The organism is Rhodoferax sp., assembly GCF_030646845.1.
In the GTDB taxonomy this organism is placed as follows: Bacteria; Pseudomonadota; Gammaproteobacteria; order Burkholderiales; family Burkholderiaceae_C; genus Rhodoferax.
Window position 1 is genome coordinate 1 of the sequence record NZ_JAUSLE010000038.1, and the last position, 57671, is coordinate 57671.

The window sequence follows — 57671 nt, forward strand, 5'->3', positions numbered from 1 at the left end:
TGGTGCGCAAGTTCAAGGGCGCCTACAGTGGCGAGCACGGCGACGGCCTGTGCCGCGGCGAGTGGATCGAATGGCAGTTCGGTCCGCAGCTCACGCAGGCGTTAACGCAGATCAAGCAACAGTTTGACCCTTCGAATTTGCTCAGTCCGAAGCGCATCATCAATCCGCCCAGGATGGACGACACGCGGCTCATGCGTTACTCCCCGAGCTACCAGGTCATTCCGCTCCAGCCGGTCCTGGACTGGAGCGCCTGGAACGTGCAAAACAACCCGGTCACCGAGGAAACCACGGCACCTGGCAGCGGCGGCGACCCGGCGCAGGGCCTGGCCAAGGCGGTGGAGATGTGCAACAACAACGGCCACTGCCGCAAGTTCGACGCCGGCACCATGTGCCCGAGCTACCGCGTCACGCGTGACGAGAAGCATCTGACGCGCGGCCGTGCCAACACGCTGCGCCTGGCGCTCTCCGGCCAGCTTGAAGGCCTCAGCGCCAAGGACGCTTTCACCAGCGAGGCGGTGGCGGAGGCCATGGACCTGTGCGTGAGCTGCAAGGGCTGCAAGCGTGACTGCCCCACCGGCGTGGACATGGCCAAGCTCAAGGTCGAGTTCCTGCAGCACTACAAGGTCAAACACGGCCACACGCTCAAGGACAAGCTGGTGGCGCGCCTGCCGGACTACGCGGCCCTGGCCAGCCGCTTGGCACCGCTGTTGAACTTGCGTGACCGTCTGCCGCTGCTGGCGCGCTTGAGCGAAAAGCTGCTTAGTTTCTCGGCCAGGCGCAGCCTGCCGCAGTGGCGAAACCAGCATTTCTTCAACGCAAAGGCCTCCCTGGCAGCGCTGGCCAGCCGTGAAGACGTGCTGGTTGCTGCCAAGCCCGTGGTGCTGTTTGTCGACACCTTCAACGGTTACTTCGAGTCCGACAACGCATTTTCAGCGGTAAAAGTGCTGCAAGCCGGCGGATACACTGTGCATGTAGCTACCAAAAAGATAGCGGATGGCAAGCACCTGTGCTGTGGCCGCACCTACCTGTCCAGCGGCATGGTGGAGGAGGCGAAAACCAAAGCGCGCGAGGTCGTGGATGCCTTGCTGCCGTTTGCTGAAAAAGGCATTGCCATCGTCGGGCTGGAGCCCTCCTGTTTGCTGACCCTGCGTGATGAAATGTTGGTCATGGGCCTGGGTGAGGCGGCGCAGACCATCGCCAAGCAGGCGCTGTTGTTCGAGGAGTTTCTGGCGCGTGAGGCCGCTTCTGGTCGGCTGGAAGTGTTGAAGGCAAAACTCCAGCCTGCGGGTCAGCCGATCCTGCTGCACGGCCATTGTCACCAGAAGGCCTTTGCCGCCGTCACGCCCATCATGGAAGTGCTCAAGCTCATCCCCGGTGCCAGGCCGGAGCTGATCGAGAGCAGTTGCTGTGGCATGGCCGGCAGCTTCGGCTACGAGGCCAATCACTACGAGGTGTCCATGCAGATGGCCGAGCTGAGCCTGCTGCCTGCGGTGCGCGAGAAGCCCGACGCCATCGTGGTGGCCGACGGCACCAGCTGCCGTCACCAGATTCATGACGGCGCGCAGCGCGAGGCGGTGCACGTGGCGAAGCTATTGGCGGGATTGCTGCCGGGCTGAGCCCCTTCAGACCGCAAGCGCGCATTGCGCGACCTCGCCCAGCGCCTGTGCCACTGTCGCGACCTGGAGCACACCCTCGACTCGGGCCGCACCTTCGAGGCCAATCACCCGCTTGCCGAATTGCCGGCTCAGCGCCACTTCCGACAGCGTGCCGAAGCTGTCGCCAATGGCCACCAGACACAGCGAGGCGCGGGCGATGAGCGCGTTGCGCGCCTCGCCAATGCCGGTGGCGATCACGATGCCGACATGAGGGTTGGCAAACCTGGGGTCGGCATCCGGCAACAGGCCGATGCTCATGCCGCCGGCGCCAGCCGCCCCACGGCAGACGGCCTCCATCACGCCGCCGCGGCCACCGCAGATCACCACAAAGCCCATGCTGGCGAGCCCATGACCGACTTGCTCGGCTGCCAGCAACTGCACGCCGGAGGCTTCACGCGGCCCGATGACCCCAACCGGAACGCGTACCGGTGCGCCACTGTGCCGCTGCAACCATGTGGCTGCCGCGATGCTGTCGACCAGCTCGCCCGTGGCGGGCGTGGAAATGTCGAGCCAGGCACGCTGCTGCGGATCTAAGCGCCGACCGCTGGCGTCGAACAGCAGGCCTTGCGTCCGATCGAGGCTATAGATGACGTTCATGGTGGCTTCCAAACCATTCGCCGGCAGTCATGATCGAGGCGCAGGCCACCGTGATCATGAGTGCCAGGGCAGCGGCAGCGGGAAAATCCGTGCCGGTTTCGGAGATCAGGCTGTACAGCTGCAGCGGCAGGATGTGAAGCTGCGTACCGACCAGTGCCAGGGCCGTGCCGTAGGCGCCGAAGATCACCGCGGCGACCAGGCAGTACGCCGCACCGAGCGGCGCCGCCACCTGCGGCAGCATCACCTGCCAGAGCGCCTGGGTTGACGTGGCGCCCAGCGATTCGGCCACCACCAGCTGCGCACGGTCGAAATTGACCAGCACCGGCAGGATGCCCATCACCACGCGCGGAATCAGGTAGTACGACGAGGCAAAGGCCAGCCCGCCCGGCGTGAACAGCGCCTTGCCGATGATCGCCGGATCAAGGCCCGCAAAACCCAGCAACTGGGTGAAGAAGCCTGCACGGCCATAGCCCAGAATGAAACCATAGGCCACGATCAGGCCGGAAAAAGTCAGCGGCAGCGCAATCACGAATGAATACAAGGTGCGCACGCGCTCCGGCAGCCGCGACAGGTGCAGGGCCACCGCAAAACCCACCAGGGTCGAGACCGTGGCCGCCACCAGGGTCAGCAGCAGGGTGCCTGCCAGCGATGGCCAGAAGGCGGGCAGCGAGAACACCCGCACGAAAGCCCGTGTGCCTTCGCGCAACGCATCGACTGCCACTGCGGCCACCGGCAGCATGAAGAAAACCGCCAGAAAGACGACCGCGGGCGCGGCCAGCATCAGTTGCGTGCGCAGGCGCATGGCGGGCGGCTACCGGGCGGTCACTTCGCCTCTGTGGCGGCGACCCAGCCCTTGTCGACTTCCGCTTTCTTCGCGGCGGCCGCCAGCACATCGAGCGGACGCACCTGCGGCGCGGCGGGCAGCTTGTCGGCCACCGAATCGGGCAGCTTGACGCCCGGGACCGAAGGCCGCACGAAGCCCTGGGCAAAAATACCCTGTCCGAAATCGGTCATGATGAAGTTGAGCCAGAGCTTGCCGGCGTTGGGGTTGGGCCCCTTCTCCACCAGACTGATGCCGTAGGGTGCGGCGGCAGAGGCTTCTTTCGGAATCACGACGGCGACTGCGTCGCCCAGGCCATCGATGTGCTTGGCCTTGAGACCATCGTTCTCATAGGAAATCCAGATCGGGATCTCGCCTTTGAGAAATTGCGCATACGGCGTGGTGCCCAGCACGCGCAGCACGTTGCCGGACTTGTGGAGCCGGCCCAGGTAGTCGAGCCCCGGCTGGATGTTGTTCATGTCGCCGCCCGCGCCAAAATTGGCGGCGAAGGTGAGCACCTGGCCAACGCCCGTGGAGCGCGGGTCGAGATAGACCACAGAGTTCTTGTACTCGGGCTTGAGCAGATCGGCCCACGACTGCGGCACGTTCTTCACGAGCTTGGTGTTGACGATAAAGGCCACAGTCAACGTGTGGATGGTGAACCAGCGGCCGTCCTTCTCGCGAAACACCGAAGGCAGCTTGTCAAAGTTGACGGGCTTGAATGGCGCGACCACGCCCTTGTTGACGGCATCCACCGCCGATGCGGCAAAGTAGTAGGCGGTGTCGGCCTGCGGGCGGTTGCGCGCTTTCTCCAGTGCCACGACAGTAGCTGCCGAGCCGAGGTCGTTGTAGACGATCTCGACTTCCGGGTAGCGTTTCTTGAACGCCGCAAACTGCGCCGCCCAGTTGGCCCACGTGGGCCCGGTGTCGAAGCTCACCACCATGCCTTCCTTTTTGGCGGCTTCGAACAGCGCCTTCTCGCCGGGATAGAGTTCCGGCGAGTCGAGCACCGTTTGTGCGGGTACCGCGGCGACGAACAGCGAGGTCAGGGCAGCGACGAACCATTGTCTGGATTGCATTGTCATCTCCTTCAGTGGGTGGGTAAGAACTGAACCGCCTGGCGCGGCACGTGAATGTGCGCGATGGCCTCGCGCGTGGTGGTGTCGATCTTCAGCATGCCCTGACCCACCGCGAGTTCGATCTCGCGGCTGGCGCCAAAGAAGCGGTCGTGCACGACCGTGGCGGCGAAGATGTTTTCGCCCGTGGCCGTACGGGCGGGCTGGATTCTTTCGGGCCGCACCAGCAGGCGCACCAGGGTGCCCATGGCCAGGGCGTGCGCCGGCGTGGCGATGCGGCCCAGTGGCGTGTCCACCGCGTCAGGGGCGGCAACCCGGCCGTCAATCAGGTTGGCACGGCCCACAAAACTGGCAACAAAGGCGTCGGCCGGCCGGTCATAGAGCTCCTGCGGAGGCGCGACCTGTACCAGCCGGCCGTCGCGCAAAACGGCGATGCGGTCGGCCAGCGACAGCGCTTCGTCCTGGTCGTGCGTGATCAGCAACGCGGCGATGTTTTGCTGTTTCTGGATGCGGCGGACTTCGTCGCGCATGGTAACCCGCGTGGCGGCATCCAGTGCCGAGAGTGGCTCATCCAGCAGCAGGGCACGCGGCGTGAAAACGAGGGCCCGCGCCAGCGCCACGCGCTGCTGCTGGCCGCCTGACAGTTCGGCGGGCAGGCGCTCACCGAAACCGCCGAGGCCAACCATGTCGAGCATGGCATCCGCACGGCGCCGGCGCTCAGTCACGGCGATGTTGCGCACCCGCAGCGGGTAGGCCACGTTCTCCCACACGCGCATGTGGGGGAAGAGGGCGTAGGACTGAAAGACGATGCCGCACTGGCGCGAGCGCACGCTTGCCAGCGTCACATCCTCCCCGCCCAGATAGACGCGACCAGACGTGCAGGGGAAGAAGCCGGCGATGAGCTTGAGCAGCGTGGTCTTGCCGCAGCCGCTGGGGCCGATGCAGACGATGAGCTCCCCGGGCGCGATGTCGAGCGTGATGTCAAAGACACCGGCCTTGCCGCCGGGGTAGCTGAAGGTCGCGTTCTCAAGGTGGACGGACGGCGTAGCGTTGTTGTTCATCGTTTGCCACCCGCGGCAGAAAAGCGGGCCGCACCACGGGCCGAGAGTGCGCCTGTGACCGAGGCTGTCAGGGCCAGCGTCAGCAAGATCACGGTGGCCGCGCAGGCAAAACCGGTGGCGCCATAGAACGCCTGCAGCAGCACCACAGGGTAGGTGCGGTTGAGAAAGCCCGAGACCAGGTTGGAGAACTGAAACTCGCCGATCGACAAGGCGGCGACGATGATCAGACCCGACAGCACCGAGTGCCGCAGCGCCGGCAGCACGATGTGGAAAAAGCGCTGCGGCGCCGTGCTGCCCAGCGACTCGGCCGCATCCTCCAGCGTGCGCAGGCCCAGGCGCTGCATGTCGGCCACCACCGTTTGCAGGAAATACGGCAGCCCGAGGACGATATGGCCCGCAATCAGCAGCCAGATGCTGCCCAGCCAGGGCAGCGTGTCCGAAGAAAACACCAGGATGAAGCCAAAGGCCAGCACCAGCGCCGGCAGCGCCACCGGCAACTGGTACAGCACCCGTGCCGCCGCGCGCACCCGCGGGTCATGCGCCCGAAAGACCGCGTAAGCCAGGGGCAGGCCGATCACCACGCAGGCAATCGAGGTCATGACGGCGACGAACAGGCTGGCGGTGAAGGCGCGGCGAAAGCTCGGGTCCGCGGCCACTTCAAGGTACCACTTGACCGTGCTGCCGGTCGGCAGCAGCGTGTTGAGCCAGAGCTCGCCAAACGAGCCGATGAACAGCAGTGCCATTGGCGCTGCCAGGTACACAAGGTAGGCAATGGTGACCCAGCGCGGGATCATCAGCGCTCAATAAAAAGCAGGCGTGATCTCATGGCCTGTTTGCGCTCAGGCCTTGGGCGCAATCACCGTGCTGGGTTCCGGGTCTGGCAGGGCCGGCTCGAAAGGAGCCGGTTCATGCGGTCGGGGTGGCGTGCCCGGTTCGTCTTCCGGGGGCACCTGAAAGGGTACGGGGGGCAACTCCGGTGGGATGGGCTGCCCGCTCAGCGAGATGGATTGTGTAATTGTCGAATGCATGATGGAATGCACTGTAGAAGTTGCCCCGTCTCTTACTTTGACAAATCGCAAATACGCACTGTTCAAGTGGCTGCGGCGGGTCTGGTGCATCGAGATAGGATCGCCAGACCCGACGTTTTCGGCCGTCATCTGGCTGTCACCGGCGCCAACTAAAGTGCGTTGAGTCCGGTCGGCCATGGTGCTGACCGCGTCGCTGTCCGAGCAAACTGTTACCCGGGAGATCCCATGCGCCGTTCACTGTTCACACTCACCTTGGCCTGCCTCGCCAGCCTGCTGCCCAGCCTGGCGCTGGCCGCCGGACCGGAAGCCGAGGCCTCACTGAAGGCGCACAGCCCCAGCGTACAGCTTGGCCCGCGCCCGTTTTTTCTCGTGAACGACATGAGCGAGAGCCCGCTCAAGCAGCAGCTGCTGGCGTGCACCAATCGCCCGCAGTTCACGCGCACCAATTTTTCCATCGGCCATCGCGGTGCGGCTATGCAGTTCCCTGAGCACACCAAAGAGTCCTACGAGGCGGCGGCCCGAATGGGCGCGGGCATCGTCGAGTGCGACGTCACTTTCACCAAAGACAAGGAACTGGTGTGCCGCCACGCGCAGAACGACCTGCACACCACAACCAACATCCTGGCCACCGATCTGGCTGCCAAATGCACCAAGCCGTTCACTGCGGCCACTATCGATGGCAGCGGCAACGTGGTGACACCGGCGAACGCCGAATGCCGTACCAGCGACATCACCCTGGCCGAGTTCAAGACCTTGCGCGGCAAGATGGACGCCGCCAACCCGCGCGCCAGGACCGTTGCGGAGTACCTCGCCGGCACCGCCAATTGGCGCACCGATCTCTATTCCGGCCCAACCAGCGGCACGCTGCTCACCCACAAGGAAAGCATTGCGCTGTTCACGCGGCTCGGCGTGAATATGACGCCGGAGCTCAAGAGCCCGAGCGTCAGGATGCCTTTTGATGGTTTCACGCAGGAAGCCTACGCGCAGAAGATGATCGACGAGTACAAGCAGGCCAGAGTGCCGGCGCAGCGGGTGTTTGCGCAGTCGTTCGACAAAGCCGACGTTCTTTACTGGGTGCGCAACGAGCCGGCCTTCGGCAAGCAGGCGGTCTACCTCGACGATGCCAACAGCGTGGGCGAGTTGCCGGGGGCCGCTGAATTAGCCGGCTACAAGGCGCAGGGCATCAACATCGTGGCGCCGCCCATCTTTGCGCTGCTCAGCACCGACGCCAGTGGCAATATCGTGCCCTCGCAGTATGCGAAAGATGCCAAGGCGGCCGGCCTGGGCATCATCACCTGGACGCTGGAGCGTTCGGGCATCCTGGCCGATGGCAACAACGGTTTTTATTACCAGAGCTTCGACGCCGCGATCAAGCGTGAGGGCGACATGATGCGCGTGCTGGATGTGCTGGCCCAGCAGGTCGGCATTCTCGGCATCTTCAGCGACTGGCCAGCGACTGTGACGTTTTATGCGAACTGTGTGGGGTTGCAGTAAGACTATCGAGGCGGGTCCGGCTGAGCTTACCTTACCTCGAAGATTGGTTCATCGTTGGAATTCAGCTGCTGCCGTAGGTGGTCGGCTGCAATGATTGGTCAGACAACTTCATTCGATTCGACCCATCGAAGCAGTTCGTGTGCCAAGGAGCAGAAAACCAGAAGATTTAAAGTGCACACCCAGGGCACGGAGTCATAGATACCAGCCAACACAACTTCTTCCGTTGGAACCTCGTTCGTGAATGTGACGGGTGGGTCGAACCGTTTGGACTCAATGTGGCCTGGAATGAATTCGACCTTCAGACTATGAATGATCTTGTTGCATGCATCTCGCAGGGATAGGTCTCGTGCTTTCGGGTGAGCTTGGCGACAAAGCGGTTTGCCCTTGGACTCAGCGGGTAACGCCTTGAGAAAATCGAACAGCGCTTCATTCTTACGATGAATATCGAAGAAGGACCGCATCTTCACTGCGATGCCAAGTGCTGAGCCAAAGACTCTCGTCTGATGACCACCCACGTACTCAAGCGCTAGAAAATCTGGTGTCGCCGAGCTTAGGTCGTACTCGGCACAAACATGAAAGTTTGCGAGGATCGCTTCGTACAGTGCAAAGATGTCTTCCTTCAACCCAGGAAGTGCTGCGGCCATTCCCATAGTGTCGTTGTCTAATGGCATGCAGACCGCAGCATTTGAGGTATATCACGGTCGCTGCGGTATAACTTGACGGTCGGAAAAGTCATCAAATCCTTGTCAGCAATACATTTTTTGCACATTCGCGCGACTCCTCAAGTCATTAGTGGCACCCGAAACACCGCAGTAGTGTACGGTTCTTAACGATTGCCAAACGCAGGAATCTGGAAGTGCGGGTAGCTATTAAATAAATAGCTGCTTGCGCTTATTCCACGAGGGCTAGCGGCCAGAAAGTCTGTTAACGCCCACCATCCTGAACCAATCCCTGCAACACGCGCCTGCTTTCAAATCGCCTCTGTTCCCCACTGACCGGGTCCACAAACTCAATCGACTTGGCCAGCAACTGCAGTGGGCGTTCGTAGTCGATTTGCCCCTCGGGCGTGAGGGTGGGGTAGAGGCCATCGCCCAGGATGGGCAGGCCCAGTGCGGCCATGTGCACGCGCAGCTGGTGGCGTTTTCCGGTGACGGGGCTGAGGGCATAGCGGGCCCGTGTGCCTCTCACCTCCAGCACGTCCACGTGAGTGACGGCGTTGACTGGGCCGCTTACCTCGTGCTGCAGCATGAAGTGGCCCGCTTCGACAATGCGGCTCTCGCGCGTCAGGGGCAGCGCCAGGTCGTCACGCCAGGGGGCGATGGCTTCGTAGGTCTTCTTCACGGTGCGCTGGCTGAACAGGGCGTGATACAGGCCGCGGGTTGCCGGCTGTACTGAAAACATGACCAGGCCGGCGGTGTCACGGTCGATGCGGTGGATGGGCACGAGCGTGTCGATGCCCAGCTTCTGCTTGAGCCGCACCAGCACGGTCTCGGTCAGGTAGTCGCCGGAGGGCACGACGGGCAGGAAATGCGGCTTGTCGACGACGATCAGCTGCTCGTCCTGGAACAGGATCACCTCGTCAAACGGGATGCGCGGCTCATACGGAACAGCGCGGTAGTAGTACACCCGCCGATGCCCCTGGTAGGCGCTGTCGGGTGTGAGCTGAACGCCGTGCTCGTCGACCACATCGCCCTGGGCCATGCGCTGGTGCCAGACGTCCCGGCTGATGGCGGGAAAGCGCTCGGTAAAAAAATCCAGGGTGGTGGGCCAGGCGCCAGCGGGCAGACCGATGCAACTGGGCCCCACGCCGTTGCGGGCGGGCGGCACAAAATGGCCAGACGACAGGGTTCTAGATTCGTTCAAACACCACGTCCCACACGCCGTGCCCGAGTTTGATGCCGCGGTTTTCGAACTTGGTCAGCGGCCGGTAATGGGGCTTGGGCGCGTAGCCGGCCAGCTCCGGGTGGGCTTGCGTGGCCGTGTTCTTCAGCAGCGGCTCGTTGCTGAGCACTTCCAGAATCTGCTCGGCGTAGGGCTGCCAGTCGGTGGCGCAGTGGATGTAGCCGCCTATTTTCAGGCGCGCAGCCAGCTTGGCAATGAGGGCGCTTTGGATCAGGCGGCGCTTGTTGTGTTTCTTTTTGTGCCACGGGTCGGGAAAGAAGATGTGCACGCCGTCCAGGCTTTGCAGGGGCAGCATGTTGTCGATGACCTCGACGGCGTCGTGGGCCACGATGCGGATGTTGCGCAGGCCTTGTTCGCCAATGCGCTTGAGCAGCGCGCCGACGCCGGGCTGGTGCACCTCGCAGCACAAGAAGTTTTTTTCCGGCATCAGGGCCGCGATGTGGGCTGTGGCTTCGCCCATGCCGAAGCCGATTTCCAGAATGACTGGGCGAAGTTTTGGATCATTTTGGCCTGTAGCCCCCGTCGCATCTGCGTAAGAAGCTACGAAATCAATAGCGCCTGCCTGGTAGGGCAGCAGAAACTGGGGACCGATGTCCTCAAAGGCCTTGGCCTGGCCGGTGGTGGTGCGACCGGCGCGGCGCACAAAACTCTTGATTTCCTTGGGGTAGGCCACGCCTTCGGGCATGCTGCCCCGGATGCGCGGCTGGCGCGCGCCGGGTGGGTTGTCGGGGGAGGTGGGGTCGGTGGGGTTTGTATCGTTCACGGGACAGGATTGTAGAGACGCTGCCAGTTCAGGATCTGCTGCTGTGTTTCCTCGTCATGCCCGATCAAGAGATGGCCGCCCTGGTCGTAGCCGATGAACCTGGCGCCCGCTATCTGGCTGGCGCTGTACTGGGCGCTGGCGTAGGTGCCATAACCGTCGTCGCGGGCACTGATGATCAGGGTGGGCGCGCGGATCGCTTCCAGCGGGTAGGGCTGCAGGTTGTTGCCTATTTTCGACTCGTTGCGCAAGCCCTCGGCGCGCTCGGACACGGGCAGGATGATGTCGAGCATGGCCTTCACCCGCGCTTGCTCCGCTGGGCTCGCAGCCGCCACCAGCTCAGGGGGCGTGCCCAGTACGCGCCTGATCAACTGATTGGGTGCCATATGCTGCATCGCCCAGAACAGAAAATCCGAGCCGACCAGCGCGTCCAGCACGTTCCCGGCGAGTGCGGAAGGCGCCGGTGCGGAATCCGCCACCGACACGGGCTTGTAGGCCAGCGGCACCATCAGGATCAGCGCGCTGACGCGACCCGGGTGGCGAATTGCCATCTGCATCGCCGACGGCGCGCCCGCTGAGGCGCCGAGCACTGCCGCCTGGCGAATGCCCAGCGCGTCGAGCAGGCAGGCGTGTGCGTCGGCCTGCTCGGGCGGCGAGGCATCTGGGGGCATCGGCGTACGCAGGTAGCCAAAGCGCGACACCGCAATCACCCGCACGCCCTGCTGCGCCAGCCCTTCTGCCAACGCCATGCCCTGGTCGTGCCCACCACCGGCACCGTGAACGACAAGCAGTGCAGCGCCCGTGCCAGCTTCCTGGTACTCGATGGGGCCGCAGGGTGTTGACACCAGCACGCTGCCTTGCGCTGCGCGCACACGTGCTTGCGCCAGATCGATTGAGAATTGCCACCCGATCAGCACGCCGGCGATCAGGATGACGGTAGCCACCACGGCGATCACGTTTCGTCTGGAGGATTGCTCGGGGTTTTGCATAGGGCTTGGCATCGGGTGCGCCTTTCATCGTGCCACCGCTTCGGCGCATCCGCCCGAGGCGTCAGTCGCGTGGCCGATGCAGCCACAGGGACGCCAGAATGGCGACGCCCAGGACAATCAGCAGGATGGGCAGCGCCCACGCGGGGATTGGCGCTTTGTCCAGGTGGATGTCAAGCAATCGGAAAATACCCGCCATGGCGAAGAAGATCCCGAGCATCAGCCCAAACCGGTTTACGGTCAGGGAGAAGTAGCCGCGCGCCCCCTGGGCACCCAGCAGGATGACGCCGGTGCCCAGCAGACCGACGCCCCAGCCTGCGTTGGCCAGAAAAACGATGCCGGCCCAGATGAAGAAAAGGCCCCAGCCCACGGTGTCGAGCATCCGCGTCAGGACTTGCCCGGTTTCGATTGTCAAATCGCGGCTGCTCACCCTCATGTCTCACCTCGCTGCGTCGTCACATGGTCACGATTGAGGCTTCGCACAGCGTTCGTGCGTCGGCCGCTTCATTGGGAATGTGCGTCGGGATTGCCGGTCAGCGCTTGAGAATCCTCAAGATGTGGATGGGGAGCGCCCGGATCGAGCATGGGAAGATGACCGCTCCGGCGGAAGTGGCTTACCGGACCGGCTCGTAGAGCCGTTGCCAGTCCGCTACCCAGGCACTGCGTGCCTCCGCCGCGCTGCCGTGGTGGGCGGGCAGACCCAGCACGCTGGCCGCCCGGTTCAATGCGGCCAACGCGTCGGCGGTGTCCAACGGTTGCGCGCCGTTTTGCTTGGACAGCTTTTCGCCGTTGGCACCCAGTACCAGGGGCGTGTGCAGGTAGCGCGGTGTGGCGAGGCCCAGGGCTTGCTGCAACAGTATTTGCCGCGCGGTGTTGTCGGCCAGATCTTCGCCCCGCACCACGTCGGTGATGCCCTGTGCTGCGTCGTCCACTACCACGGCAAGCTGGTAGGCAAAGCAGCCATCTGCGCGCTTGAGCACAAAGTCGCCCACCTCGGCCTGCACGTCCTGCTGTTGCGGACCCAGGCGGCGGTCGGTCCAGTGGATAACGGATTTTTCTGATGCTATTGAAATGATAGCTGCTTGAGCATATTCCACGGGGGCTAGGGGCCTATTTTGTTCAAAACAATCCGTCCGCAGCCGCCACGCGCGCCCTGCATGGCCATGCAAGCCGGCGCGGCAGGTGCCCGGGTAGACCAGCTCGCCGTGGCGCGTGCGGCCCTGGCCCTGGCGGCTCAGCGCGGCTTCAATGTCGCGGCGGGAGCAGGCGCAGGGGTAGGCCAGCCCCCGTGCCACCAGCTGGTCCAGCGCCTGCTGGTAGAGCCCGGTGCGCTGCGATTGCCACAGGGGCGGCGCGTCGGGGTGCAGGCCACAGTCGGTCAGTTGCTGCAGGATGATGCGGTCTGCGTCCGGCACGCAGCGCGGTGTGTCGATGTCTTCAATGCGAATCAGCCAGTGGCCGCCATGCGCCTTGGCGTCCAGCCAGCTGGCCAGCGCCGCGACCAGCGAGCCAGCGTGCAGCGGGCCAGTGGGCGAGGGGGCGAATCGTCCGATGTATTGGGCCCCCACGCTCGACTTCCCCTTAAGCGACGGACAGAGCCAGTTCCAGCCCGGAGATGAACGCGTATTCCACGCGGTGACCCAGGCACCAGTCGCCGCAGACGCCGATGCCCGTTTTGGCGTCCCACAGATGCGATTTGCCCAGAGGCTGGGTGGTTAGGGCATAGCGCCAGCGCTGGGTGTCCACGTAATCGGGTTCGGCCCGGATGCCGGTGACTTCTGCGAAGGCCTTGAGCAGCTTGGCCTGCGCGCGCGGGGCATCGTCGTTCAGATGCTCCTGTGACCAGGCGGCGCTGGCCTGCACGGTCCAGCGCTCCACGATGCTGCGCCCCGGCTTGCTTGATTCACGTGCCAGCCAGGCAATGCGGTGGTGCGTGCTGCGGGCAGCGTTCCACTGGGGACCCAGCGTGGTCAGGCCCGGCTGCACGGCCTGCGGAAACGCCAGCATCAGCGTCCAGCACGGGGCGATTTCCACCTTGGCCACCTGTTTCACCAGCTGATCGGCCTGTTTTGATGTTTTCAGCAGCACGCGCGCCTGTTCCACGGGTATGGCCAGCAACACCGCATCGAAACCCGAAAACACATGCTGCGCGCCACCCGGCCCCTCGGTGTGCAACTGCCATTGATGGGCGTTGAGCGCATCGCGCTCCATCTTCATCACCTTGGTTTCCAGCTCAACGTTGTGTTGCTCCATCAGCGGCAGGGCCCAGCGGCTGACCAGTGCGTTCATGCCTGGTGTCGGTACCCAGTGCGCGTCTTTGGCCGGCAGGCCTGCGGCCGCCACGCGGCCATGCTCGTCAAGCACCCGCACCGTGTTGGCGCTCCAGCGCCGGCACAGCTCAGGCACGGTTTTCAGGGCCAGTGCAAATCTTGGATCGCGCACGGTGAAATACTGCGCACCATGGTCAAACGTGCCAAACGGGCTGTTGCGCGTCGCCATGCGTCCGCCCATGCCGGCGCTTTTCTCGAACACCGTGACGGTATGGCCCGCCTGCACCAGGGTGCGGGCGCAGGCAACGCCAGCCATGCCAGCCCCGACGACGGCAATGTGTTTCGACTTGGGTTTCGGTTTGGATTGGGTCATGGCCGGTGTCTCCAGGGGTTGTTGTACGTCTTGCACTTTACACGCCCCGGTGCCGCTCCAGCAAAGCGGCCCGGGTTGCCGGACTTTCCAGTTGCTCAAGCCACCATGCCAGCGCGCGGCCGTGGCCCGACTTGGTAACGCTGCGCCATGCGTAATTGATGCGCATGATCCGTTGAGTACGCTCCATTTTTTTGACCACCAGACGACCGGTTTCGATGTAAGCCCGGGCCATGCATTCGGGCACGAAGCCGCTGCCCAGGCCCCGCAGTTGCGCATCCAGCTTGGCCTGCATGGTGGCGACGGTGAACACGTCCTGGCCGCCCAGCAGGCCGATGGTCACGCCGGTGCCGCGGGCGATGGTGTCGGCCACGGCAACGGCGCGGTGCTGGCGGACCACCTCGTCTTTCAGCGGCTCGGGGGCGCTGGCCAGTGGATGGTGCGGCGCCACCGCGTAAACAAAGCTCACGTCACCCAGCGGTTTGCCGTGTATGCCGGCGCTGGTGCTTGACTCGGTCACACCCAGTGCCAGGTCCGCCTGGCCCGACGTCAGCGCCGCCAGGGTGCCGGACAGGGTTTCATCGCGCAGCTTGATGCGGGTGGGCGGGTTCAAGGCAAAAAAGCTGTCGCAGAGTTCCATCACGGTGGCTTTGGAGATGATGCTGTCGACCGCGATGGTCAGTTGCGGCTCCCAACCGGTGGCCACGCGCTTGACCCGATTGGCCACCGCGTCGATCTCCGCCAGCAGGCGCGTACCTTCGCGCAAAAGCTCGGCGCCGGCTTCGGTCAGGCGGGCCTGGCGCGAACTGCGGTCATACAGCAGAACATCCAGGGCATCCTCAATCTGGCGCACCCGATAGGTCAGGGCGCTCGGCACCACGCCCAGCACACGGGCGGCGGCGGCAAAGCTGCCGGCCTCGGCGATGGTCTGCAGCATGGCCAGGGCGTCGGGGGTCAAAACATCGCGAGCACTTTGCACTTGATTCGCCTTTTTGTTCTAATTATTTGAATGATGCCATCAAATGTCATGGATTGCCACGGCCGGGGAGAGGCCTAAAGTTCAGGATAACAAAGGAGCGCAAATCATGTTGACAGTCCGGAAATTCAGGGATCGCGGCTATGCCGACCACGGCTGGCTCAAGTCATTCCACAGCTTTTCATTTGCCGGTTACTACGACCCGCAGCACATGGGCTGGGGCAACCTGCGCGTCATCAACGAAGACCGCATTGCGCCGGGCACCGGTTTTGGCACCCATGAGCACCGCGACATGGAGATCATCAGCTATGTGCTCAGTGGCGAGTTGGCGCACAAGGACACCCTGGGCAACGTCAAGGGCATTCCGCCCGGTGATGTGCAGCGCATGAGCGCCGGCACCGGTGTGCAGCACAGCGAGTTCAACCACGCGCCCAATGACACCACCCATTTCCTGCAGATCTGGATCGAGCCCAACGTCACCGGCATTGCCCCAGGCTATGAGCAGAAGACCTTCGCCGATGCCGAGAAGCGGGGCCAGTTGCGTTTGGTAGCCTCCAGTGACGGCGCCGAGGGCTCGGTCACGATTCATGCCGATGCGCGCCTGTACGCAGGCTTGTTTGACGGTAGCCAGACCGCCGAACTCAAGCTGGATCCCCAGCGGAAAAGCTACGTGCATCTGGTGCGTGGCGAGCTCGAAGTCAACGGCACCGCACTGACCACGGGCGATGCGGCACTGATCGAAGGCGAGAGCCAGCTCAGGCTGGCCCACGGCAAGGACGCCGAAGTGCTGGTGTTCGATCTGACGGCCTGATCGGCCAGTATCCGTCGCAGGTTTTCGCAGACAGACGAATGGTTTCCCGCGGGGCTTGATGTTCAAGTCTCTCTTTTTCCCTGACTCAAGGAGTAGACAAAATGGCAAAAGTAGCAGTAGTTTTTCATTCAGGTTACGGTCATACCTTGCGCATGGCGCAAGCCGTCGCTGAGGGGGCTGGCGCTCAGCTGGTCGCCATTGATGCGGAAGGCAATTTGCCAGAAGGGGGCTGGGAGACGCTTGCTGCCGCAGACGCCATCATTTTTGGCTCGCCCACCTACATGGGCAACGTGAGCTGGCAGTTCAAGAAGTTCGCCGATGCCTCCAGCAAGCCCTGGTATGTTCAGGCCTGGAAGGACAAAGTGGCGGCAGGCTTTACCAACAGTGCGGGCCTGAACGGCGACAAGCAGGGCACACTCACCACCATGTTCACACTGGCCATGCAGCACAGCATGATCTGGGTCAGCCAGGGCCTGATGCCCAGCAACACCAAGGCTGCAACCCGCGCCGACATCAACAATCTGGTGAGTTACAGCGGCGCGATTGCGCAGTCCCCATCGGACGCTTCTCCGGCAGAAATGCTGCAGGGCGACCTGGACACGGCCAAACTGTTTGGCAAGCGCGTGGCTGAGGTGGCCGCGAAATTCCGCGGGTAGACGCAGCTGTCGTCGTCAAGGCTTGGCACCGCTTGCGGTGCCAGGCCTTTTTTTCTAGGTCTGCAGGTCGCCCGCCGCCACCGGACGGCCGAACAGGTAGCCCTGGAACATGGGGCAGCCCTGCTGCAGCAGCAGGGCATGCTGCTGGGGCAGCTCCACGCCCTCGGCGATCACTTCCAGACCCAGACTCTGTCCCAGCGCGATGACCGTGCGGGTGATGGCGGCGTCGTTGGGATCGGTCAGGATGTCGCGCACAAACGACGCGTCAATCTTGAGCTGCTGCAGCGGCAGGCGCTTGAGATAGGCCAGCGAGGAATAACCGGTTCCGAAATCATCGAGCGAGAAGGTGACGCCCAGCGCGTTCAGCTGGTACATCTTTTCGATGATGTCTTCCATGTTCCTGGCCAGCACACTTTCTGTGAGTTCGAGCTGGAGCCGGCTCGGCCTGGCGCCGCTCATCTGCAATGCGTCGCGCACGCGCTGCACAAAATCGGGCTGGAAGATCTGGTGGGCACTGACGTTGACCGCCACCAGCAGCAGGTCTTTGCCGGGCACGCCCTGCCAGGCGGCCAGCTGGTGGCACGCCTGCTCCAGCACCCAATTTCCCATCGGCACGATCAGCCCGGTTTCCTCGGCCATCGGGATGAACATGCCGGGGGCCACCAATCCACGCACCGGGTGCTGCCAGCGCACCAGTGCCTCAACTGCCTTTGGCCGCCCCTGGGTGTCCACCTGCACCTGGTAGTGCAGCGTGAGTTGCCGGGCTTGCAGGGCCTGGCGGAATTCGGCCTCCAGGACAGCCCGCTCCGCCAGCCGCGTGGCCATCGCGGCATCAAATACGCGAAAGGTGTTGCGGCCTGCCCCCTTCGCCTGGTACATGGCAATGTCGGCCCGTTTGAGCAGCTCGTCGGCGGACACCCGCTCGGTGCCGCACAGGACCACTCCCATGCTGGTGGTTACGTGGTGCTGCTGGCCCGCGATGTCGAACGGCGCCTCGAAGGCCGAAGTCAGTTCCAGCGCCCATTCGCTGGCCTGCCTGGCCGCGCTCTCGGCGTCGGGTCCAGCGAGCTGCAGCAGCACCACAAACTCGTCACCGCCGGGCCGGGCAAGCGTGTGCTGGTGGTCGAGCCGGACCCGCAGACGCTGGGCCACGGCATTCAGCACCGCGTCGCCCACTTGATGGCCCAGCGTGTCGTTCAGCTGTTTGAAGTGGTCCAGATCCATCAAGACGATGGCGAACTGCCGGTGTTCGGCCGCGCCAGGGGCCATGGCGTTCTCGACGTTTTCGATCAACAGGCGACGGTTGGGGAGTCCGGTGAGGCTGTCAAAAAAGGCGAGCCGGTATATGCGCTCAGCCTGGGCCTTGCGTTCGGATATTTCGTCGAACACGGCAACGGTCTGCACCAGCTTTCCCCGTTTGAACTTTGGCTGGCAGTTCACCTCCACCGGGAAGGGCTGGTGATGGCGGTTGACAAAGGTTTGTTCCCCACTGCGGTCCGGCCTTTCCGATGCGTCGGGGTTGGCGAACTTGAGCATGGACTGACCGATCAGTTCATCCCTGCGATAGCCCAGCAACTTGCACGCCGCGCGGTTGACATAAGAGATCCGACCGGCCGGGTTGACCACATACAGGCCTTCGATCATGGTGTCGGCAATGGACGCAAGGCGCCGGCTCAGCATGGTGCCGTGCGCAGCCAATGCCGCTACCGAGACCATGGCGCCGAGCAGGATCATGATGGACAGCCGGTACTGCTGCCAGATCTCTTGCAGTGATACGCGCACCTGGGTATCGAAGGGCGGCACTCTGAGCTCGCGCATGAGGCTGCGCACGGGTTCATATTCCGCCGGCACGGTGAAGCCATGAATGCCCATGCTGCGGGCCGCTTCGCCGCCATGGGGCAGCGACAGCAGCGCACCAGCCACCCGCACAGCCAGTTCTTCGGGCACGTGGGACATGGCAACGACCGGCCACTCCGGGTAGAGCACCGTGGAGACTGCAAAGGGGTAGCCCGGCAGCAATTGGCGGTTGACCACCTTGACCTGCGAAAGCTCGAGCTTGCCTTCGCGTGCCATGGCTTCGATCAGACCCGAGCGCACGAACGCTGCATCCACCTTCCCCGCCAGCAACGCCTGCACGACCAGGTCTTGTGGCAACCCGGTCTGCAGCACGGTGCCCAGGTCGACGCCGGCTTTGCTCAGGGCATAGGCCTGGGCCTGGTAACCACCGAAGGAAGCTGTCGACGCAGCCGCGACCCGCTTGTCCTGCAGGTCCTGCAGGGTGTTGAGTTGTGTCTGGTCGCTGCGGGTCAGGATGACGCCGCCAAAGACGCGCACCGGTTTTCCCTGCTCCAGGGTGATCAGGGTTGCCAGCGGGGAGGACAGGCCGCTTTGGTGCGTCATGCGCACATATTCCGCGGGCTGCGTCAACACGAAGTCGGTTTGCTGCTGACGAACGGCGTCCTGCAACTCTTCGAAATTGAATATATGTACCTTGAAGGAGACGCCAGCGACTGCCGAATTCAGGTATTTCTCCAGCGGCTCCCACTGGGCCAGCGCCTGGGCTTTGGGGCGATAGGACAGCACTCCGAAAGTCACTGTATCTGCGGCCAGTGCCGGTCCAGCCAGCCATGCCAGCCACAGAAGCAGGCAACGCAAGGCTGATTTCATGATGCGTCCCCGGGCAAATAAGCGTCGTTGAAAAGCGTCTCTACCTGGGCCGGGGCCGACAGAGCGCCCGCCGCCTGCATGATGACGGACAGCCGGCGCGCGACATCCACCATGTGTCCGTCCTTACGGGCAAGGTAGCTGCGGTTGGCCACCAGGTCGAGCAATTCCAGCCCGCGCAGGGAATTGATCAGTTCCTCGGCGGGTATGCCCAGATGGGGCGCCATGCGGTAGGCCGTGTCCCAGGGGTTGCGGCGCAGCTGCTCCAGGGTCTGGAAATGCGCCTTGAGCGTCTGTCGCAAGACCTCTGCATGGGAACGCGCTGCGTCCGTCTTGATGGCCAGCACATCAAAAATAATGTCCGGCATCTGGCGGGTGGTCAGTATTTGACGGGCCGACCCGGCGGCCAGGCGGCGGGCCACCGGTTCGTAGGTGATGAGCGCATCCAGTTGCGATCCGGCCCATGCTGCTTCCTGCTCCTCGAAGGCGACGTACCGTGTTGTGACGTCGGCCCGGGACAGGCCTGCCTTCTCCAGAATCATGGCCAGCATCAGCTCACCCAGGGTGCTGGGTTCGAGTCCGATGATTTTTCCACGCAATTGCTCCACCCCCTGCAGCTCCTTGCGGGCCAGCAGCACATCGGCCCCCTTGGATGCATCGAACACCAATACCACTTCAAGGGCCATCCCTCGCGCTTGCAGCACCAGAGCCTCGTCCAGCGTCAGCATGGCGCCGTCCGTGCGCCCTTCCTTCAGCGCATTGATCGACGCCGTGACGGTTGGCATCTCCTGCAGGTCCAGCCCTGCGGGCAGCAGCCCCTGAGATTTCGCATAGAACAGCGGCTCATAACCCGGCCAGGGGTGTCCGGCAATCCGCAGCGGGTTGCTGCGGCTACAAGCGGTCAGCCAGCCGGGCTGGGTTGCGGCCAGCATGGCTGCGATCACGGCGCGGCGCGTTGCCACCCCGATCGACCCTCTGTCCTGAGCGATATCGCTCGATCGAGTGGGGATGGGGGAGCGAACCATGGGTGTGACTTCGCTGTCAGATCACTGATGGGAGACCGACAGGTCTGCGCCGAGGGCCCGGCGTTCGTCGAACACAAAGCAACTGCCTGTGTAATGCGCATCGCCGGCCTCCTCGAAATATTTGAGGATGCCGCCCTCGAGCTGGTACACATGCTCCAGCCCGGCTTCCCGCATGAAGATGGCCGCCTTCTCGCAACGGATGCCACCCGTGCAAAAGCTCACCACCGTCTTGTCCTGTAGCTCCGCCTTGTGATCGAGCAGGGCCTGAGGGAACTCGGTGAATTTGCCGATGCGCCAGTCAATGGCGCCATTGAACGTGCCGTGATCCACTTCAAACGCATTGCGCGTGTCCAGTGTGACGACCGGCCTGCCGCTGTCGTCATGCCCCTGGTCCAGCCAGCGTTTGACCGTTTGGGCGTCCACCGCGGGTGCACGCCCCTCGGCCGGGTGAATGGCGGGGTGGTCCATGCGGATGATCTCCCGCTTGACCTTCACCAGCATCTTCTTGAATGGCTGATGGGCTGACCAGCTCTCCTTGGGCGCGATGTCAGAAAAACGCGCATCGGCGTTCAGCTCGGCCATAAACCCGCGCACTGCCTCGCCACTTCCTGCCAGAAACAGATTGATGCCCTCTTCGGCCAGCAGGATGGTGCCTTTGAGCTGCAAGCTCTGTGCCCGTTGAAGCAGCGTGACACGTAACTCTGCGGCGTCGGGCAGGGCAATGAATTTGTAGGCGGAGATGTTGAGGGTGGTGTTCACCGGTTGATTCTAGAAGCATGCCGGGCGCGTCGGCCGGGGAGGATCGCCGACAGGGCAGAATCAGCCCTTGGGAGCAAAAAAATTTCTTGGAGTCATCAATGAGTCGACCGATCTGCCTGATCGCCATGCTGGGTTGGGTGGGCCTTGCCAACGCGCAAGTACCTGCTTCCGTGTCCGAGAAGGACTTTTTGACGGAGATGCCCATCGTCCTGTCTGTCTCGCGGCTGCCCCAACGGCTGGATGACACACCCGGTGCCGTCACCATCATTGACCGCAACATGATTCGCCTGTCCGGCGCACGGGATGTGGCTGACCTGATGCGTCTGGTGCCCGGTTTTCAGACCAGCACGTCTTTTGACACGGGTGCGCCCCTGGCCAGCTACCACGGTGGTTTTGACAGTTACTCCAACCGCATCCAGGTGCTTGTTGATGGCCGGTCGGTCTATTCCCCGTATCTGGTCGGCGGCATTGGACCTGGTCTACAGACGGTGGCACTGGCGGATATTGAGCGCATCGAGGTGCTGCGCGGCTCCAACTCGGCGGCTTACGGCGCTCGCGCCATGCTGGGGGTCATCAATATCGTGACTCGCCATACGGTGGATACGCTTGGCCTGCAGGTTAGCGTGACTGGTGGCGAGAACGATATTCGCGATTCGCAGGCGCGTATCGGCTGGGGCGGGGAGGATGCCAGCTTCCGTCTTGCGGTGGACCGGCGCGCCGATGGGGGGCTGGTGGGCTCGAACGGCCACAACGAGATCAGCCGTGCCAATTTTCGTGCCGATCTGCGTGCCAGTGCACGCGATGAAGTCCAACTGCGCGCAGGCACGCTCGCAATCGATGCCGGCAGGGGCTTTGCCGGCGTTGTGGATGATCCCTTGCGTGACCGTGGTCTTGATTCCGGCTATGCACAACTCGATTGGCGGCGCAATCTCGCTGAGGACGAAGACCTCGCGTTCAGCATTTCCCACTCGGAAGAGTCCTACCGGGACTCCTTCCCCTATTCCCTGAAGCCCTTCGTCAACGACAGCATTGACATCGACGCCAGTGGCCATTCGAGCAACGACACCGTATCTCTGCAGCACACCTTTCGTCGTGGCTCGGCTCTGAGGGTGGTGTGGGGCGGCGAGGTGCGGCGTGAGCAGGTCGTCTCCAGGCCGCTCTACAACACCGATGCGGCGTTTGTCACGGATTTCACCCGCTTGTTCGGCAATGCCGAATGGCGGTTTGCCCCTGAGTTGGTTCTCAATGCCGGTGCAATGTATGAAAAAAGCAGCATGAGTGGCGACAGTCTGGCGCCGCGGCTGATGCTGAACTGGCACGTCGCTGACGGGCAGACACTGCGCGCGGGTGTTTCCAGGGCGTTTCGTCCGCCCAGTACGTTTGAAAAGTTCAGCGATGTGCGCTACGTCTGGAATGGATTGCTGCTCAAGGCAACCACTGTGTCCAGCGGCAACGTGCAGCCCGAAAGTGTGCTGGCACACGAACTGGGCTACCTGGGCGACTTTCCCTCACTGGGTGCCAATCTGGATGTACGCGTCTTTCACGAGCAGATTTCCGGCTTCGTCCGGCGTCAAGAGTATGCCGTGTCCCCAGTCACAACACTATTTCCGTCCAACCCCGTGGACTATGTCAATGGCGAAAATTTTTCCATTCAGGGGGTTGAATACCAGATGAAATGGCGCCCGTGGCGCGACGCGCAGGTTATCTTCAACCAGGCCTATACCGAGATCAGCTCCACCGATCGCGGCTCCAAGCTGGCGGCGCCGAAGCTGGCAAGCTCACTGACCTTCTTTCAGAAATTACCCGGTGGCCTGGATCTGAGCCTGATGCATCAGGACAGTGGCACGGTGACGTTGCAAGGGGCGGGTTACCTCGACCAGGTGGCGATGACCCGCACGGACCTGCGCCTGAGCGCACCGCTGCGCTTTGGCCCCAATCGGGCTGAGGTGGCCCTCGTGGTGCAGAACCTGGGTGGACCTTACCAGGACTTTTCACCAAGGTTCCAGTTTCAACGCCGGGCTTTCGTAACCCTTCGGGTGGAAAACTGATCCGGCTCATATGCCCTTGCGCCTGCGCTCCCTGATCGTCTGTTTTTGGTTGACCTGGTTGGCAGGGACTTTGGCGCACGCGGCGCCGACGGTCGTGATCGTGAGCAGCGAGAGCAGTGTCGCCTATGTGGAGGCGGCTGGGGCACTGGTCGATGAACTTGAACGCGGTGGCGTGCCGCGCATTGAGTTGCTTCAGGTGACAGTCGCTGAATTCGCAGTCGCGGGCCAGTTGACGCCCAAGCTGTTCGTGGCGCTGGGATCTGAGGCCGCGAATGCGTTGGCCAAAGCAGAACTGCGCACACCGGTGCTTTGCACCCTGCTGCCACGCAGCAGTTTTGAGCGTGCCCTGTTGACAAATGGGCGCAAGGCGTCGCCGCAGTTTTCGGCCCTCTATCTTGATCAGCCCCTGAGTCGCCAACTCGAATTGATCCGGCTGGCCCTGCCCGCGGCGCGTCGCGTTGGGGTGCTATGGGGAGATGAATCGCAGGCGCAGGCACCTGCCTTGAAAGCATTGGCACAGGCCCGTGGGCTGGAACTGGCCGAGGCCACCGTCGGCAGCAATGAGCTTTTGTTCCCTGGCCTGAAACGGGTCCTTGAAGATGCTGATCTGTTGCTGGCAGTGCCCGATCACCAGCTGTACAACAGCAGCAACATCCAGAATATTCTGCTGGCCTCCTTTCGGGCGAGGGTGCCACTGGTGGCTTTCTCACCCGCCTATGTGCGGGCCGGCGCCTTGCTGGCCCTGCACGTGACACCAAGGCAGATTGGCCAACAAGCCGCAGCGATTGTCCGGGGCGTGCTTCAGGGCAAGACACTGTCGGCAACGCCGCTTTACTCACAGGACTTCAGCGTTGCCGTGAACGAGCACGTTGCCCGCTCGCTTGGATTGACGCTGGAGCCGGACGCCTTGCGCGCCCGCTTGCGGCGCCGGGAGGGTGCGTTATGAAAATGGTCGACATCCGCAGCCGCATGCTGTTGACTGCGCTCCTGCCGGTGACGCTGCTCGCCGTGTTGCTGGCGGCGGTGTTTCTGGTGGCCCGCGTTGGTGACATTGGCGAGGCGCACAGCCAGCGTGCCAGGACGCTGGCCCGTCAGTTGGCGACCGCCAGCGAGTACGGCCTGTTTTCGGCCAATATCACCCAGTTGCAGACCATCGCCAGTGGTGCGCTGCGTGAGCCGGATGTGCGTTCGGTGGCAATCGTGAATGCCCAGGGCATCATGCTCGTCAAGGCGGGTCAACCCCGCTACACGGCGCTCCCGGTTCTGGGCGGGCAGGAAAGCGAGAAGCTTGACCCGGCAACGGGCACGGACTTGTTGTCACAGCCGATTGCGGCAAGTCAGGTCAAGCTGGACGACCTGTATGAATCCCGGGAGGCTGCTGCAGGCACGATCGCGCAACCCCTGGGTCATGTGTTGATCGAGTTCTCGCGTGACAGGCTTGTTCAGCGCGAGCGCGACATGCTGCTGGCGGGCGTTGCCGTTACCCTGGGGGGGCTGCTGTTTGGCGGGTTCCTGGCGGTGCGCCTTGGCCGGGGAGTCATTCGCCCGATTCTGCGTGTTTCGCGCATGATTGAGCACATCGGGCGTGGCGAATTGTCAGCGCGCGGTGCAGTGCTGCCGGATGACCCGCTGCGCGAGTTGCAGCTGGGCCTGAACCAGATGGCTGAACGCCTGGAATCGGGTCGCGATGAGCTGGAGCGGCGCGTTGTCCTGGCGACGCTGGAGTTGAGGGAGAAGAAAGAAGAGGCTGAGACTGCCACGCTCGCCAAATCACGCTTTCTGGCTGCCGCCAGCCATGATCTGCGGCAGCCGACCCACGCACTTGGGATGTTCGTCGCACGGCTGGCGCAACTGCCGCACGACGCCGAAACAGCGCATTTGATCACCAACCTGGACGCGTCGGTGCAGGCCATGCAGGATTTGCTGGACGCCTTGCTCGATATCTCCCGGCTGGATGCACGGGCTGTGCAGGTTCACCGGCGACCGTTCGCGCTGGCCGATATCTTCGATCAGTTGCGCTTGGGCTTGACAGCAACAGCTGTAGAGAAAGACCTTCGCCTGCGCGTGCGGCCAACCAATGTCTGGTTGCTGAGCGACCCCACGTTGTTGCATCGCATCATGCTGAATCTGGTGGTCAATGCCGTGCGTTACACGAGACAAGGGGGCGTGCTGGTCGCTTGTCGGTTGGCGCGTGACGGCAAGCATGCGCGCATCGAGGTGTGGGACAGCGGAGTTGGTATTGCGCCTGAGCATCACCAGGCGATCTTCAAGGAGTTTTATCAAGTCGGCAACAGGGAGCGGGACCGCAGCAAGGGCCTGGGCCTGGGGCTGAACATTGTGGAGCGAACAGCGCACCTGCTGGGACATCGGCTGCAATTGCGCTCCAGTCTGGGGCTGGGAACCCGTTTCAGCATAGAAGTACCATTGGCACCGCCCGGGGCGCCGGCCCTGCCGAACCCGTTCGAGGCGAGGACATTGGACGATCTTGCGGATCTGGTCGTCCTGGTGATTGAGGACGATGCCCTGGCGCGGGAGGGCCTGGTGAGCCTGCTTGAATCGTGGGGCGTCGTTGTGGTCGTGGCCGAGGGGGTATCAACGGCGCTGTGGCAGCTGAAATTCGGCGTCGTTCCTGACGTCATCATCAGCGACTATCGTTTGCGTGATACGGAGAATGGTCTTGACACCGTGCGCCAGCTGCGGGCCGCAGCGGGGCAGCAGATTCCCGCCTGCCTCATGAGCGGCGATACGGACCCTGCGCTGATGCAGGCGGCCAGGATCGCCGGGTTGACCTTGCTGCACAAGCCGGTGCGACCTGCCAAACTGCGAAGCCTGATCCGTCGTTTGGCCGCGGGTGAACCGGACGGTGTGCAGCTTGCCGGCGCACCCGCCAGCCGACCGCATCAGGCGGACGGCGCTGATTTGGTGTAACCGTAAAGGGGGGCCGCGAGAACGGCCTGGATACGGGTCTGCACGCCAAAGCCCCGCAGAATCGCGGTGACATGGTTTTTGGTGGTCTCATCCGAGAGTTGCAGGATCCGGCTGATGTCCTTGTTGGAGCGGCCGTCCAGCAGCAGATGCAGCACCTCTTCCTGACGCGGCGTGAGCTGGGGGGCGGCCTTGCCGGCTTCTGATTCGTCCGGCTGAGGCAGAGTCGAGTCGGGGAAGAGTTCTGGCGGCACATACACGTCACCTGCCAGAACCAGACGCAAAACCGCCAACAGGTCATTGCTCAAGCCGGATTTGGTGATGAAGCCCGCCGCACCCTTGGCCAGTACCTGTCGCATGATCTGGGGATTGACCGATCCGGACAGCATGATGATGGGAAGTTCAGGATGTTCCCTGCCGAACACATCGAGCGCGTCCAGCCCGTTCATGTCGGGCAGGTGGTAGTCCAGCAGCACGAGATCGAGATCGGCGTGCAGGGCCGCCAGCTCAAAAGCGCGGGTGCAGTGGGGCGCCTCCAGCACCTCGACCTGCTCGTCCAGCCCTTTGAGGACCTGGCGCAAGCCTTCGCGCACCAGGGCATGATCATCGACCACGAGAATTTTCAAGAGATTCACCCTGGCGATTTCTTACAATAGAAGCTATGTTTGTTCACCTGCGTCTCCACACCGAATTCTCCGTCGTCGACGGTACCAATCGCATCGATGATATCGTCAAGTCGGCCGCCGCCGACGGGCAGCCCGCCCTGGCCATTACCGACCTCAGCAATCTGTTTGGCGCAATCAAGTTCTATAAAGAGGCGCGCAAGAGGGGCGTGAAGCCCCTGATCGGCGCAGAAATCTGGCTGGAAGGGCTGGGCAAAGACGAGACCGCCCTGTCGCGTCTGGTGGTGTTGGTGCAAAGCCGGCAGGGTTACCTGAATTTGTGCGAGTTGCTGGCGCGTGCCTGGACGCAGAATGCGGGCAAGTTGCAGGCGACTGTCAAATTGGCCTGGTTGCAGGAACTGAACGAGGGCTTGATTGCCTTGTCCGGTGCGCAGGCGGGCCCGGTCGGGCAGGCACTGGTGCAGGGCGATGAGGCGCGCGCTTTTGATGCAGCGTTGAAGCTGGGCAGCCTGTTTCCGCATCGTTTTTACCTTGAGCTGCAACGCGCAGGACGTGCTGATGATGAAGCGCATGTGACCGCTGCCGTGCAACTGGCGGCGCGCATGAGATTGCCCGTGGTGGCCACCCACCCGGTGCAGTTCACCGGTCCGGACGACTACGAGGCGCACGAGGCGCGTGTGTGCATTGCCGAGGGGGAGATTCTGGGCAATCAGCGCCGTGTGCGCAAGTTCACACGCGAGCAGTATTTCAAGTCGAGCGCGCAGATGCAGGCGCTGTTTGCCGATGTGCCCTCGGCCTTGGCCAACACGCTGGAAATCGCCAAGCGCTGCAATCTGACACTGGTATTGGGCAAGCCGCAACTGCCGGACTTCCCGACGCCCGAGGTCAACGGCCAGCGCATGACGCCGGACGACTACTTTCGCTACGCGTCGCATGAGGGTCTCAAGGAGCGGCTGCTGCATCTGTACCCGGACGAGGCCAGGCGTGAGAGCGAGCGGCCCCGTTACGTCGAGCGGCTTGAATTCGAGATCACCACCATTTTGAAGATGGGTTTTCCGGGCTATTTTTTGATTGTGGGGGATTTCATCAACTGGGCCAAAAACAACGGCTGCCCGGTTGGCCCGGGACGGGGCTCAGGTGCTGGCTCGCTGGTGGCGTATTCACTGAAGATTACCGACCTGGACCCGCTGCAATACAACCTGCTGTTCGAGCGCTTCTTGAATCCGGAGCGGGTCTCCATGCCCGACTTTGACATCGACTTCTGCCAGACCAACCGCAACCTGGTGATCGATTACGTCAAGGACAAATACGGCAAGGACGCCGTCAGCCAGATCGTGACCTTTGGCACCATGGCCGCGCGTGCTGCCGTGCGCGACGTGGGTCGGGTGCTGGACATGAGCTACACCTTTTGCGACGGCATCAGCAAGCTCATCCCGAACAAGCCCGGTGTCAGCGTCAGCCTGCAGTTGCCCCCGCCCGATCGCAAGAAGGACGACAAAACCGTTTACGCGACCGAGGCCGAGCCGATCCTGGCCGAGCGCGAGGCCAAAGAGGAGGATGTTCGGACCCTGCTGGAGTTGGCGCGCAAGCTGGAAGGCATGACCCGCAACGTCGGCATGCATGCCGGCGGCGTGTTGATTGCGCCGGGCAAGCTGACCGACTTTTGCCCGCTGTACCAGCAGCCGGGCAGCGAGTCGGCGGTGAGCCAGTACGACAAGAACGACGTGGAGGCCATTGGCCTGGTGAAGTTCGACTTCTTGGGCCTGGCCACATTGACCATTCTGGAGATTGCGCGCGAGTTCATCATGAAGCGGCACAAGGGCCAGGAGAACTTTGCCTTTGAGAACCTGCCGCTGGACGACGCGCGGGTGTACAAGCTCTTTTCTGACGGCAAGACCGAAGCCGTGTTCCAGTTTGAAAGTCGTGGCATGCAGGGCATGCTGAAAGACGCCAAGCCGACGCGCCTGGAAGACCTGATTGCGCTCAACGCCTTGTACCGCCCGGGTCCGATGGACCTGATTCCCAGTTTTGTGGCGCGCAAGCACGGCCGTGAGGTGGTGGAGTATCCGCACCCGCTGGTGGCCAACATGCTCTCCGAGACCTACGGCATCATGGTCTACCAGGAGCAGGTGATGCAGACCGCGCAGATTCTGGGTGGCTACTCGCTCGGTGGCGCTGACATGCTGCGCCGCGCCATGGGTAAAAAGGATGCGGACGAGATGGCCAAGCACCGCCAGATCTTCCGCGATGGCGCCGCAAAAAATGACATCAACGAGGCCAAAGCCGACGAGATTTTCGACTTGATGGAGAAGTTTGCCGGCTACGGCTTCAACAAGTCGCACGCGGCTGCCTACTCGCTGCTGGCGTACCACACCGGCTGGCTCAAGGTGCATTACACGGCCGAGTTCTTCTGCGCCAACATGACGGTGGAGATGGACGACACCGACAAGCTCAAGGTCTTGTATGAAGACGCGCTCAAGATGGGTCTGACCTTTGAGCCGCCCAATGTGAACCGGGGTGTGAGCCGCTTTGAGCCGATCTCCGACAAGATGATTCGCTATGGCCTGAGCGCCATCAAAGGTACCGGCCAGCAGGCGATCGAGGCGATTGTGGCCGCGCGGGAGGGACGTGGCGTCGGGCCGTCAGGCGATGTTGTGGGGCCTTTCAAGAGCCTGTTTGATTTTTGCGCGCGGGTGGACCGAGCCCGCATCAACAAACGCACGGTGGAGGCCCTGATCAAGGCCGGTGCGTTTGATTCGATTCAGATGAACCGTGCCAGCCTGCTGGCCTCGGTCGACCGGGCCTTTGACTTCGGTGCGGCGGCGGTGGCCAACGCCAACCAGGGCGGCTTGTTTGACATGGGCGGCGAGGACGATCATGGCTCCAGCACGCAGGAGCCCGATCTGGTGGAAGCCATGCCCTGGGGCGTGAAGGAGCGGCTCACCTATGAAAAGACCGCCGTGGGCTTTTATCTGTCCGGTCACCTGTTTGACGAGGTGGCACTGGAGGTGCGCCGCTTCGCCAAGCGCCAGATCGAAGACCTGATTGACACGCGCGAGCCGCAATTGCTGGCCGGCATCATCACTGATTTCCGGGTCATCAATGGCCAGCGCGGCAAGCTGGCGCTGTTCAAGCTGGACGACAAATCGGGCGTGATCGAAGCCCGTGCCGATGAGGCGCTGATCAACGCCCACCGCAACCTGCTCAAAGAGGATGAACTGGTGATCGTCATGGGCAAGCAGCAGCCGGACCGGTTCTCGGGCGGCATGCAGTTGACCGTGACGCAGATCTGGGACCTGGACCAGGCGCGTTGCCGTTTTGGAAAGTTCCTGCGGGTGGCGGTGAACGGCAAGGCGCCTGACGTGGCGCGAATGGTCAAGGAGTACCCGGCCAGGCGCGAAATGACCGAGCAGGGCGAACTGGTGCGGGGATTGGGCGTGCGCCTGCTGGTGTCGCGCCAGGGTGAGGCGGGTGCGGCGACGGCAGAACTGCAACTGGGGGAGGGTGCCAAATTCTTCCCCAGCAATGAGGCACTGGCCGGCTGGCGGGTGCAGGCGGACCAGGGCAAGGCCACTATCGTTTATGAGTAAAAAAGGCCGCTAGCCACCGTGTAATATGCCTATATTGCTATTAAAAGTATAGCAAATGCGTGAAGACAGGTCCCGGCGTGACTGCCGCCTGAGACTAGTCCCTGGGACGGAAACTGATGATCAGGGCGTTGGGCACCCGGCCATCCACATCGCGCGGCAGTTTTCCGGTTTTGTCAATGGCTTTCAAGACCGCATCGTCCCAGGAGTTGACGCCGCTGGGTTTGGTCAATTTGCGGCTGATGATGGTGCCGTCGGGCGCGGTGCGTACTTCGACTTCAGCCACCGGGTTGCCGGCCGTGTCGTCGGCAAATACGATGTTGGGCTTGATGCTGGCGCGAATCCGGCCGGCATAGCTGGCTGACGGGCCGGACGACTGCCTGGCTGTGCCCGTTGCGGTGGATGCGCCTGTGGCACCGGCCAGCCCGGCCATGCGCTGAATATTGGCCTGACGCTGGGCTTCCATTTGTTTGGCGTCTTGTTGGGCCTTGGCAGCCTCCTTGCGCTTGCTGTCCAGGTCAGACTTCTTCTTGTCTTCAATGGCTTGCCGGTCTTGATCGCGCTTGTCTTGCTGACGTTTTTTCTCAAGCAGCAGTTTTTCCTGACTCAACTTGTCCTGCTTCAGTTTTTCCAGTTCCTGCTGCTTTTCCTTCTTCAGGCGCAGCTTTTCACGCTCCAGTGCAATGTCGGCATCGGGCAGCTTGGGTTGGGCTTGTGGCGGCGGTGGGGTCGGCTTCGGGGTTGGCTTGGGCGTTTCAGGTGGTTCGGGAGCTATTTCGACCAGTTTGGGCGCGGCCTGCTGGGGCACAGAAGACCATAGCTCGGCCTCGGCCGTCACAGTCACTGCATCCCGCTTCCAGTGCACCCCCCAGGTCAGGGCCGCCAGCAAGACGGCGTGGGCCAGGACCGCCAGCCCCAGCGCCCGGGTCAGGCCCGCTGTGGGCGGCGGCGCGAATTCAAGGCGATCGGTCGCAGCGTGCATGCACTGCCCCCTAATTGGCCAGTTGTACGGATAATCCCACGCGTTGCACGCCCGCGCGCTGCAGGGTATCCATGACCTTGACGACGGACTCGTACTTGATGTTCTTGTCGGCGCTGATAACCACGGCGGAATTGGCCGCACCACTCTGGGCCTGTTTGACCGCGCCGGCGATGTCCTTGAGCCCCAGAGAGGTGGACTTGTCCTGCACTTTCATGGCGATCGAGTCATCTTTGCCAAGAACGATCTGGATCACCTGGTCGGGCTGTTTGGCAGCCTTGCCCACGCTGGGCAAGTCGATCATGCTGGGTGTGATCAGCGGGGCGGTAACCATGAAGATGATCAGCAGCACCAGCATCACGTCAATGAAGGGCACCATGTTGATCTCGTTGATGGTGCGGCGTCCGCGTCCTCGGCTGACCAGGGCTGGCATGGTCAAACTCCTCTCAATGGCCCGAGGCCGATTGCACGCCCACATTGCGCTGCAGGATGTTGGAGAACTCTTCAATGAAGGTCTCCAGCCTGATCGCAATGCGGTCGATATCCCGGGCAAACTGGTTGTAGGCCACCACGGCCGGAATGGCAGCAAACAGGCCAATGGCAGTGGCCACCAGCGCCTCCGCGATGCCGGGGGCGACGGTGGACAGGGTGACCGTCTGCAGGGAAGCGAGCCCGGTGAAAGCATGCATGATGCCCCACACAGTGCCAAACAAGCCGACATAGGGCGAGACCGACCCGACGGAGGCTAGGAAAGAGAGATTGGTTTCCACTACATCCATCTCGCGCTGCAGGCTGGCGCGCATGGCGCGGCGTGCGCCGTCCATGAGCGTGGCGGCATCTGCGATGCGTTTCTCCCGCAGCTTCTGGTATTCGCGCATGCCGCTGGCAAAAATGCGCTCCATCGGCCCGGAGTCACGGGCGTTCTTGCTGGCGGCGGCAAACAGGTCATTCAAACTGGTGCCCGACCAGAATTCGCGCTCGAACTCGTCGTTGAGCGATTTCACCCGCTTCAGCGCAAACAGCTTGCGAAAAATCGCCGCCCAACTGGACACGGAGATGACCACCAGCAGCAACATCACCAATTGCACGACCACACTGGCGTTAAGCACCAGATGAAGGATCGACAGGTCTTGGTTCATTTGAGGGCTTCCAGAATGGTTGGCGGGATTCTCGCAGGCTTGTAGCTGGTGGCATCCACCCAGCCAACGCGGATGCTGCCTTCACACAAGAGGATATTTTCCGCTGGCGTCTTGAGGTATGTCTGCTGCTGTATTGTCATGGATGCGCGACCCGTTTCCAGAGGCAGGGCTGTAACAATAAGTTCGTCGTCCAGGCGTGCCGGCTGGTGGTAGCGCACACGGGTGTCGCTCACCACAAACATGCCGCCGGTGCGTTCTCGCAGCAGGCGCTGTTCAAGGCCACGAGAGCGCAGCCATTCGGTGCGGGCGCGCTCAAAAAACTTCAGGTAGTTGGCGTAGAACACGATGCCGCCGGCATCCGTGTCTTCCCAATACACCCGCACGGGCCACGAAAATTCACGTTCGCTCTGAACGGCACCGGTCATGACAGCAAGGCTTTCAGGCGTTCGATGGCGCTCTGCAACTGGGGCATGGAACTGGCGGTGGAAAAACGGATGAAATTGTGTGTGTCGGCCACACCAAAGTCACGTCCCGGCGTGACGGCCACATGGGCACGTTTCATCATTTCAAAAGCAAGGTCCCAGCTGTCTTTGACGCTTGCGCCATTTCCAAATTTTTCGCCCAGCTTCCTGCACGCCGTGGTGCAATCGGCCCAGGCATAGAAAGCGCCATCGGGCATCACCGGCACGGTCAGGCCCAGGGCGTTGAGCGCGGGGATGAAGTAGTCACGCCGCGCTTTGAATTCGGCACGCCTGCGCTCGTATTCGGCGATGCTGTCGGACTCAAAGCAGGCCAGGGCAGCGTATTGTGAAATGGTGCTGGGGCAGATGAACAGGTTTTGCGCCAGACGCTCGATGACGGGCACGATTCGTTCGGGCACCACCATCCATCCCAGTCGCCAGCCGGTCATGTTGAAGTACTTGCTGAAGCTGTTGATGCTGATGATGTCCTCATCGAGTGACAGTGCGGTCTGGCTATATTGCGGGTCGTAGCTCAGTCCCAGGTAAATCTCATCCACCAGCGTAATGCCGCCCTTGTGGCTGACCACCGAGTGAATGCGGCGCAGTTCATCCGGGTGAATGGAGGTGCCCGTGGGGTTGGAGGGCGAGGCCAGCAACACCCCGCGGGTTTTGTCGCCCCACGCGGATTGCACCTTGTTGGCGCTCAGCTGAAAGCGCTCGTTCGCCGTGGTCGGGATCAGAACCGCAGTGCCGTCCGCCGCACTCACAAAGTGGCGGTTGCACGGGTAGCTGGGATCGGGCATGAGAATCTCGTCACCCGTTTCAATCAATGCCAGACAGGCAAGCTGCAAAGCCGCCGAGGCGCCCGCCGTCACCACAATGCGGCTGGCCGGAACCTGAATGTTGAAACGCTGCAAATACCAGTCGCTGATGCGCTCGCGCAGCGCCAACATGCCGGTGGCCTGCGTGTAGTGCGTCATGCCGTCATGTACTGCCTTGCAGGCAGCTTCCTGTACCAGCGGCGGTGCCGTGAAGTCAGGCTCGCCAATATTCAGGAAGATCATCGGCGTTTCGCTACGCGCCACTTCAGCCGCCAGAACCGATGCCGCCTTGGCGACCTCCATCACATAGAAAGGGTCAATGCGCTGTGCACGGCTCGATATTCTCATGCGCGCGCTTTGCCCCGGTCTGCACCTACTTCAGCGGCACGCAGGCTCGGCGCCAATCCATTGAGCACCGCGTTGACGTACTTGTGACCGTCGGTACCGCCAAACTCCTTGGCCAGCTCGACGCATTCGTTCAGCACCACGCGCCACGGCACATCCAGGCAGTGCTTGAGCTCGTAAGCCCCGATCCACATGATGCCGTGCTCAATCGGAGAAATTTCCGCGAACGGACGGTCCAGCAGCGGCGTGAGCAGCGCGTCCAGCTCGGCTGCTTCATCGATGCAGCCATGCAGGAGCGCATCGAAGTGCACAGAATCGGATTTTGAGAACCCAGCCAGATCCCGGGTGAATGTGTCAATGTCAGACACATCGTTTTTCCCGACCAGCTTTTGATAGAGCGCCTGCAAGGCAAATTCGCGAGCGCGCGAACGCCCCGACTTGCTGGCGGCCTTGCGCGCGCCGGTGCTTGTGACTCCGGTACGGGGCTGGCGGGGCGGGCGGCTGCCCGCAGGTTTTGGATTGAGGTCACTCATCAAATATCTTCCAGCAAGTTGGCCATTTCAACGGCGACGCGGGCGGCATCACGCCCTTTTTCTGTTTTGCGGGCAATTGCCTGTTCCAGATTTTCCGTGGTAAGAATCGCGTTGGCGATCGGCAACTGGTAGTCGAGCGCGACCCGGCTGACGCCGGCCCCTGACTCATTGGCAACCAGCTCGAAGTGATAGGTCTCACCCCGAATGATGCAGCCCAGCGCCACCAGCGCGTCGTACTTCAGTTTTTCGGCCATGGCCATCAGGGCCACGGGTATTTCCAGTGCGCCCGGCACCAGGACCAGGTCAATATTTTTTTCTTGCACACCCAGCGCGATCAGCTCGGCCTTGCAGGCCTGGGCCAGCACGTTGGTGATGGGCTCGTTGAAGCGGGCCTGAACGATACCAATCGTCAATTTTTTGCCGTTCAAGCGGCTGTCGGTGGAATCCAGGGTTCCTTTGTCTGCGCCAAACATCGTTCGATCCTTGTGTTGTTTATTTTGTGATGTAGCCGGCAATTTCCAGCCCGTAGCCTGCCATGCTCGGCATCCGTCGTGGGTTTCCCATGAGATTCATCTTGTGCACACCGCATTCGCGCAGAATCTGCGCACCAATGCCGTAGGTGCGCAGGTCCATGCGACCCCGCTCAGGGCCATGGCTGGCACGGGCGGTGCCGTCAAATTGCGCCAGCAGTTGCTCGCCGCTTTCGCCGCAGTTGAGCAGTACCACGACACCCTTGCCCTCCGAGGCCACGCGCGCCAGGCTGGCATCCAGACTCCAGGAGTGCATGGCGCGGCCCACTTCCAGTGCGTCCAACACCGACAGCGGCTCATGGACGCGGGCGGCGACGGTGTCGTCGGGGCCCCACTGGCCTTTGACCAGCGCAAGATGAACGCCCTGTGCCGGCTTGTCCTTGAAGGCATGAACGGTGAATTCCCCGAACGCCGTATTGAGGGTGCGCGAGCCCAGTTTTTCCACCAGAGATTCGACCCGGCTGCGGTACTCAATCAAATCGGCAATTGTGCCGATCTTCAAACCATGCTCGGCTGCAAACAATTGCAGGTCGGGCAGGCGGGCCATGGTGCCGTCGTCCTTCATGATCTCGCAAATCACCGACGCGGGCGAACAACCCGCCATGGCCGCCAGATCACAGCCGGCTTCGGTGTGCCCTGCGCGCATCAGCACGCCGCCCTCAACCGCCTGCAGGGGAAAGATATGGCCGGGTTGTACGAGGTCGTCAGCTGTCGCATTTTTGGCCACGGCGGCTTGTACCGTTCGGGCTCGATCCGCGGCCGAGATACCGGTGGTCACACCTTCGGCCGCTTCAATCGAGACTGTGAAAGCAGTGCCCTTTTTATCGCCGTTGCGCACGGTCATGGGTGGCAACTGCAGGCGTTCACAGCGCTCGCGGGTGAGCGTCAGGCAGATCAGGCCCCGACCAAAACGCGCCATGAAATTGATGGCGTCAGCCGTGACATGGTCCGCGGCCAGCACCAGGTCGCCTTCGTTCTCGCGGTCTTCTTCGTCGACCAGGATCACGATGCGGCCGGCACGCATGTCGGCCACGATGTCTTCAACCGGAGAAATTGCCACAGGGGAGGGGGCGGTCATGCAGATGTCTTTCAGGAAGTATGGAGGTGTTGGTCGGTGGGGGTGTTGCTCTGAAGCGCAACGGGCCGTGACTGCTGCGGATCAGCGCTGAGCATCCGCTCGACATACCGCGCGATCAAATCAATCTCAAGGTTTACCTGCGATCCGGCTTTCAGCGTTCCCAGAGCGGTGTTCTGGACCGTGTGGGGAATCAGGTTGATGCTGGCCTCACAACCGGCCTCTGAATCCAGGAAGCGGTTCACGGTCAGGCTGACGCCATTGACGGTGATCGAGCCTTTGTAGGCGAGGTACTTGGCCAGCGCCTTGGGTGCCAGCACGCGCAACTGCCAGCTTTCGCCCACTTGTTCAAAATGCGTTACCGTACCAATGCCATCGACATGGCCAGACACAATGTGGCCCCCCAGGCGATCATGCGCGCGCAGGGCCTTTTCGAGGTTGATGGTTCCGGTCTGTGCCAGGCCGGCGGTCTTGTCCAGCGATTCCGCGGAGATATTCACCGTGAACAGCCGTTGCGCGGCGTCCAGCGTGGTCACCGTCATGCAGCCGCCATTGAGCGCAATGCTGTCGCCCAGCCCCACGTCGTCAAGATAGGCGGGCGGGCACTCAATGGTGAGGCGCTTGCCGTGTGTAGAAGAGCTGCCTAGGGCATGAACGGCGACGATGCGCCCCACGCCGGTGATGATTCCGGTAAACATCCGGGTATTTTCGCAGGGAATGAGCCCGCCGGCCGGGCGGAACCCCAAAACTTGTCACTTAGAACCGGTCACGCCCCGGAATTCGGGCCACGATACGCAGGTCCGGCCCCAGCAGGTCGGTGGATTTGAACTCAAGGGGAATGGCCTGGGACAGTTCGGACAAAGGCCCGAAGCTGGCCATGTCGCAACCCTGGCCGATCATTTTGGGGGCCAGGTAGACCACAAACTCGTCCACCAGTCCCTCGCGAATCAGAGACCCATTGAGCTTGTGTCCGGCCTCGACGTGCAATTCGTTGATTTCGCGCTGCGCCAGATCGCGCAGCATGGCGGCCAAATCGACTTTACCTTGTGTTCCGGGCTGCTGGCCCGGCAGGTAGATTACGGTAGCGCCGCGTGCCTCCAATGCGGCTTTCTTGGTGTCATCTGGCACGGCAGCGTAGATAAAGAGGGCGCGGCCAGCTACAAAAAGATGGGCGTCGAGTGGCGTCTCAAGGCGACTGTCCACCACCACCAGGTGGGGTTGGCGTGGAGTGTCAACCAGCCGCACGTCCAGTCGCGGGTTGTCCGCCAGCACAGTGCCAATGCCGGTGAGTACGGCGCAGGCGCGAGCACGCCAGGCATGGCCGTCCGCACGGGCGGCATCCGAGGTAATCCATTGGCTCGCACCGTTGTTCAATGCCGTTTTGCCATCCAGCGACGCGGCAATCTTCATGCGCACCCACGGGGTCTTGCGGATCATGCGACTGAAAAAACCGATGTTAAGCTCGCGAGCCGAAACCGCAGATGAATCCTCGGCATTCATAACAGATGTCAGTATTCCCGCTGCGTGTAGCGCGGCCACGCCGGAGCCGGCCACTCTTGGATTCGGATCGAGCATCGCAATGACTACCTTCTTTACACCTGCTTCTATCAGCGAGTCGGAGCAGGGGGGAGTCCGGCCATGGTGAGAGCACGGTTCCAGCGTTACGAAAACCGTCGCACCATGAAGTGACTTCCCGCGAGATCGGGCGTCGCGTAAGGCCATGATTTCGGCGTGCGGCCCACCGGTCTGCTGGGTCGCACCACTCCCAAGCTCGCGTCCATCGGTGTCAACGATCATGCAGCCGATTGCAGGGTTTGGCGGTGTCGTATTTCGCGTTGCAATGGCCAGTCGGAGAGCCTGTTGCATCCACTCGGTTTGTACCTGGTTCATTGGATGTGATTGTCGAGGGAAATTTCAATTGTCATTGTGCTCGCAACTGGCGCCCCGCCCAGGGTTGCAGGCTCCATGACTGTTGTCTGTAACGACGAGAGAGCTGCGGTCGCCCAATCTCCGCTTGGCTGTTGCTGTTCAAGTTCAAAGTGATCGATAACACCCGTAGCAGAAATCCAGACCGTCACGACCAAAAGGGTGCCACCCGCCTTAGGCATTGACTGGCGATTCACGACCCAATCAATTGTTGGTGCGGCGGTGGTGTCAACCTCTGCACTTGATCGGTAGAGCGCAGGGTCCCAACCCTGATCAACACCATTGGTTTTCGTGTATTTCTCGAAGGATAGATCAGTCAGAGCAGTGGCTGGAGGCGACGAGTCTTCGGCTAGTTTCGAAATTTCCGAGATTGGGGATGTCACTGGTGTGTGCAGTGCGCTTGCGTCCGCGGATCTGGCCGGTTCCAAGGCCTCGCTGGACCCGGGCCATTGAATGTGCAGTATCAACGGCAGCGCTTTGTCCGTCCGCGAAGGCGCTTTAAGCCTATGGGCAAGGAGCTCTAACGCGACCCAGTGCAATGCCAGCACGAGCAAGGCAAAACCCACCCGGGTTGCCATTTGTCGGGCTGACTGGGTGACCTCAAGTCTTGACCACCGAGTTTGTCTAATCAATCCACACCGCAGGAGTCTGGTCAGTACCGCGTTCAGCCAATGCCTACTTCAAACATTTTGAAGGATTGTTGGCTGCTGATGACGCGAGGGAGCCCGTGTGGGTCTTGGTGTATGAGCCGCAAAAGTCGGTGGCCATGCTGCCCGCTGGCGTCGCGGTGACGGTATACGTGGAATTCGTAACTGCCAGGGTGATGTTGTAGTTGGTCGCACCGGTCGCGGGAACGAGCGAGAATCTGCTCGAGAAAGCGGCGTTGACAGTGCTAGTTGGGGTGTCCGAGTAGCGATTGTTCTCCGTGAAATACCTTTCCAGCCATCCCTCGGCCTTCAAGACCTCGGCGCGCGCCTCGGCGCGTTTGCCCCGGGCCACGTATTCACTGTACGAGGGCAGCGCAATGGCCGTGAGTATGCCTATCACCGCCACCACGATCATCAATTCGATCAACGTAAAGCCGGATTGGGTTATCGGTTTTTTCATATACTTTTTTCGCTTTCGAAATCAACGATTGCGCAGAATTTCACGCCACGTCAAACGCCCATCGGTACAGGCACCAAAGCGCTGACCGGTCTGTATTCCTCCGTTGCCCAATGCCGTAAGCGTCCGGTACATGCATTGGTTTTGCGGTAGCGGCTTCCATGGCGGGTTGCAGGTCAGCGGGTCGGGACATAAAACGCATTCGTTGGTATGGCCCGCGGCGGGGTTGCAGACACAGTCGGGGTCACCTGGGTTGCAAGTCGTGCTGCTTGGTGGTGGCGTGGGAGATTTGAATACGCCACCTCGTGAATATTCAAAGGCATTCAGCGTAGACCCGCCGACTGCACCATAGCCCGTTACCAGCGTGGCGCCCGGAATCAAATCTGAAATGGGTGTGCCGTTAATTGGATTGATGGTGATGTCGTAGGCGGTAGCATCGTAACGACAGCCATCAGAGGTGTTCTCGGGAGCGAGTGACCGGACATTCACCCGGTACGCATCCTCTGCGATTGGGTTGAAGATTACGTTTTCAGATGAAACCGGCAGGTCCAGATACCATCCCTTTTGGGTTGGATAGCTCACAGTGTTTGTCGAAAAATACCGGTTGCCACCAGACATGACGGTCGTCTGCTGGACCAAGTCAGTTTTTCCGGTGGTCAGGGTCGTGCTGATGCCAGGCTGATCGTAGATCCCATAGAGCGTTTGGCTGTAGGGCGTTGTCATGGGATAGTCCGTGCTTTCAAGCACCTTGCCAGTGCCAAAGAAGAGCTGGTAGCCCCCTTGGGGATGGGCGAACGGCACGATTGACGTGGTGATAGGCTGCGCATAGGTCGTTGTCGTGATTGGGGGGCCCACGTTGGTGACGACGTTGGTCGCCTGAAAAGAGGGCACCATTCCTGTCGTTGCCACTCCCCAGTTTGCCGGGTTGGTATTGGAAACATTAAACTTCCAGACATTTCCTTTCAGGTCGCCCGCGTAGATGACGTCAATGACCCCATCGTTGTTGGTGTCAACAGCAGTTGGACTGGACAATCCATTGTTTGGCCCCAGCCCGGCCGTGCCCACCACAATCTTTTTGTAGTCGGTTCCGTTTGTCCATGTCGTCGCGCTGGCGGACGCGGGGCCGTCGGCAAAAATGATGAACAGGGCTGCGTTGCCGTTCGCGCTGTTGTAGCCATTGCCGTAAATGGCGGCCCATTTCCCATTCGCCATCATTCCAGTCTGGGTCGGTTGCCCATTTGATCGGGAGTTCGTACGCCCCACGATGTAGCCCATGTCAGAGTCCGCGGCTTCGGTGAACTCCCACTTCACCACGGTGGTGGCGCTCGACTCCGTCACCGTCGTTGGGCTGGAGACGTCGAGGGCATAGATGCCCTTGGCCCCGCGACCGAATGAACCAAACAGATAGGTTTTCCAAGTGGCGGGCGAACCCGTTTTCATGTCTGCGGCCATGACACTGCCATCGGCGTTGATTCCGTCTGTGTTGGTCTGAAGCGAAAAGTTCTTGGCAGTGATTGCGGCCAGTTTCGTGTAGGGCGCCGTACCGCTGGTGGTGTACAGGGCACGTGGGACGTAGGCAAACAGTTCACTGCCGGTTCCACCATGGAACGCATGTAGCATCCCATCGTTGGCTGCCACAAATACCGCATTCCGCGCCAGATTTGAGGTTCGGAAAGTGTTATAGCCGCCGCCAAAGTCGACATTGGTGTAGCCCGCAGCCGGTGCACCAACAAACCATGGTGTCGAGTTAATGATCGCGCCCAGCTTGGTCGCGGCGCGCGCGCGCAGGCCTCCCCTGGGGGTAATGGCGCAGTCCGAGGATGTCGTAGTGGTTCCGGCTGCAACTTCATCGCATGCGCTGCCACGCAGCCAATTCAGCCTTGCCTGTCCTACCGCAACGGTGTCATTGCCGCCAGTTGCAGGATTCTTCCGCAAGGCGGTTTGCTGTGTGGTGGACAAATTGGCCCACCGAAATGCCACCGGCGCTGTATCTGACAAAGTCAGTATCTTGCGGCCTGTATCCCAGCCTGACCCGGACGCCTGCGCAGTTAACACGATCCCCGCATCCCAGTCCGGTGTGCCTGAGACATTGCCGTTGGATTGAAAGCTGTAACGCAAGAACTGGCCGCTGGCATCTGAGTCTACGCCGGTGCCAGCACCTTTGATGCTGTGGGTGCTGACGTAGACATAGCCGCCCGCCGCCGTTCGAGACGATGTTGCTGCAGCCGGTGCTGCGCCGCCCGATTTGAGAATCGTCTGGAAAATCTGTTCAAGGGACTTCTCTAGTTGAGATGGGTCAATTGCGTAAAAGAACGTATCCGGGATCCCATCGCCACCGGCAATGATTGTTCCGTCTGTCTTTTTGGCATCCCATGAGTCAGAAATCAAGGCCGTGCCGGGTGAATACGTGGCAGGGATCGAGCCAATTCCCGTGTATTTGTCCCGGTCGAAGCCACCATATTTGGCGGCGTACCAAAGGGGATCCTGAAGTGCATCTGAGGAGACGCCTGTCATCGCATAGGTCGCTGTCGTCTTGACATCGCCAACTTGGCAGGGATTGCAGCCACCAGAGGCGTTGAGATGGGTTGTGGGCGTGACCGTGATGTTGGCCGGATCAGTGTACTTGAACGTTTCAATTCCAGAGTGAAAATGAACACCGTCCTTGCCAGTGGTGCCCGAGATCACATAGCCAAAGCCTTGGGGTTGATTGGTCGCCTCTGCGACGGTTTGAGTCGAAATCTCGATGTTGTTCCCAACGACGTTGTATTCCAGTGTTCCCCAAACGTCCTGGTCGTAGTCACCGCCTTGCTCTGAGTCTTCCCACTGCACCACATATTTGCCGTAAGTGCTGGTTTGAGTTACAACTCGAAAGTCCACCAAAGTGCCCCCGCCTTGTTGCCCAACCCCCTTATCCAGTCGATATGCCGGCTGGATGACGATGAATTTACCCGCTTGGTTTGGCACTGGCACTTTGATCCGGGGCGTGCCCGTTGCCAAGGCGACGCCATAAGTGTCCACGCGAAATGCACGCTTGTTAGATGCGGGTATGGTGAAGTCGTTGCGGATCGGATTGGTGTGCGCAAACAGGGCGGCTCCTGCCATCAGGTAGCTACCACTCTGGGTCGGTGCTTCTGGACATATGCCACTGACTCCCGCCAGACTGGTAAAAGATTTATCGTTGCAGATTTCGCTGGTGTCCGTCGGAGTGCTGCCGATAGCCCATTTTTTTCCCGCCGCGTACAAACCCTCGGCGCCGCCGATTTGATCTGTCAAACTAGCGGCTGTGACGGTACTGCCAAAGCCCGGGATGTCAGTCTGAGTAGACCATTGGTTGTTGTCATATGACGTGACACTGGCGTTGAAATTGACAATGCTGGTACGCCGGCACATCTGATCACCAAAGTTTGCCACGGTTGATGCTGCGAAAGGGTCAGACCATGCGGCAATCGTCAAGCCAATTGCGGCATCTTTTCCGCCACTCGTATCAAAGCCGGACGTAGCCGTGATTTGTGCGCCCGCTTTCTTGCCGACTAGATATCTTAGAGACTCCAGGTACATCTCACCCATGGGGTTGCCCCAGCTTGTGCAACTGCCTTCCGACAGCCCAATCAACTGGTATGTGCAGTTGTCCGCACCAATATACGTTCCATCGTTATAGTCATACCCGTAAATCCTGAGCTTGTTCAGGTTCTTCACGATGCCATCCACGTTCTTGAACTGACCGTCGTCCAGGTCAACTTCATCCGTGAACGACGCCACATTTTTGCGCAACACACCACCCGAAATATTTTTGTTGAAACTACCCGTCATCAGGCCAAACGCGGCCTGGTTGGCTTCCCCGTATTTTTGTAGCAGCCCCACAGGTTTGTAATTGCCCAAGGGGTAAAGTTTGCAACGTGCCTGTTCGTCATCGGTAAAACCAGTTGCTGGCGCTACTGCCCCGTCCAGCCCAATTTTGCAGGCTTCAATTCGGGCTGTGTATGTGCCCTGATCAGACCCTGTCCTGCCTAAGCCGTTCGTCGCTCTTGATGGATTGTTGGCACTGGCATTCAAGCCAGAACTGGCCGGTACGTTGGCATTGGAAGCGGTTTTCATTTCACTCCAATAACACTGCCAGCGTTCATTGGAGTTCCAAAGTGCAAAATTGCCATTGGCGACCAAGATAGAGGGGGCGCTGATCGCTCCGTGAGAATATTGGCCGTTCTTGAATGACGTGTTGCACATGCTGATTTCCGTAACCGAGCTGAAAGGCGTCAGCTTACGGATGTCCGTGCCTGTGTAGTACTTGGCAAATGAGTGCGCGTCGGTTGGCAGATGCGCCCGCTCCAATACGGTCAGCGATGTGCCAGACACGATGGAGTCATCGGTGCTTCGCATGCCACCGTACAAAATACGCCTGACGACATCCATACGGCTCGTGGTGGCCCAGTTCATGAAATTGCCGTGCCATTCATCCGTTCCGCCGCAATAGGTCGGGTCTGTCGCAGTGCTCGCATTTTCCTTGCGCGCAGGCACAAAACGATTGGTGGAGGTGTTGTACGTATAGCAGCGCTGATTGTCGAAATAGCCGTAGTAGCGATAAGTGTGTTTGTACTGCGTCTCAGGCAAGCCATCGCCGTCCAGGTCCGAGTATTCGTTGTAAGCCTTATAAAAAAGCTGGTGATCTCGGGAGAGATTCAGCATCACCATGGGCGAGCCTTTAGTCTCCGACAGATACGGCGGCAAGGGCGTCAGGTTGATGGCATGGGCAGAAAACGCAACAAAGCCTGCTGCCAAAAGTGCCGCGGCTTTCAACATCCTGGATACCAGGGAGGATTTCAACATCGACCAAGAAGCCGGGTTGTCGTGTGCGTTCATAGTTGTCGAGCCTTCACTGCAGATTGCAAAATAGCCTGGGTTGACGAATTGGCGCCATAGCCAACAGCAGTCACCCGGTAGACAGAAAAGTCGCCTTGCTTGAAATACTCAATCAAGTAACGAGGTTGTTGGGCCACCACTGGAAGCGGCGTAGCGTTTGTGTAGAAGCCATAGATCACGCTGCCGTTCACAACCACCGTGTTGTCAGCGGGAGCTGCATTTGTCCAATTGGCAGTTATTTCCCAATTGTGAGCCGGTTGAGTGCAGGTGGCCGGTGGTGTGCATCGCGGCACCGGAATGCAGCGTCCGTTGGGGCAGGTCGTGTCAAATCCATCACCTCGGGAAATAGGTTCCGCACGGCAGACGGTTGAGGGGATTGGGCAGGCCGTCGTACCGTCAGCCAACACACTGCTCAAATCATGCTCGGCATCTTTCAGGGCCGCTTCGGCAGCCTGAAACGCCAGGGTGCGGTCAGACTCATTGCCTGCGACACGGGCAGAAAACGTGGAACCCTGCATGGCGCTGATGGCCAGGCCACTCAGAATTACCAGGAAGATCATGACAATGACCAGGGAGACGCCGGATTGCATCGATCCAGACGGCTTGATACTCCGTCTGACAGGGGCTGTGGACTGCTTCATATATTGGACTTGTTTCTAACCCTGACGGTCGTTCTGAACGTGCGATAACTCTCTGAAGCCGCTGCAGCAATTGCGTTTCCGTAACAGTCGGTGTACGCGGTCCCTGTGTCATTGCCACTGGATTGAATGGACTTGGTCAACACACACACTTCGACAGCCAAAACGGCGGGCCATTGGTTTGCCGCCGCTATCGCGGTGGCGGTTGATGCGCCTTGGGCGGTGTTCGGGTCGGCCACAGCAGGCAGAAGATAGGTGAACGCCAGTTGCTCAACGCCCGGTATCAGGGGCTGCGATTGATAACTTGCAGTTCCGCTAGGCAGTGTCCGGTCGGCGACACAGGTTAACTGACCCATGGATCTAACTCCGTAGGGCGTTTGCACATTGGTTCGGGAGATAAAAAAGTATGAGCGAATCTCATTCACCCAGGTTCCCGACGCAAGGGGGATTGGTATCGAACTCTGCCCGACGCAGTCAAAGCCCTGGTATTTGGCCCCCGTTCCACTGTAGGCGTCGGTCTCGGAGAAGAGGGCGATCGAGGCCGATGGTAGAGTGCCGGCGGGTGTCGCGGCCAAGCAGGCTAGGTCCGCGCTGCTCGCGGGGGTGGTGGGATTGACAAAACCGAAGTCACAGCCTCGCATCTTGTTGTCAATGGGGCCCTGCGGTGAAGGGATAGCAGGGTCAATCATGACAAATCCGGCGCTCTGGATGTACTTGCTTAGCAAGTTCAGGGCAAATCGGCCGTTTTCTTCCATCTGGGAGTTTTCGGTGGTCGCGTTGTACGATTGTTTGGTGTACAGGTAAATCGTTGACGCCACGATGGCGAGCACCATGCCGATTGCCAGACTCACCATTAGTTCAACCAGCGAGAAGCCAGTGCTGTGGCGGCGACCCAAGCTGCGGGTAGACAGGTGTTTGCTCATGGAAGTAGTCATGGAATGATGTTGAAGCGACGGCAGCGAACACCGGCAGGCGCGTTTGCTGCGGCCGGGCAGCAGTTACGCCATTCAATACCGGTTGTGGTCGCTGTGCAGGTGGGCGTCGTCAATAGTGCGCCCGTTGCGGGATTGACGAACTCCTTGTCCATGTACATGGTTGTGATAACAAAGCCGGCCGCTGGTGTCCCGGTGATCTGGGCGGCGCCTTGCGGCAGGCTGGCCTGGGCTTTGAGAACGAAGTCGGTGATGTCGTCAGCCGCAATTTGTGCGGTGCTGCAGAAACTGCCGGAGGTGCGGCAGTTGTTGCTGGTGAAAGTGGCCGCCGCGCCCGTGGCGTAGTCGGCGGTGTAGCTGTAGTCACCATTCGTTGCCCCGGCCGGATTGGCCCTGATCCGCTCCGCCAGATCGTTCGTCACTTCCGCGACGCGGTGCGTGGACCACGCGTTCTTTTGAAATGTCATGGCGTTCAACTGCAAACCGGCAATGCCCAACAAGCCGATCGACATGATCAATATGGAAACCAGAGCCTCGATCAGTGTGGCCCCGCCTTGCCGTCTTCGGCCTCGCGACGCGATCGCCGGGTGTGATTTGATTTTCATGGTCTAGAAGTTGGTGCAGGCACTTGCGCTGTAAGAAATGACCCGTACACGCCCTGGTGAGCTGATGCAAACCGAGCGACCGTACTTGAACTCGTAGGCGGTATCGCCTGACTTCTTGGCCCAGATATCAAAGCGATGGGCAGTGTTGGAAAAACCGACGGATCGGAACGTGATAATCCCCGCGCCTGAAGGTCTAACAAATCCCCGCTCCAGTGCCGTCTTGTCAATTGCCGGGATCGTTTTCAGCAAGATATCACCGGCATTTCCCGTACCACTGCCATCGACGTCGACAAAGGCTTGTATTTCATATTCACCCCAGTCCTGCGAGCTCCTGCAAGGGTAGGGCGTGGGGGGTGTTGTAGTGGCGGGGGCTGCGGCGGAATCATTTTTTGGACAAATGATCACGCTCTGATTCCGGGTGATTGCTTCGCTGCGAGCGTAATTGAGCAATCCAACGAAGCCATTGACATCGGATGCGAGTCGATTGCTGACAATGAAGCCGCGAAGATCGGGCAATGCAATGGTCAGCAGAATAGCCATTACGGCTACGGTGACCATCAGCTCGATGAGCGTCAGGCCTTTTGCTCTTTTCAGACCAGTCCATAAATGTGCTGCTTTAACCATGTGACTAGTCTAGGCTGGCCTTGGGTGCAGCTGCAACGCCGTTGATGCAGCCCTCCGTGACCATTCGTCGGGAAAACTGCTTTTTCACAAGACACCAATGAGGTCACATCGAGCGCCTGGAAGGCCGGGTCTCCCCATTTAACGACCAGAAACCCAGAAGCGTTGCCGCCGACAATGTCAGCTACCGTCGCACCTCGTCCACCAGCGTCTTGAACTCATCAATGTCCTCGAAGCTGCGGTAGACGCTGGCAAAGCGCACATAAGCCACTTTGTCGAGCTTCTTGAGTTCGCGCATGACCAACTCGCCAATGCGGGTGGAGGGCACTTCACGCAGGCCCAGGTTGAGCAGCTTTTCTTCCATGCGTTCAATGGCGCTGTCGATCTGCTCCGTGCTCACCGGGCGCTTGCGCAGCGCCAGATTCATGGAGGCCAGCAATTTGGCACGCTCGTACTCAATGCGTCGGCCATCCTTTTTGACGATGGCCGGGAAGTTGACGTCCGGGCGTTCGTAAGTGGTAAAGCGCTTTTCGCACGACGCGCACTGGCGCCTGCGGCGGATGAAGTCCCCGTCTTCAGAAATCCGGGTTTCGACTACCTGGGTTTCCGAATGACTGCAAAACGGGCACTTCATTCCAGGGTCGGGCGCCGCGCTGGGCCGCCCCGAGCAAGCGAGCGCCCCCTCGGCGGGCAGCGAAGACGCGAAGCGCGGAGCGTGGGGGCAATCATTTGTAAACGGGGAAACGTGCAGTCAGGGCGTTGACCTTGGCGCGTACCGCATCGATATTGGCGGTATCCCTCGGATTATCTAGCACATCTGCTATCAAATTCGAAGTGATACGGGCTTCTTCGTCCTTGAATCCACGGGTAGTCAGCGCGGGAGTGCCGATGCGCACACCGCTGGTGACCATGGGTTTCTCGGGGTCGTTGGGGATGGCGTTCTTGTTGATGGTCATGTGGGCGGCGCCCAGCACGGCCTCGGCCTCTTTGCCAGTGATGCCTTTGGCCCGCAGATCGACCAGCATGACGTGACTTTCGGTACGGCCGCTCACAATGCGCAGGCCGCGTGATACGAGCGTTTCTGCCACGATGCGCGCATTGGTCAGCACTTGCTGCTGATAGATTTTGAATTCCGGCGCCAGCGCTTCCTTGAAGGCCACCGCCTTGGCTGCAATCACGTGCATCAGCGGGCCGCCCTGCAGGCCGGGGAAGATCGCGCTGTTGATGGCTCTCTCGTGCTGTGCCTTCATCAGAATGATGCCACCGCGTGGACCGCGCAGGCTCTTATGGGTGGTGGATGTCACCACATCGGCGTGTGGCACGGGGTTGGGGTAGACGCCGGCGGCAATCAGGCCGGCGTAATGGGCCATGTCCACCATGAAGATGGCGCCCACGTCTTTTGCGACTTTGGCGAAGCGCTCGAAGTCGATGCGCAGGCTGTAGGCCGAGGCACCAGCAATGATCAACTTCGGCTTTGACTCATGGGCCTTGCGCTCCATGGCGTCGTAATCGATCTCTTCTTTGTCGTTCAGGCCGTAGGACACGACATTGAACCACTTGCCGCTCATGTTCAGCGCCATGCCGTGGGTCAGGTGACCGCCTTCCGCCAGGCTCATGCCCATGATGGTGTCACCCGGTTTCAGGAAGGCGAGGAAGACGGCTTCATTGGCCGATGCGCCGCAATGCGGCTGCACGTTGGCGCAATCAGCGCCGAAAATCTGCTTGACGCGGTCAATCGCCAGCTGCTCGGCGATGTCAACATATTCACAGCCGCCGTAGTAGCGTTTGCCGGGGTAGCCTTCGGCGTATTTGTTGGTGAGCTGTGTGCCTTGCGCCGCCATGACAGCAGGCGAGGCATAGTTTTCGCTGGCGATCAGCTCGATGTGGTGTTCCTGGCGGGCGTTTTCAGCCTGGATGGCGGCAAAGATCTCGGGATCGGTTTGCTCAATGAGAATCTTACGGTCGTACATGGCAGTCCTTGAAGACGTTGGGCCTGGGGGTCATGTGTTTGACCCCAGGGCTGCCCAGGCGAACGGCTAAACGCATACGCCACCCTGGCAATGCGGCACGCTCCCCCGTGGTGTTCCCACTTCAGCGCGTCACACCCTCAGGGGTTGAGCGCCTATCGCCAGTCGCGTACGGAGTGAGTTTAACTGACAAGCCTGGTCACAGCCGCCAAGCCCCGGAATCACCGGCTATCACGAGTTGAAGAGGACTGCGACCTTTTCAGGGCTGTTGTCAGGCTCGACCGGTGCCACCACGGGAATGGAGCGGGGTACGGTCAACGGTACCGGGCGGCCCTTCGCGACCATTTGCAGACGTGCGTGCTCCGCCATGACCTTGCCAGCGTAGCCCCCATCGTCTTCAATATTGGCGGCACCCACGTAATGGCGCAAGCCGCCCTCCAGGGAGCCGGCACGGGTGATGCAGTCCTGCAGCACCTTGACGCCCACCCGCAGGTTGGTCACTGGATCAAAGGCCGCCAGTTTGCCGCCAAAGTTTTCGTATTTGTCGCTGTGGATCTGGGTCATCACCTGCATCAGGCCCTGGGCGCCGACCGGGCTTTGGGCAAACGGGTTGAACCCGGACTCAACGGCCATGACTGCCAGGATCAGGGTGGGGTCCAGCTTGGTGCGGATGCCGATTTCATAGGCTTCGGCCACCAGGGCGCTCAATGGTTCAGGCGCAACCCGGTATTTCTTGCTCAGCCAGTAGGCGACAGCGGCTTGCTGTTTAGGCAAATCCTTGGGGTTGCTTGCTGTCGCGCGGTCAATGGCGTCCAGCTCGCTGGGCAATCCGGTTACCGCGATCTGGCGGGTTTGCAGCCAACTGAAAAGTTTGACCTCACCGATCTCGCGCAGTTCCGGGCGAGCCGTCAAGGTGATGACGACAAACATCACTGCCAATCCGACGATGGCAAAACTGTTGTGTGTGATTTCAAAGAAGCCCTGGGCGATGTCGGTTGCGAAAGTTCGCAGGCCCCGGGTGAATTTTTCTGACGCTGTCATAGCTCTTCCTTCGTTCGCGTGGGCTAAAGCGTTGCACTGCATGCAGGGGCAACACTCGCGGCACCTCGTTTGGGTTGGTACGCTATCAATATCCTGCGCTGTCTTTCATACGCGTTGTGCAGAGATTTGAATATGCCGGGTTCGGCAGCGGATGCGGGTTATCCCTAGACTAAAGCTGGGATGGGCGGATTCTAGGTGCAGTTGATATATCAAGTCAACCATATAAAAATCAATTGTTATTCGAATTATGATTCTATGAATGCCGTGAATAAGGGAATATACGGTCCGCACAACAATGTATTTGCCCGGGATTTGCGCCTGTTCAGGCAATCAACAGTCGCTTGCTGATTGAAAATTCAATTTGAATTTGCTGCGCTACTTGCCTAGACTGCAATCACTTGTCAGATGACAAGTGTGAAAAGTCGGCAGTAGCCAGTCCCCACCTCCGGGTGGCAGTGATAAAGCGGCCCCGACAATTTGTGGAGGTAATCTTTTACCTCCCAGCGTCTTGGGACTTTACCCTCCCATTACGCAAGCCCTGACGGCATGGACCTTGTGTCAGCCGTCGAGCCCGGAGGTATGGCTTGGAGCCAACCGACCGGGCTTTCTTGTTTTTTGTGATGTTCTTGTCGTTTAGCCCGGTTGGGGCATTGACGTTGATGCCATCGGGTTGGTAACTTGAGCCATGGATGTCAAGGCAGTCAGGCAAAAAAAATGGTTCAAGCGAGTGGTCTGGACGGTAGGCGGCGTGCTGGCCCTGTGGGCCGTGACCTGGCTGGCGGTGCCGTCCATCGTCAAGAACCAGGTCGAAAAGCTGGCTACAGAGCAACTGGGACGCAGAGTCACGTTGGGCGGGGTTGATTTCAAACCCTGCTCTCTGGAACTCACGCTGCATGATCTTGCGGTGGCCCGTGTTGATGGTGTTGCCGACCCGTCTCCCCAGTTGCTTGTCAAGCGCTTCTATATAGACGCAGAACTGCAGTCTCTGGTGCGGTGGGCGCCCGTGGTGGATGCCGTCCAGGTGGAGGGACCCCATTTGAGAGTGGCCCGTCTGGACATCACAGGCCGCTACGACGTCGATGACATCCTGGCGCGTTTGAGCAAGCCAAACGAGAAGCCGGATGGCGCGCCTCTGCAGTTTGCGCTGCATAACCTGGTGCTGTCGGGTGGCGCGATGGATTTCGCCGACCAGGCGGTGGGCAAAACCCATGAATTGCGGGATTTGCAGGTCAACGTGCCTTTCTTGAGCAATCTGGCTTCGCAGCGTACTGTCGTGGTTGAGCCGCATCTGGCATTTCGCCTGAATGGGAGCCGGTTTGACTCCAGCGCCCAGGGCACACCATTTGCCCAGACCCACAAGACGGACGCAACGCTCAAGATCAGCGACCTGGACTTGGCCCCCTATCTGGGGTACATGCCTGCGAGCCTGCCGGTCAAACTGACCTCGGCCATTCTGAATGCGGACCTCCAACTCGCGTTCGAGCAGGCGCCCAAGAGGGTGGTCAAGCTCCGTGGCATCGCGCAGGCAGGCAAAGTCAGATTGGTGGGTGCTGGGTCCGGTCCGAATGTTCCCCAGGATGGCACGGCGCAAACGCCGGAATTGTTAGCCTTTGACTTGCTCAAAGTCACCCTGGACGACCTGCGGCCGCTGGAGCGGGTGGTGCATCTGTCGGCGCTGGAGTTGAATGGCGCCGTCCTGAGCGTTCACCGGGGAAAGTCCGGTCAACTCAATTTGGCGAGCTTGTTCAAACCGCAGGTTGCTCCTGAAAATATAGCGGCTAAGGTAGACACTACGAGGGCTAAGGCCGGAAACGATGCCCCCGGTAGCGACTGGAGGCTGGCCGTCACCAGAGTACTCTTGCGCAGTGGAGCGATCAACTGGACGGACGAAGGCACGACGCCCCCAACCCACTTGGGTCTGCGCGGTGTGACTGTCGATGCCACGGCTATCGCGCTGCCCTTTGTCCAGCCTTTGCAGTTTGGCGGTTCGGCCAGCGTGGCACCTGGTGCCGGCGCAATGTCCCGCAAGCCTGAGGGCGGCGCCAGGTTCAGCTTTCAAGGCAGCGCCACCGACCAGATTGCCAGCGTAACGGCGACGGTGGCCGACTTGCCCCTGGCTGCCGCGGGCCCCTATCTGGCCGAGTTCATGACACCTGCCCTGAGCGGCAACCTGAATGCGGAGTTCGGGTTGAACTGGAAAGCCAGCGCCGGGCCCGCCCAATCTGCCGAACTGCTGCTGCAAGCCCGCCAGTTGACCTTGGACAATGTGGCGCTGACGCAGGGCAAGACCCACCTGGCTAGCATCAAAAAGCTGCAAGTCGCGCAGGCCCGGGTGGACCTTGACCGCCAGACCGTGGCCGTGGGCACACTGAGCGTGTCGCAACCCAAGGTGGCGGTAGGGCGCGGGGCCGAAGGCCGCTGGATGTATGAGTCCTGGCTGAAGACCGCCAGGACCGGAGTCAGACCATTGACCGGCGCGGATGAGCGAAGGCCCCCGGCAACGACTGGCCGGGCGCAGGCGACTGCCGCGAAGGCTTGGGGTCTGGTGATTGATGAGGTCGCGCTGGATGGCGGCGCAGCGACATTTCTGGACAACTCAATGGGCAAGCCGGTGTCGTTTGACTTGTCGGCGCTTGCGGTGCAACTGAAAGACTATTCCAGCGCCGGCGGAAAGCCGTTTCAGGCGCATGTGGCCACGCAGATTCGTGCCGGGCGCACGCAGGCGGGTCGCCTGGACTGGCGCGGCAGCGCCGGGTTCAGCCCGCTGGCAGTGCAGGGCAGGGTGGATGCGGTCCGGGTTCCCGTGCATGCGTTTGAACCTTACCTGGCGGACGCCCTGAATATTGAATTGCTCAGGGCGGACACCAGTTTCAAGGGCCAGGTGAGCTACGCGCAAAAGGCCGCGGGTCCGGTGCTGAAGGTCAATGGCGACACCAGCGTCGAAGATTTTCTGGCCAATACGCTGTCTGCCCCGCAGAGCGCAACTGTGCCCGGCCCGGGCGCGCCGGCAGTGACGCCAGGTCCGTTGCAGATCGGTGAAGAACTGTTGCGCTGGAAGGTGCTGAGTCTGCGCGGGCTCGACGTGGCGGTGGCACCGGGCGTTGCCTCTCAATTCACCGTGAGGGAGACGGTGCTGAGTGATTTCTTTGCCCGCCTGATTCTGAGCGAGGCGGGACGGCTCAATTTGCAGGACGTGATGAAATCGTTAGCCGAGCCCACCGCATCGGCCCCAGCCCCAGCTGCGAGTGCACCTGATGCTATAAAAATCATAGCTAATGACGCAGCATTTACGGGGGCCAAGCCTCAAAATGATCCAAAGTCCGCATTGCCGGCTGTGATCAGTTTCGGGCCGATCAGCTTGCTGGGGGGGCGGGTCGAGTTCTCGGATCGCTTCATTCAGCCCAATTACTCGGCATCGCTCACCGAGCTGACGGGCAAGCTGAGTGCGTTTTCTTCTCAAACGCAGCCGGGCACGGTCAACCTGGCCGATCTGGAGTTGCGCGGTCGCGCCGAGGGCACGGCATCGGTTGAGATTCTGGGCAAGGTCAATCCGCTGACCACGCCGGTGGTGCTCGATATCAAGGGACAGGTGCGTGACCTGGAATTGCCACCGCTGTCACCGTACTCGGTCCGTTACGCGGGTTACGGCATCGAGCGCGGCAAACTCAGTGTGGATGTCAGCTATGTCGTGCAGCCGAATGGGCAACTCGTGGCGACCAACAAGATTGTGCTCAATCAACTCACCTTCGGCGACAAGGTGGAGGGTGCGCCAGGCAATCTGCCGGTCAAGCTGGCGGTGGCCCTGCTGGCCAACCGCCAGGGCGTCATCGACATCAACCTGCCCATCAGTGGCTCACTGAGTGACCCGCAATTCAGACTCGGGCCCATCATCTTCAGGATGATCGTCAACCTGATCGTCAAGGCCATCACCTCGCCCTTCACTATGTTGGCCAGCGCGTTCGGTGGTGGCGCCGATGAACTCAGTGTGGTGAGCTTTGCCCCCTGTTCCGCCGTGCTGGCCCCCGAGGCCCGGCCGGGCCTGCAGAAGGTGGCCCAGGCCCTGATCGAGCGCCCCGCGTTGAAGATGACGGTGGTTGGCACGGCCAGCCTTGAAGCGGAGCGTGACGCCTTCAAGCGCGAACAACTCAAAGCGCTGGTGCAGGCCGAGAAGCGCCGGGCCGCAGTGGTCGGTGGCGGCACGCCGAAAGGCGAGACCGATGAGGGCGGACGGGTTGACGACGCAACTGCGGCTGTGACGGAGGCTGAGTACCCGGCGCTTCTGAAAGCGGTGTACCGGCGTGCTGATTTTCCAAAGCCACGCAACCTGGTGGGGATGACCAAGGACATCCCGTCAATGAAATGGAAGCCCTCTTGCTGACCCACCTGGCGGCCACCGACGACGACATGCGCGAACTGGCGCTGCAGCGCGGCGTGATCGTGCGGGACTACCTGGCCTTGCAGAAATTACCTTTGGAAAGACTGTTTCTGGGCGCTGCCAAAGCGGTGCCACCCGAGGCAAAATGGAGCCCCCGCGCGGAGCTGAATTTAAGCGCCCGATAGTCTTTTTGCCAGACCGACAAATAACGGCGAAAATAGCGGTTCAACCCTGTCCGCAAACCGGCGGGGATCCTTCTCCTTGTTTGTGCGACTCATGTTCCCTTTCTCTGCCCTCAAAAAAACTGCTGAAGCCCCCGAAGTGACACAAATCCCAGCCAAAACAAACGAACCCCATCCGCTGGATGCGCTGACGGGAGGGGCATTTTCGGCTCAAACCTCGGGTGAGCGCACAGCGAAAGTCCGTGACTGGCTGGCCAGTGGGCCCAGTGCCGAACAGATGCAGGCCGTGTTCAAGGAGCTCAGTGGCAAAGACAAAGGCGCAGCCAAGCTGCTGCGCGAAAAGCTGGATGAAATCAAGCGCAGCAGGACTCAGGAATCCATTGCGCAAGAGTGGGCCGACAAGGCGCAGGCGCTGCTGGCGGTGGCCAAGCTCAACATTGCCGATGCCCTGGCGTGGCAGCGGGATGCCGCCAAGGCGGGCGCGCCTCTGAGCAAGGAGCCATTGGCGACGCTCAAGGGCCAGCTTGGTGACCGCGTGAAGGTCATCGAAGACCTGCAGCATCGTGTGCAGGTGCAGCGTGAAGCCGCTGTGCTGCTGGCCCAGCGCATTGAAGTGCTGTCTACGAAGTCGTGGCGCGATGCGCAGGCGGTGGTGGATCCTTTGCACGCCGATGTGGATCACTGGCAGGCACAGGCGACTTCCCTGTTGAATGATGCCAACTGGCCCAGCGTTGAAGCCAAGTTCCCGCCGCTGCTGGATGCCTCGCGGGCACAGCTCCTGGTCGTGTGGGATGCTTTCAAAAGCGCCTTGGGACAAGCTGCTGCTGCGGCCGCTGACGCCGCTGCGCCCCTGCCGCCGGTGCCGGTGTGGGCCGATGAACTCCGCGTTGCGCGCGGCGTTCCGATGGAGGCGCCAGCCAAACCGAAGAAGCCCCAGGTTGACCCTGAAATCAAGGCCAGAGCCGTGTCGGCCGTTCGTGACGCGCTGACCAAAGTGGAGCAGGAAGTCGCGGAAGGCCATGGCAAAGCCAGTGCGGGCGCCGCCGCTGCCTTGCGCAATGCGCTCAAGGAATTCGGCAAGATCATCGACGACAAGCTGGAAAACCAGGCGCACGCGGCGCTGGCCGCAGCGGGCGAGCTTGAGGGTTGGCAGCGCTGGCGCGCCGACCAGTTGCGTGAAGAGCTGGTGGCCAAGGCCGAAGGCCTGCTCAAGCGCCCCGAAGGTCAGGCCATGGGCGGGCGCAAGTTGCAGGAAAGCCTGCGCGCGTTGCGCGACCAGTGGAAACAGACCGATCAGGGCGGTGTGCCCAACCATGCCTTGTGGAAGCGGTTTGACGATGCCTGCAACGAAGCCCACAAAGTGGTGGAGGTCTGGCTGGAGAAGGTCAAGGCCGAGTCCGCCGAGCACCGGGCACAGCGCCTGGCATTGATTGAGGAAGTCAATGCCTGGGCTGCCGCCAACCCCGTGGCGCTGGACGATGACTGGAAAGGTTTCAACCGCATCCTGCACCAGTTCGGCGACCGTTGGCGCGATGGTGGCCACGTCGGTGAAAAGGCATTTGCCGAATTGCAGCCGCTCTGGAAAGCGGCCATCAATGCCGCCGCGGCGCCGCTGGAGGCGATGCAAAAACGCAGCCTGGCAGTGCGCCAGGCCATGATTGAAGAGGCCAAAGTGCTGGGTGCAGCGCCCGAATTGCGCATCGATGCCGTCAAGGCCTTGCAGCATCGCTGGCAGGCCGAGGCCCATGTGGTGCCCATGGAGCGCCGCCAGGAACAAAAACTGTGGGACGCCTTTCGCAAGCCGATTGACGACGCCTTCAACCGCACGACGGCAGAACGCGAAAAGGCCGATGCCGCACTGGGTGAACGGGACCGCATGGTGCTGGACGCGGCCAAGGCGCTGGAGGCGGCCAACGCGGGCGGTGATGCGCAAGCCATTCGCAGTGCCATGAACGCACTGGAAGCGGCCTTGCGCGGGCAGGCGCAAGCCCAGGCCGCCGTGCAGGCGGCTGCTGAAACTGATGAGTCAAAAGTCGCTCCGGCCCCGGTGGAAGCAGTGCCATCAGCGACTGAAACTGTCGTGGCGTCGCAGACGACCGACACGGTGGAGGAAGGTGCTGCGCTCGTGTCGGACGAAGCAGCCGCGCCGCTTGAGCCCAAGGCAGCACCCAAAGCCGCTCCCAAGCCGGTCGTAGCGGTACGTGGCGATGACCGCCCGGGTATGAAAAAGACCGAGCCTGCGCCCATGGGGCGCGGTGGCAAGTTCGGGGACCGCAAGGAAGGCGGCCGGGACGGTGCCAGAGACGCCGGCCGTGGACCGCGTGATGCCAAATTTGCCGGTCGTCCGGATGACCGTGGCCCGCGCCGCGATGGCCGTGACGGGGCAGGCCCCTGGCAAGAAGCGCCGCGTCTGGGCGACACGGCATTTCGTGCCCAGCGCGATGCCCTGGAACACGCCCAGTTTGCCTTGCGCAAGCTGGCGGCACAGGCACACGGCGAGGCGTTGACCCACCTGCTGGGCGCTTGGGAGCATCGCGATGCCGCCCAGGTTCCCTCGGCACAGGAGCTGGGCAACCGCGTCACGGCCGCCACCCGCAGTGCCTGGATCAAGGCGTTGGGGCAGGCGCCTGCCGGCGATGCGAGCACAGCCCTGCTGCGTCTGGAGATGGCCGCCGAAACTCCGACGCCTGCGGAGCACCTGAGTGCCCGTCGCATGCTGCAGTTGCAGCTGCTGACGAAACGCAATGATCCGGCACCGGCCCAAACCTGGGGCCAAGACGCCGCCACCGTGTTGGCCAGCAGTTTTGACGCAGGCGTCGCACGCCGACTGCAAAACGTGCTGAAGGTGCTGCTCAAGCCTTGATCGCTCGGTTGTGAAAAAGGCCGCTGTCAGCGGCCTTTCTTTTGATGCTGGCGCTGGTCAGGCAGCGTGAGTTGCGGCGATGCGTTGAACTGAACTCCCCGTCGCCTGCGCAACTGAGGCCACACTCAAGCGCAAGACCTCGGCGCGCGGCGGCACGGCGGCGGCGTCCCAGTCGCTCAAGACAATGCGCTGCAGCTCATTTGACAGGTCATGGTCGGCAGGCTTGTGGGTGTGGCCGTGAATCAGCGTACTGGCTTGGGCCGTGTGCAGCCAGTCGCAGGCGGCCACGGTATCGACATCGGCATACGTCACACCGCTGCGTTTACGTGTTCCACTTTGCGTGCGTAGCGCCCGCGCGATTTCCTGCCGCTCGGCCAGCGGCTTGGCGAGAAAGTCCTGTTGCCAGCTGGCGCCGCGCACCGTGGCCCTGAATTGCATGTAATCCGTGTCGTCGAGGCACAAGGCATCGCCGTGGGAAAGCAGCCAGCGTTTCCGGGCAAATTCGAACACGGTGGGGTCGTCCAGCAGCGTCAGGCCACAGGCCCGGGCGAAGGCCGGACCCAGCAGGAAGTCGCGGTTGCCGT

50 protein-coding genes and 1 riboswitch (1 of these 51 running past the window's edge) are annotated in these 57671 nt (G+C 61.3%); of the genes, 11 read left to right on the top strand and 39 right to left on the bottom strand.

Annotated elements, in window-relative coordinates:
- On the top strand, window positions 1-1616 hold a 1616-nt coding region (locus Q7T10_RS09455; RefSeq protein ID WP_304747645.1), incomplete at its 5' end, for a (Fe-S)-binding protein.
- 6 nt (window positions 1617-1622) lie between these two features.
- On the opposite strand, the gene Q7T10_RS09460 is transcribed toward Q7T10_RS09455, so the two are convergent.
- Genes Q7T10_RS09460 through Q7T10_RS09485 form a run of 6 tightly spaced genes read right to left on the bottom strand, consistent with a single transcriptional unit; the run spans window position 1623 to window position 6237 of the window.
- Entirely contained in the window at window positions 1623-2252 is a 630-nt protein-coding gene (locus tag Q7T10_RS09460; RefSeq protein WP_304747646.1) for a lysine decarboxylase, read from the bottom strand.
- Window positions 2236-3054 carry an ABC transporter permease gene (locus Q7T10_RS09465; RefSeq protein WP_304747647.1) on the bottom strand — a complete coding sequence of 273 codons (819 nt, stop codon included), beginning with the start codon at window positions 3052-3054 and terminating at the stop codon, window positions 2236-2238. Before Q7T10_RS09465 ends, Q7T10_RS09460 begins: the two co-directional genes overlap by 17 nt.
- 20 nt (window positions 3055-3074) lie before the next feature.
- Window positions 3075-4151, bottom strand: a complete 1077-nt coding sequence (locus Q7T10_RS09470; protein WP_304747648.1) for an extracellular solute-binding protein — start codon at window positions 4149-4151, stop codon at window positions 3075-3077.
- Window positions 4152-4162: 11 nt separating this feature from the next.
- Window positions 4163-5209: an ABC transporter ATP-binding protein gene (locus Q7T10_RS09475; protein WP_304747649.1), complete on the bottom strand. Its 1047-nt coding sequence runs from the start codon at window positions 5207-5209 to the stop codon at window positions 4163-4165.
- A complete protein-coding gene (locus Q7T10_RS09480) occupies window positions 5206-6003 on the bottom strand; it encodes an ABC transporter permease (protein WP_304747650.1) in 798 nt (265 codons plus the stop codon). The genes Q7T10_RS09475 and Q7T10_RS09480 overlap by 4 nt, the downstream gene beginning before the upstream one ends.
- Window positions 6004-6048: 45 nt before the next feature.
- On the bottom strand, window positions 6049-6237 hold the full coding sequence (locus Q7T10_RS09485; protein WP_304747651.1) for a hypothetical protein: 189 nt from the start codon (window positions 6235-6237) through the stop codon (window positions 6049-6051).
- A 225-nt stretch (window positions 6238-6462) separates the two neighbouring features.
- On the opposite strand from Q7T10_RS09485, the gene Q7T10_RS09490 reads away from it, so the two are divergent.
- Window positions 6463-7731 (top strand): glycerophosphodiester phosphodiesterase family protein, encoded by a 1269-nt coding sequence (locus tag Q7T10_RS09490; RefSeq protein WP_304747652.1) that lies wholly within the window; start codon window positions 6463-6465, stop codon window positions 7729-7731.
- A 98-nt stretch (window positions 7732-7829) separates the two neighbouring features.
- On the opposite strand, the gene Q7T10_RS09495 is transcribed toward Q7T10_RS09490, so the two are convergent.
- The 8 genes from Q7T10_RS09495 to Q7T10_RS09530 form a co-directional block, all read right to left on the bottom strand.
- Window positions 7830-8402: a hypothetical protein gene (locus Q7T10_RS09495; protein WP_304747653.1), complete on the bottom strand. Its 573-nt coding sequence runs from the start codon at window positions 8400-8402 to the stop codon at window positions 7830-7832.
- A 253-nt stretch (window positions 8403-8655) separates the two neighbouring features.
- Window positions 8656-9594 (bottom strand): pseudouridine synthase, encoded by a 939-nt coding sequence (locus Q7T10_RS09500; RefSeq protein WP_304747654.1) that lies wholly within the window; start codon window positions 9592-9594, stop codon window positions 8656-8658.
- On the bottom strand, window positions 9581-10318 hold the full coding sequence (trmB, locus tag Q7T10_RS09505) for a tRNA (guanosine(46)-N7)-methyltransferase TrmB (protein ID WP_304747704.1): 738 nt from the start codon (window positions 10316-10318) through the stop codon (window positions 9581-9583). The genes Q7T10_RS09500 and trmB overlap by 14 nt, the downstream gene beginning before the upstream one ends.
- Before the next feature lie 74 nt (window positions 10319-10392).
- The gene (locus Q7T10_RS09510) at window positions 10393-11394 is read right to left on the bottom strand and encodes an alpha/beta hydrolase (protein WP_304747655.1); all 1002 of its coding nucleotides are present in this window, start codon (window positions 11392-11394) and stop codon (window positions 10393-10395) included.
- Between the two features lie 49 nt (window positions 11395-11443).
- On the bottom strand, window positions 11444-11794 hold the full coding sequence (locus tag Q7T10_RS09515) for a hypothetical protein (RefSeq protein WP_304747656.1): 351 nt from the start codon (window positions 11792-11794) through the stop codon (window positions 11444-11446).
- A 199-nt stretch (window positions 11795-11993) separates the two neighbouring features.
- Window positions 11994-12947, bottom strand: coding sequence for a tRNA glutamyl-Q(34) synthetase GluQRS (gene gluQRS, locus Q7T10_RS09520; protein ID WP_304747657.1), 954 nt, complete (start codon window positions 12945-12947; stop codon window positions 11994-11996).
- Between the two features lie 13 nt (window positions 12948-12960).
- Window positions 12961-14022, bottom strand: a complete 1062-nt coding sequence (locus Q7T10_RS09525) for an NAD(P)/FAD-dependent oxidoreductase (protein ID WP_304747658.1) — start codon at window positions 14020-14022, stop codon at window positions 12961-12963.
- Between the two features lie 37 nt (window positions 14023-14059).
- The gene (locus Q7T10_RS09530; RefSeq protein ID WP_304747659.1) at window positions 14060-14998 is read right to left on the bottom strand and encodes a LysR substrate-binding domain-containing protein; all 939 of its coding nucleotides are present in this window, start codon (window positions 14996-14998) and stop codon (window positions 14060-14062) included.
- A 106-nt stretch (window positions 14999-15104) separates the two neighbouring features.
- Here Q7T10_RS09530 and Q7T10_RS09535 point away from each other — a divergent pair, with 106 nt between their 5' ends.
- Together Q7T10_RS09535 and Q7T10_RS09540 are read left to right on the top strand one after the other, a co-directional pair.
- The gene (locus Q7T10_RS09535) at window positions 15105-15806 is read left to right on the top strand and encodes a pirin family protein (RefSeq protein WP_304747660.1); all 702 of its coding nucleotides are present in this window, start codon (window positions 15105-15107) and stop codon (window positions 15804-15806) included.
- Between the two features lie 101 nt (window positions 15807-15907).
- Window positions 15908-16462, top strand: coding sequence for a flavodoxin family protein (locus tag Q7T10_RS09540; RefSeq protein ID WP_304747661.1), 555 nt, complete (start codon window positions 15908-15910; stop codon window positions 16460-16462).
- Window positions 16463-16516: 54 nt separating this feature from the next.
- Here the strand turns inward: Q7T10_RS09540 and Q7T10_RS09545 are convergent, their stop codons facing one another.
- Genes Q7T10_RS09545 through Q7T10_RS09555 form a run of 3 tightly spaced genes read right to left on the bottom strand, consistent with a single transcriptional unit; the run spans window position 16517 to window position 20910 of the window.
- Complete coding sequence (locus Q7T10_RS09545) at window positions 16517-19129, bottom strand: EAL domain-containing protein (RefSeq protein WP_304747662.1); 2613 nt, start codon at window positions 19127-19129, stop codon at window positions 16517-16519.
- Window positions 19126-20151 carry an ABC transporter substrate-binding protein gene (locus tag Q7T10_RS09550; RefSeq protein ID WP_304747663.1) on the bottom strand — a complete coding sequence of 342 codons (1026 nt, stop codon included), beginning with the start codon at window positions 20149-20151 and terminating at the stop codon, window positions 19126-19128. The genes Q7T10_RS09545 and Q7T10_RS09550 overlap by 4 nt, the downstream gene beginning before the upstream one ends.
- A gap of 21 nt (window positions 20152-20172) precedes the next feature.
- Window positions 20173-20910, bottom strand: coding sequence for a sulfurtransferase (locus Q7T10_RS09555; RefSeq protein WP_304747664.1), 738 nt, complete (start codon window positions 20908-20910; stop codon window positions 20173-20175).
- A gap of 98 nt (window positions 20911-21008) precedes the next feature.
- On the opposite strand from Q7T10_RS09555, the gene Q7T10_RS09560 reads away from it, so the two are divergent.
- The 3 genes from Q7T10_RS09560 to Q7T10_RS09570 are packed head-to-tail and all read left to right on the top strand — an operon-like array spanning window position 21009 to window position 25886.
- The gene (locus Q7T10_RS09560) at window positions 21009-22958 is read left to right on the top strand and encodes a TonB-dependent siderophore receptor (protein WP_304747665.1); all 1950 of its coding nucleotides are present in this window, start codon (window positions 21009-21011) and stop codon (window positions 22956-22958) included.
- A gap of 10 nt (window positions 22959-22968) precedes the next feature.
- Complete coding sequence (locus Q7T10_RS09565; protein ID WP_304747666.1) at window positions 22969-23904, top strand: ABC transporter substrate-binding protein; 936 nt, start codon at window positions 22969-22971, stop codon at window positions 23902-23904.
- Window positions 23901-25886 (top strand): ATP-binding protein, encoded by a 1986-nt coding sequence (locus Q7T10_RS09570; RefSeq protein ID WP_304747667.1) that lies wholly within the window; start codon window positions 23901-23903, stop codon window positions 25884-25886. The genes Q7T10_RS09565 and Q7T10_RS09570 overlap by 4 nt, the downstream gene beginning before the upstream one ends.
- On the opposite strand, the gene Q7T10_RS09575 is transcribed toward Q7T10_RS09570, so the two are convergent.
- Window positions 25859-26518 (bottom strand): response regulator transcription factor, encoded by a 660-nt coding sequence (locus Q7T10_RS09575; protein WP_304747668.1) that lies wholly within the window; start codon window positions 26516-26518, stop codon window positions 25859-25861. The two genes, Q7T10_RS09570 and Q7T10_RS09575, sit on opposite strands and share 28 nt — an antisense overlap.
- A 26-nt stretch (window positions 26519-26544) precedes the next feature.
- Here Q7T10_RS09575 and dnaE point away from each other — a divergent pair, with 26 nt between their 5' ends.
- Window positions 26545-30096 carry a DNA polymerase III subunit alpha gene (gene dnaE / locus Q7T10_RS09580; protein ID WP_304747670.1) on the top strand — a complete coding sequence of 1184 codons (3552 nt, stop codon included), beginning with the start codon at window positions 26545-26547 and terminating at the stop codon, window positions 30094-30096.
- Between the two features lie 94 nt (window positions 30097-30190).
- Here the strand turns inward: dnaE and tolA are convergent, their stop codons facing one another.
- The 20 genes from tolA to Q7T10_RS09680 all read right to left on the bottom strand — a co-directional run bounded on the left by tolA (window position 30191) and on the right by Q7T10_RS09680 (window position 49667).
- Window positions 30191-31075, bottom strand: a complete 885-nt coding sequence (gene tolA / locus Q7T10_RS09585; RefSeq protein WP_304747671.1) for a cell envelope integrity protein TolA — start codon at window positions 31073-31075, stop codon at window positions 30191-30193.
- A 10-nt stretch (window positions 31076-31085) separates the two neighbouring features.
- A complete protein-coding gene (locus tag Q7T10_RS09590; RefSeq protein WP_304747672.1) occupies window positions 31086-31505 on the bottom strand; it encodes an ExbD/TolR family protein in 420 nt (139 codons plus the stop codon).
- A 13-nt stretch (window positions 31506-31518) separates the two neighbouring features.
- Window positions 31519-32211 carry a protein TolQ gene (gene tolQ / locus Q7T10_RS09595; RefSeq protein WP_304747673.1) on the bottom strand — a complete coding sequence of 231 codons (693 nt, stop codon included), beginning with the start codon at window positions 32209-32211 and terminating at the stop codon, window positions 31519-31521.
- Complete coding sequence (ybgC, locus tag Q7T10_RS09600; protein ID WP_304747674.1) at window positions 32208-32636, bottom strand: tol-pal system-associated acyl-CoA thioesterase; 429 nt, start codon at window positions 32634-32636, stop codon at window positions 32208-32210. Before ybgC ends, tolQ begins: the two co-directional genes overlap by 4 nt.
- Complete coding sequence (locus tag Q7T10_RS09605) at window positions 32633-33841, bottom strand: pyridoxal phosphate-dependent aminotransferase (protein WP_304747675.1); 1209 nt, start codon at window positions 33839-33841, stop codon at window positions 32633-32635. Before Q7T10_RS09605 ends, ybgC begins: the two co-directional genes overlap by 4 nt.
- Window positions 33838-34371, bottom strand: a complete 534-nt coding sequence (gene nusB / locus Q7T10_RS09610; RefSeq protein ID WP_304747676.1) for a transcription antitermination factor NusB — start codon at window positions 34369-34371, stop codon at window positions 33838-33840. Before nusB ends, Q7T10_RS09605 begins: the two co-directional genes overlap by 4 nt.
- Window positions 34371-34844, bottom strand: a complete 474-nt coding sequence (gene ribH / locus Q7T10_RS09615) for a 6,7-dimethyl-8-ribityllumazine synthase (protein WP_304747677.1) — start codon at window positions 34842-34844, stop codon at window positions 34371-34373. Before ribH ends, nusB begins: the two co-directional genes overlap by 1 nt.
- 19 nt (window positions 34845-34863) lie before the next feature.
- Window positions 34864-35979 carry a bifunctional 3,4-dihydroxy-2-butanone-4-phosphate synthase/GTP cyclohydrolase II gene (gene ribBA, locus Q7T10_RS09620; protein WP_304747678.1) on the bottom strand — a complete coding sequence of 372 codons (1116 nt, stop codon included), beginning with the start codon at window positions 35977-35979 and terminating at the stop codon, window positions 34864-34866.
- 11 nt (window positions 35980-35990) lie between these two features.
- Entirely contained in the window at window positions 35991-36674 is a 684-nt protein-coding gene (locus Q7T10_RS09625) for a riboflavin synthase (RefSeq protein WP_304747679.1), read from the bottom strand.
- Window positions 36675-36732: 58 nt separating this feature from the next.
- Complete coding sequence (gene ribD / locus Q7T10_RS09630; RefSeq protein WP_370653752.1) at window positions 36733-37866, bottom strand: bifunctional diaminohydroxyphosphoribosylaminopyrimidine deaminase/5-amino-6-(5-phosphoribosylamino)uracil reductase RibD; 1134 nt, start codon at window positions 37864-37866, stop codon at window positions 36733-36735.
- Window positions 37863-38285 carry an energy transducer TonB gene (locus Q7T10_RS09635; RefSeq protein ID WP_304747680.1) on the bottom strand — a complete coding sequence of 141 codons (423 nt, stop codon included), beginning with the start codon at window positions 38283-38285 and terminating at the stop codon, window positions 37863-37865. The genes ribD and Q7T10_RS09635 overlap by 4 nt, the downstream gene beginning before the upstream one ends.
- A gap of 292 nt (window positions 38286-38577) precedes the next feature.
- Window positions 38578-39009 (bottom strand): type IV pilin protein, encoded by a 432-nt coding sequence (locus Q7T10_RS09640; RefSeq protein ID WP_304747681.1) that lies wholly within the window; start codon window positions 39007-39009, stop codon window positions 38578-38580.
- 21 nt (window positions 39010-39030) lie between these two features.
- Window positions 39031-43863, bottom strand: a complete 4833-nt coding sequence (locus tag Q7T10_RS09645; RefSeq protein ID WP_304747682.1) for a pilus assembly protein — start codon at window positions 43861-43863, stop codon at window positions 39031-39033.
- Window positions 43860-44504, bottom strand: coding sequence for a PilX N-terminal domain-containing pilus assembly protein (locus Q7T10_RS09650; protein ID WP_304747683.1), 645 nt, complete (start codon window positions 44502-44504; stop codon window positions 43860-43862). The genes Q7T10_RS09645 and Q7T10_RS09650 overlap by 4 nt, the downstream gene beginning before the upstream one ends.
- Window positions 44501-45424 (bottom strand): PilW family protein, encoded by a 924-nt coding sequence (locus Q7T10_RS09655; RefSeq protein ID WP_304747684.1) that lies wholly within the window; start codon window positions 45422-45424, stop codon window positions 44501-44503. The genes Q7T10_RS09650 and Q7T10_RS09655 overlap by 4 nt, the downstream gene beginning before the upstream one ends.
- Before the next feature lie 8 nt (window positions 45425-45432).
- The gene (gene pilV, locus Q7T10_RS09660; protein ID WP_304747685.1) at window positions 45433-46038 is read right to left on the bottom strand and encodes a type IV pilus modification protein PilV; all 606 of its coding nucleotides are present in this window, start codon (window positions 46036-46038) and stop codon (window positions 45433-45435) included.
- A gap of 3 nt (window positions 46039-46041) precedes the next feature.
- The gene (locus Q7T10_RS09665; RefSeq protein ID WP_304747686.1) at window positions 46042-46662 is read right to left on the bottom strand and encodes a GspH/FimT family pseudopilin; all 621 of its coding nucleotides are present in this window, start codon (window positions 46660-46662) and stop codon (window positions 46042-46044) included.
- Window positions 46663-46843: 181 nt separating this feature from the next.
- Window positions 46844-47293, bottom strand: a complete 450-nt coding sequence (nrdR, locus tag Q7T10_RS09670) for a transcriptional regulator NrdR (protein ID WP_304747687.1) — start codon at window positions 47291-47293, stop codon at window positions 46844-46846.
- 91 nt (window positions 47294-47384) lie between these two features.
- Window positions 47385-48629 (bottom strand): serine hydroxymethyltransferase, encoded by a 1245-nt coding sequence (gene glyA / locus Q7T10_RS09675; RefSeq protein WP_304747688.1) that lies wholly within the window; start codon window positions 48627-48629, stop codon window positions 47385-47387.
- Window positions 48630-48674: 45 nt separating this feature from the next.
- Window positions 48675-48805: riboswitch (ZMP/ZTP riboswitch) on the bottom strand.
- 52 nt (window positions 48806-48857) lie between these two features.
- A complete protein-coding gene (locus Q7T10_RS09680; protein ID WP_304747689.1) occupies window positions 48858-49667 on the bottom strand; it encodes a lytic transglycosylase domain-containing protein in 810 nt (269 codons plus the stop codon).
- A gap of 685 nt (window positions 49668-50352) precedes the next feature.
- Between Q7T10_RS09680 and Q7T10_RS09685 the strand changes: the two genes are divergently transcribed.
- From Q7T10_RS09685 to Q7T10_RS09695, 3 genes are all read left to right on the top strand, one after another.
- The gene (locus Q7T10_RS09685) at window positions 50353-54045 is read left to right on the top strand and encodes a DUF748 domain-containing protein (protein WP_304747690.1); all 3693 of its coding nucleotides are present in this window, start codon (window positions 50353-50355) and stop codon (window positions 54043-54045) included.
- Window positions 54027-54227 (top strand): hypothetical protein, encoded by a 201-nt coding sequence (locus tag Q7T10_RS09690; protein WP_304747691.1) that lies wholly within the window; start codon window positions 54027-54029, stop codon window positions 54225-54227. The genes Q7T10_RS09685 and Q7T10_RS09690 overlap by 19 nt, the downstream gene beginning before the upstream one ends.
- A 91-nt stretch (window positions 54228-54318) precedes the next feature.
- Entirely contained in the window at window positions 54319-57087 is a 2769-nt protein-coding gene (locus Q7T10_RS09695; RefSeq protein ID WP_304747692.1) for a DUF349 domain-containing protein, read from the top strand.
- Window positions 57088-57144: 57 nt separating this feature from the next.
- Here the strand turns inward: Q7T10_RS09695 and Q7T10_RS09700 are convergent, their stop codons facing one another.
- On the bottom strand, window positions 57145-57671 hold the 3' portion of the coding sequence (locus Q7T10_RS09700; protein WP_304747693.1) for a UDP-2,3-diacylglucosamine diphosphatase. Its footprint extends 337 nt past the window's final position; 527 of the gene's 864 nt are visible here — the last part of the coding sequence; the start codon falls outside the window, past its right edge — the gene reads right to left on this strand; it ends in the stop codon at window positions 57145-57147.

Coding starts and splice junctions, on each gene's coding strand:
- nusB (WP_304747676.1), bottom strand. CDS start 34,371: ATGAGTGACCTCAATCCAAAACCTGCGGGCAGCCGCCCGCCCCGCCAG.
- Q7T10_RS09495 (WP_304747653.1), bottom strand. CDS start 8,402: ATGCCATTAGACAACGACACTATGGGAATGGCCGCAGCACTTCCTGGG.
- Q7T10_RS09665 (WP_304747686.1), bottom strand. CDS start 46,662: ATGGTTAAAGCAGCACATTTATGGACTGGTCTGAAAAGAGCAAAAGGC.
- Q7T10_RS09680 (WP_304747689.1), bottom strand. CDS start 49,667: ATGACAGCGTCAGAAAAATTCACCCGGGGCCTGCGAACTTTCGCAACC.
- Q7T10_RS09550 (WP_304747663.1), bottom strand. CDS start 20,151: ATGGTTCGCTCCCCCATCCCCACTCGATCGAGCGATATCGCTCAGGAC.
- trmB (WP_304747704.1), bottom strand. CDS start 10,318: ATGCCCGAAGGCGTGGCCTACCCCAAGGAAATCAAGAGTTTTGTGCGC.
- Q7T10_RS09605 (WP_304747675.1), bottom strand. CDS start 33,841: ATGAGAATATCGAGCCGTGCACAGCGCATTGACCCTTTCTATGTGATG.
- dnaE (WP_304747670.1), top strand. CDS start 26,545: ATGTTTGTTCACCTGCGTCTCCACACCGAATTCTCCGTCGTCGACGGT.
- Q7T10_RS09540 (WP_304747661.1), top strand. CDS start 15,908: ATGGCAAAAGTAGCAGTAGTTTTTCATTCAGGTTACGGTCATACCTTG.
- pilV (WP_304747685.1), bottom strand. CDS start 46,038: ATGAAAATCAAATCACACCCGGCGATCGCGTCGCGAGGCCGAAGACGG.
- Q7T10_RS09525 (WP_304747658.1), bottom strand. CDS start 14,022: ATGACCCAATCCAAACCGAAACCCAAGTCGAAACACATTGCCGTCGTC.
- ribH (WP_304747677.1), bottom strand. CDS start 34,844: ATGTTTGGCGCAGACAAAGGAACCCTGGATTCCACCGACAGCCGCTTG.
- Q7T10_RS09560 (WP_304747665.1), top strand. CDS start 21,009: ATGAGTCGACCGATCTGCCTGATCGCCATGCTGGGTTGGGTGGGCCTT.
- Q7T10_RS09490 (WP_304747652.1), top strand. CDS start 6,463: ATGCGCCGTTCACTGTTCACACTCACCTTGGCCTGCCTCGCCAGCCTG.
- Q7T10_RS09625 (WP_304747679.1), bottom strand. CDS start 36,674: ATGTTTACCGGAATCATCACCGGCGTGGGGCGCATCGTCGCCGTTCAT.
- Q7T10_RS09470 (WP_304747648.1), bottom strand. CDS start 4,151: ATGCAATCCAGACAATGGTTCGTCGCTGCCCTGACCTCGCTGTTCGTC.
- Q7T10_RS09690 (WP_304747691.1), top strand. CDS start 54,027: ATGGAAGCCCTCTTGCTGACCCACCTGGCGGCCACCGACGACGACATG.
- Q7T10_RS09645 (WP_304747682.1), bottom strand. CDS start 43,863: ATGAACGCACACGACAACCCGGCTTCTTGGTCGATGTTGAAATCCTCC.
- Q7T10_RS09570 (WP_304747667.1), top strand. CDS start 23,901: ATGAAAATGGTCGACATCCGCAGCCGCATGCTGTTGACTGCGCTCCTG.
- Q7T10_RS09565 (WP_304747666.1), top strand. CDS start 22,969: ATGCCCTTGCGCCTGCGCTCCCTGATCGTCTGTTTTTGGTTGACCTGG.
- Q7T10_RS09535 (WP_304747660.1), top strand. CDS start 15,105: ATGTTGACAGTCCGGAAATTCAGGGATCGCGGCTATGCCGACCACGGC.
- Q7T10_RS09545 (WP_304747662.1), bottom strand. CDS start 19,129: ATGAAATCAGCCTTGCGTTGCCTGCTTCTGTGGCTGGCATGGCTGGCT.
- glyA (WP_304747688.1), bottom strand. CDS start 48,629: ATGTACGACCGTAAGATTCTCATTGAGCAAACCGATCCCGAGATCTTT.
- ribD (WP_370653752.1), bottom strand. CDS start 37,866: ATGAACCAGGTACAAACCGAGTGGATGCAACAGGCTCTCCGACTGGCC.
- Q7T10_RS09485 (WP_304747651.1), bottom strand. CDS start 6,237: ATGCATTCGACAATTACACAATCCATCTCGCTGAGCGGGCAGCCCATC.
- Q7T10_RS09475 (WP_304747649.1), bottom strand. CDS start 5,209: ATGAACAACAACGCTACGCCGTCCGTCCACCTTGAGAACGCGACCTTC.
- Q7T10_RS09650 (WP_304747683.1), bottom strand. CDS start 44,504: ATGAAGCAGTCCACAGCCCCTGTCAGACGGAGTATCAAGCCGTCTGGA.
- ybgC (WP_304747674.1), bottom strand. CDS start 32,636: ATGACCGGTGCCGTTCAGAGCGAACGTGAATTTTCGTGGCCCGTGCGG.
- Q7T10_RS09510 (WP_304747655.1), bottom strand. CDS start 11,394: ATGCCAAGCCCTATGCAAAACCCCGAGCAATCCTCCAGACGAAACGTG.
- nrdR (WP_304747687.1), bottom strand. CDS start 47,293: ATGAAGTGCCCGTTTTGCAGTCATTCGGAAACCCAGGTAGTCGAAACC.
- Q7T10_RS09655 (WP_304747684.1), bottom strand. CDS start 45,424: ATGAGCAAACACCTGTCTACCCGCAGCTTGGGTCGCCGCCACAGCACT.
- tolA (WP_304747671.1), bottom strand. CDS start 31,075: ATGCACGCTGCGACCGATCGCCTTGAATTCGCGCCGCCGCCCACAGCG.
- Q7T10_RS09460 (WP_304747646.1), bottom strand. CDS start 2,252: ATGAACGTCATCTATAGCCTCGATCGGACGCAAGGCCTGCTGTTCGAC.
- Q7T10_RS09640 (WP_304747681.1), bottom strand. CDS start 39,009: ATGAAAAAACCGATAACCCAATCCGGCTTTACGTTGATCGAATTGATG.
- Q7T10_RS09465 (WP_304747647.1), bottom strand. CDS start 3,054: ATGCGCCTGCGCACGCAACTGATGCTGGCCGCGCCCGCGGTCGTCTTT.
- Q7T10_RS09685 (WP_304747690.1), top strand. CDS start 50,353: ATGGATGTCAAGGCAGTCAGGCAAAAAAAATGGTTCAAGCGAGTGGTC.
- Q7T10_RS09590 (WP_304747672.1), bottom strand. CDS start 31,505: ATGCCAGCCCTGGTCAGCCGAGGACGCGGACGCCGCACCATCAACGAG.
- Q7T10_RS09480 (WP_304747650.1), bottom strand. CDS start 6,003: ATGATCCCGCGCTGGGTCACCATTGCCTACCTTGTGTACCTGGCAGCG.
- ribBA (WP_304747678.1), bottom strand. CDS start 35,979: ATGACCGCCCCCTCCCCTGTGGCAATTTCTCCGGTTGAAGACATCGTG.
- tolQ (WP_304747673.1), bottom strand. CDS start 32,211: ATGAACCAAGACCTGTCGATCCTTCATCTGGTGCTTAACGCCAGTGTG.
- Q7T10_RS09695 (WP_304747692.1), top strand. CDS start 54,319: ATGTTCCCTTTCTCTGCCCTCAAAAAAACTGCTGAAGCCCCCGAAGTG.